This window comes from Rhodococcus sp. Z13_19A (assembly GCF_058133575.1).
Genome location: NZ_JBYUNN010000001.1, coordinates 955,617 through 1,013,287, shown reverse-complemented (window position 1 = coordinate 1,013,287; position 57,671 = coordinate 955,617). Strand labels below are relative to the sequence as shown.

General features: G+C 72.1%; 46 protein-coding genes and 1 riboswitch (2 of these 47 cut by a window edge). Of the genes, 27 read left to right on the top strand and 19 right to left on the bottom strand.

From position 1 onward, the window contains the following. The 7 genes from yidD to AC3YNX_RS04665 form a co-directional block, all read left to right on the top strand. Positions 1 to 198, top strand: partial view of a membrane protein insertion efficiency factor YidD gene (gene yidD / locus AC3YNX_RS04695; protein ID WP_127785014.1) — the 3' portion only. The gene continues 45 nt to the left of window position 1, outside the view; only the last 198 of its 243 coding nucleotides appear in the window; the start codon falls outside the window, past its left edge; its stop codon occupies positions 196 to 198. 4 nt (positions 199 to 202) lie between these two features. After that, complete coding sequence (gene yidC / locus AC3YNX_RS04690) at positions 203 to 1,396, top strand: membrane protein insertase YidC (protein ID WP_127784539.1); 1,194 nt, start codon at positions 203 to 205, stop codon at positions 1,394 to 1,396. 33 nt (positions 1,397 to 1,429) lie between these two features. After that, complete coding sequence (locus AC3YNX_RS04685; RefSeq protein WP_489994981.1) at positions 1,430 to 2,020, top strand: Jag family protein; 591 nt, start codon at positions 1,430 to 1,432, stop codon at positions 2,018 to 2,020. A gap of 83 nt (positions 2,021 to 2,103) precedes the next feature. After that, positions 2,104 to 2,781, top strand: a complete 678-nt coding sequence (gene rsmG / locus AC3YNX_RS04680; RefSeq protein ID WP_489994743.1) for a 16S rRNA (guanine(527)-N(7))-methyltransferase RsmG — start codon at positions 2,104 to 2,106, stop codon at positions 2,779 to 2,781. Positions 2,782 to 2,996: 215 nt separating this feature from the next. Next, positions 2,997 to 4,070, top strand: a complete 1,074-nt coding sequence (locus AC3YNX_RS04675) for a ParA family protein (protein ID WP_489994742.1) — start codon at positions 2,997 to 2,999, stop codon at positions 4,068 to 4,070. Continuing rightward, positions 4,067 to 5,152 carry a ParB/RepB/Spo0J family partition protein gene (locus AC3YNX_RS04670; RefSeq protein ID WP_489994741.1) on the top strand — a complete coding sequence of 362 codons (1,086 nt, stop codon included), beginning with the start codon at positions 4,067 to 4,069 and terminating at the stop codon, positions 5,150 to 5,152. The genes AC3YNX_RS04675 and AC3YNX_RS04670 overlap by 4 nt, the downstream gene beginning before the upstream one ends. 3,258 nt (positions 5,153 to 8,410) lie before the next feature. Next, a complete protein-coding gene (locus AC3YNX_RS04665; RefSeq protein WP_127784535.1) occupies positions 8,411 to 9,058 on the top strand; it encodes a GNAT family N-acetyltransferase in 648 nt (215 codons plus the stop codon). A 134-nt stretch (positions 9,059 to 9,192) separates the two neighbouring features. Here the strand turns inward: AC3YNX_RS04665 and AC3YNX_RS04660 are convergent, their stop codons facing one another. The 8 genes from AC3YNX_RS04660 to AC3YNX_RS04625 form a co-directional block, all read right to left on the bottom strand. Then, positions 9,193 to 10,350 carry an N-acetylmuramoyl-L-alanine amidase gene (locus AC3YNX_RS04660; RefSeq protein WP_489982285.1) on the bottom strand — a complete coding sequence of 386 codons (1,158 nt, stop codon included), beginning with the start codon at positions 10,348 to 10,350 and terminating at the stop codon, positions 9,193 to 9,195. Positions 10,351 to 10,502: 152 nt separating this feature from the next. Further along, on the bottom strand, positions 10,503 to 10,826 hold the full coding sequence (gene trxA / locus AC3YNX_RS04655) for a thioredoxin (RefSeq protein WP_127784533.1): 324 nt from the start codon (positions 10,824 to 10,826) through the stop codon (positions 10,503 to 10,505). Between the two features lie 48 nt (positions 10,827 to 10,874). Then, positions 10,875 to 11,864, bottom strand: a complete 990-nt coding sequence (gene trxB / locus AC3YNX_RS04650; protein WP_489982574.1) for a thioredoxin-disulfide reductase — start codon at positions 11,862 to 11,864, stop codon at positions 10,875 to 10,877. Between the two features lie 135 nt (positions 11,865 to 11,999). Beyond that, positions 12,000 to 12,755: a hypothetical protein gene (locus tag AC3YNX_RS04645; protein WP_489994740.1), complete on the bottom strand. Its 756-nt coding sequence runs from the start codon at positions 12,753 to 12,755 to the stop codon at positions 12,000 to 12,002. Further along, complete coding sequence (gene sigM, locus AC3YNX_RS04640; protein ID WP_489982283.1) at positions 12,752 to 13,465, bottom strand: RNA polymerase sigma factor SigM; 714 nt, start codon at positions 13,463 to 13,465, stop codon at positions 12,752 to 12,754. Before sigM ends, AC3YNX_RS04645 begins: the two co-directional genes overlap by 4 nt. 10 nt (positions 13,466 to 13,475) lie before the next feature. Continuing rightward, a complete protein-coding gene (locus tag AC3YNX_RS04635) occupies positions 13,476 to 17,039 on the bottom strand; it encodes a lipid II flippase MurJ (RefSeq protein ID WP_489994739.1) in 3,564 nt (1,187 codons plus the stop codon). Then, the gene (locus AC3YNX_RS04630) at positions 17,036 to 19,306 is read right to left on the bottom strand and encodes a DUF6049 family protein (protein ID WP_489994738.1); all 2,271 of its coding nucleotides are present in this window, start codon (positions 19,304 to 19,306) and stop codon (positions 17,036 to 17,038) included. The genes AC3YNX_RS04635 and AC3YNX_RS04630 overlap by 4 nt, the downstream gene beginning before the upstream one ends. Positions 19,307 to 19,329: 23 nt before the next feature. Next, positions 19,330 to 19,902: an NUDIX hydrolase gene (locus AC3YNX_RS04625; RefSeq protein ID WP_127784528.1), complete on the bottom strand. Its 573-nt coding sequence runs from the start codon at positions 19,900 to 19,902 to the stop codon at positions 19,330 to 19,332. Between the two features lie 102 nt (positions 19,903 to 20,004). Between AC3YNX_RS04625 and AC3YNX_RS04620 the strand changes: the two genes are divergently transcribed. From AC3YNX_RS04620 to AC3YNX_RS04570, 11 genes are all read left to right on the top strand, one after another. Continuing rightward, complete coding sequence (locus AC3YNX_RS04620) at positions 20,005 to 21,492, top strand: CCA tRNA nucleotidyltransferase (protein WP_241249442.1); 1,488 nt, start codon at positions 20,005 to 20,007, stop codon at positions 21,490 to 21,492. 105 nt (positions 21,493 to 21,597) lie between these two features. After that, the gene (locus AC3YNX_RS04615) at positions 21,598 to 22,623 is read left to right on the top strand and encodes an LLM class flavin-dependent oxidoreductase (RefSeq protein ID WP_489994737.1); all 1,026 of its coding nucleotides are present in this window, start codon (positions 21,598 to 21,600) and stop codon (positions 22,621 to 22,623) included. Positions 22,624 to 22,679: 56 nt separating this feature from the next. Then, on the top strand, positions 22,680 to 23,291 hold the full coding sequence (locus AC3YNX_RS04610) for a pullulanase (RefSeq protein WP_489994736.1): 612 nt from the start codon (positions 22,680 to 22,682) through the stop codon (positions 23,289 to 23,291). 303 nt (positions 23,292 to 23,594) lie between these two features. Beyond that, entirely contained in the window at positions 23,595 to 25,118 is a 1,524-nt protein-coding gene (locus AC3YNX_RS04605; protein ID WP_489994735.1) for a malate:quinone oxidoreductase, read from the top strand. Positions 25,119 to 25,157: 39 nt separating this feature from the next. Further along, positions 25,158 to 25,541 (top strand): DUF5313 family protein, encoded by a 384-nt coding sequence (locus tag AC3YNX_RS04600; protein WP_127784525.1) that lies wholly within the window; start codon positions 25,158 to 25,160, stop codon positions 25,539 to 25,541. Between the two features lie 47 nt (positions 25,542 to 25,588). Next, positions 25,589 to 25,909 carry a putative quinol monooxygenase gene (locus tag AC3YNX_RS04595; protein ID WP_127784524.1) on the top strand — a complete coding sequence of 107 codons (321 nt, stop codon included), beginning with the start codon at positions 25,589 to 25,591 and terminating at the stop codon, positions 25,907 to 25,909. A gap of 259 nt (positions 25,910 to 26,168) precedes the next feature. Next, positions 26,169 to 26,945: an SDR family NAD(P)-dependent oxidoreductase gene (locus tag AC3YNX_RS04590; protein WP_489994734.1), complete on the top strand. Its 777-nt coding sequence runs from the start codon at positions 26,169 to 26,171 to the stop codon at positions 26,943 to 26,945. A gap of 27 nt (positions 26,946 to 26,972) precedes the next feature. Continuing rightward, positions 26,973 to 28,172, top strand: a complete 1,200-nt coding sequence (locus tag AC3YNX_RS04585) for an isochorismate synthase (protein ID WP_489994733.1) — start codon at positions 26,973 to 26,975, stop codon at positions 28,170 to 28,172. Next, a complete protein-coding gene (locus AC3YNX_RS04580) occupies positions 28,169 to 29,842 on the top strand; it encodes a (2,3-dihydroxybenzoyl)adenylate synthase (RefSeq protein ID WP_489994732.1) in 1,674 nt (557 codons plus the stop codon). The genes AC3YNX_RS04585 and AC3YNX_RS04580 overlap by 4 nt, the downstream gene beginning before the upstream one ends. A 113-nt stretch (positions 29,843 to 29,955) precedes the next feature. Further along, positions 29,956 to 30,834, top strand: coding sequence for an isochorismatase family protein (locus tag AC3YNX_RS04575; protein ID WP_489994980.1), 879 nt, complete (start codon positions 29,956 to 29,958; stop codon positions 30,832 to 30,834). An 18-nt stretch (positions 30,835 to 30,852) separates the two neighbouring features. Then, complete coding sequence (locus AC3YNX_RS04570) at positions 30,853 to 34,884, top strand: amino acid adenylation domain-containing protein (protein WP_489994731.1); 4,032 nt, start codon at positions 30,853 to 30,855, stop codon at positions 34,882 to 34,884. Positions 34,885 to 34,905: 21 nt separating this feature from the next. Here the strand turns inward: AC3YNX_RS04570 and AC3YNX_RS04565 are convergent, their stop codons facing one another. Beyond that, positions 34,906 to 35,238: a GNAT family N-acetyltransferase gene (locus AC3YNX_RS04565; RefSeq protein WP_489994730.1), complete on the bottom strand. Its 333-nt coding sequence runs from the start codon at positions 35,236 to 35,238 to the stop codon at positions 34,906 to 34,908. A 180-nt stretch (positions 35,239 to 35,418) separates the two neighbouring features. Here AC3YNX_RS04565 and AC3YNX_RS04560 point away from each other — a divergent pair, with 180 nt between their 5' ends. The 5 genes from AC3YNX_RS04560 to AC3YNX_RS04540 all read left to right on the top strand — a co-directional run bounded on the left by AC3YNX_RS04560 (position 35,419) and on the right by AC3YNX_RS04540 (position 41,125). Next, a complete protein-coding gene (locus tag AC3YNX_RS04560) occupies positions 35,419 to 36,321 on the top strand; it encodes an SDR family NAD(P)-dependent oxidoreductase (RefSeq protein WP_127784517.1) in 903 nt (300 codons plus the stop codon). Positions 36,322 to 36,623: 302 nt separating this feature from the next. After that, the gene (locus AC3YNX_RS04555) at positions 36,624 to 38,261 is read left to right on the top strand and encodes an acyl-CoA dehydrogenase family protein (RefSeq protein ID WP_489994729.1); all 1,638 of its coding nucleotides are present in this window, start codon (positions 36,624 to 36,626) and stop codon (positions 38,259 to 38,261) included. A gap of 95 nt (positions 38,262 to 38,356) precedes the next feature. Beyond that, positions 38,357 to 39,679 carry a cytochrome P450 gene (locus AC3YNX_RS04550; RefSeq protein WP_127784515.1) on the top strand — a complete coding sequence of 441 codons (1,323 nt, stop codon included), beginning with the start codon at positions 38,357 to 38,359 and terminating at the stop codon, positions 39,677 to 39,679. Next, positions 39,676 to 40,488: an SDR family NAD(P)-dependent oxidoreductase gene (locus AC3YNX_RS04545; protein WP_489994728.1), complete on the top strand. Its 813-nt coding sequence runs from the start codon at positions 39,676 to 39,678 to the stop codon at positions 40,486 to 40,488. Before AC3YNX_RS04550 ends, AC3YNX_RS04545 begins: the two co-directional genes overlap by 4 nt. Before the next feature lie 67 nt (positions 40,489 to 40,555). Continuing rightward, complete coding sequence (locus AC3YNX_RS04540) at positions 40,556 to 41,125, top strand: YqgE/AlgH family protein (protein WP_489994727.1); 570 nt, start codon at positions 40,556 to 40,558, stop codon at positions 41,123 to 41,125. On the opposite strand, the gene AC3YNX_RS04535 is transcribed toward AC3YNX_RS04540, so the two are convergent. The 3 genes from AC3YNX_RS04535 to AC3YNX_RS04525 form a co-directional block, all read right to left on the bottom strand. Then, a complete protein-coding gene (locus AC3YNX_RS04535) occupies positions 41,013 to 41,906 on the bottom strand; it encodes a rhomboid-like protein (protein WP_489994726.1) in 894 nt (297 codons plus the stop codon). The genes AC3YNX_RS04540 and AC3YNX_RS04535 overlap by 113 nt on opposite strands. A 286-nt stretch (positions 41,907 to 42,192) precedes the next feature. Continuing rightward, positions 42,193 to 43,395: a PucR family transcriptional regulator gene (locus AC3YNX_RS04530; RefSeq protein ID WP_241249437.1), complete on the bottom strand. Its 1,203-nt coding sequence runs from the start codon at positions 43,393 to 43,395 to the stop codon at positions 42,193 to 42,195. A gap of 3 nt (positions 43,396 to 43,398) precedes the next feature. Further along, on the bottom strand, positions 43,399 to 43,809 hold the full coding sequence (locus AC3YNX_RS04525; RefSeq protein ID WP_489994725.1) for an SdpI family protein: 411 nt from the start codon (positions 43,807 to 43,809) through the stop codon (positions 43,399 to 43,401). 70 nt (positions 43,810 to 43,879) lie between these two features. On the opposite strand from AC3YNX_RS04525, the gene leuS reads away from it, so the two are divergent. Further along, the gene (leuS, locus tag AC3YNX_RS04520; RefSeq protein WP_489994724.1) at positions 43,880 to 46,726 is read left to right on the top strand and encodes a leucine--tRNA ligase; all 2,847 of its coding nucleotides are present in this window, start codon (positions 43,880 to 43,882) and stop codon (positions 46,724 to 46,726) included. A gap of 19 nt (positions 46,727 to 46,745) precedes the next feature. On the opposite strand, the gene AC3YNX_RS04515 is transcribed toward leuS, so the two are convergent. The 4 genes from AC3YNX_RS04515 to AC3YNX_RS04500 form a co-directional block, all read right to left on the bottom strand. Continuing rightward, the gene (locus AC3YNX_RS04515; protein ID WP_127784510.1) at positions 46,746 to 47,447 is read right to left on the bottom strand and encodes an SDR family oxidoreductase; all 702 of its coding nucleotides are present in this window, start codon (positions 47,445 to 47,447) and stop codon (positions 46,746 to 46,748) included. Between the two features lie 10 nt (positions 47,448 to 47,457). Next, positions 47,458 to 48,363 carry an alpha/beta fold hydrolase gene (locus AC3YNX_RS04510; RefSeq protein WP_127784509.1) on the bottom strand — a complete coding sequence of 302 codons (906 nt, stop codon included), beginning with the start codon at positions 48,361 to 48,363 and terminating at the stop codon, positions 47,458 to 47,460. 172 nt (positions 48,364 to 48,535) lie between these two features. Then, complete coding sequence (locus AC3YNX_RS04505; RefSeq protein WP_489994723.1) at positions 48,536 to 49,711, bottom strand: hypothetical protein; 1,176 nt, start codon at positions 49,709 to 49,711, stop codon at positions 48,536 to 48,538. 208 nt (positions 49,712 to 49,919) lie between these two features. Then, complete coding sequence (locus AC3YNX_RS04500; RefSeq protein WP_489994722.1) at positions 49,920 to 52,904, bottom strand: AMP-binding protein; 2,985 nt, start codon at positions 52,902 to 52,904, stop codon at positions 49,920 to 49,922. 113 nt (positions 52,905 to 53,017) lie between these two features. Between AC3YNX_RS04500 and AC3YNX_RS04495 the strand changes: the two genes are divergently transcribed. Beyond that, complete coding sequence (locus tag AC3YNX_RS04495; protein WP_489994721.1) at positions 53,018 to 53,785, top strand: pirin family protein; 768 nt, start codon at positions 53,018 to 53,020, stop codon at positions 53,783 to 53,785. A 62-nt stretch (positions 53,786 to 53,847) separates the two neighbouring features. Here the strand turns inward: AC3YNX_RS04495 and AC3YNX_RS04490 are convergent, their stop codons facing one another. After that, positions 53,848 to 54,162, bottom strand: a complete 315-nt coding sequence (locus AC3YNX_RS04490) for a DMT family transporter (protein WP_206518057.1) — start codon at positions 54,160 to 54,162, stop codon at positions 53,848 to 53,850. An 11-nt stretch (positions 54,163 to 54,173) separates the two neighbouring features. Further along, a riboswitch (guanidine-III (ykkC-III) riboswitch) is annotated at positions 54,174 to 54,239 on the bottom strand. Positions 54,240 to 54,346: 107 nt separating this feature from the next. On the opposite strand from AC3YNX_RS04490, the gene AC3YNX_RS04485 reads away from it, so the two are divergent. Both AC3YNX_RS04485 and argJ read left to right on the top strand, forming a co-directional pair. Further along, complete coding sequence (locus AC3YNX_RS04485) at positions 54,347 to 55,129, top strand: alpha/beta fold hydrolase (RefSeq protein WP_127784504.1); 783 nt, start codon at positions 54,347 to 54,349, stop codon at positions 55,127 to 55,129. Between the two features lie 34 nt (positions 55,130 to 55,163). Then, on the top strand, positions 55,164 to 56,318 hold the full coding sequence (gene argJ / locus AC3YNX_RS04480; protein WP_489994720.1) for a bifunctional glutamate N-acetyltransferase/amino-acid acetyltransferase ArgJ: 1,155 nt from the start codon (positions 55,164 to 55,166) through the stop codon (positions 56,316 to 56,318). On the opposite strand, the gene AC3YNX_RS04475 is transcribed toward argJ, so the two are convergent. Then, positions 56,315 to 56,905 carry a TetR/AcrR family transcriptional regulator gene (locus AC3YNX_RS04475; protein ID WP_489994719.1) on the bottom strand — a complete coding sequence of 197 codons (591 nt, stop codon included), beginning with the start codon at positions 56,903 to 56,905 and terminating at the stop codon, positions 56,315 to 56,317. The genes argJ and AC3YNX_RS04475 overlap by 4 nt on opposite strands. Then, a protein-coding gene (locus AC3YNX_RS04470; RefSeq protein WP_489994718.1) for an MFS transporter crosses the window boundary here: on the bottom strand, positions 56,902 to 57,671 show its 3' portion. The gene runs 709 nt beyond the window's last position; 770 of the gene's 1,479 nt are visible here — the last part of the coding sequence; the start codon falls outside the window, past its right edge — the gene reads right to left on this strand; its stop codon occupies positions 56,902 to 56,904. Before AC3YNX_RS04470 ends, AC3YNX_RS04475 begins: the two co-directional genes overlap by 4 nt.

The following is a 57,671-nucleotide window of genomic DNA, read 5'->3' as shown; positions in this document are numbered from 1 at the left end:
CGACTTCCCACGTGTCGGTTCCAGCCCACCTGCAGCAGCTACGCGGTCGAGGCCCTCGAGGTCCACGGCGCCTTCCGCGGCACCTACCTGTCGGTGTGGCGACTTCTGAAATGCGCACCCTGGCACCCTGGTGGGTGGGATCCTGTGCCTCCCGCAGGCTCGGTGTGGCCGCGCAGCGCAAAGACTAGGAGCGAGTAGAACAGTGCTGGACTTCATCTACTACCCGGTGTCGGCGATCTTGTGGTTCTGGCACAAGGTCTTCGGCACGGTTCTGGGCGCGAGCAGCGGCATCGGCTGGGCGCTGTCGGTGATCTTCCTGGTCTTCACACTGCGTGCAGTGCTGTACCGCCCCTTCGTGAAGCAGATCCGCACCCAGCGGCAGATGCAGGAGTTCCAGCCGCAGATCAAGGCGCTGCAGAAGAAGTACAAGGGCGATCGCCAGCGCCTGGCGCTGGAGATGCAGAAGCTGCAGAAGGAGCACGGGTTCAACCCCGTGGCCGGCTGTCTGCCCGTGCTGCTGCAGGCGCCGGTCTTCATCGGTCTGTTCCACGTGCTGCGCTCGTTCAACCGCACCGGGTCGCAGGCGCAGATCCCGTTCCTGAGCCCCACCGAGCCCATGTCGGTGGAGCAGAACGCGCAGACGGCGAACTACGTCTTCAGTGCCGACGAGGTGCGCTCGTTCCTGGACGCCAAGCTCTTCGGCGCGCCGCTGTCTTCCTTCCTCACCCAGACCGACGCGCAGCTCGAGGCCTTCGGCGACGTCAACAAGGTCGCCATCGCGGCGGTTGCCATCCCGCTGATGGTCATCGCGGCCGTCGCCACCCACTTCACCGCTCGTGCGTCGGTGGCTCGCCAGAGCGCGGCTGCCGCGGCGAACCCGCAGTCGGCGATGATGAACAAGCTCGTCCTGTGGGTCTTCCCGCTGTTCGTGCTGGTCGGTGGCCCCTTCCTGCCGGTCGCCATTCTCATCTACTGGCTGAGCAACAACGCCTGGACCTTGGTGCAGCAGCACTACGTGTTCGGCAAGATCGCCGCCGAGGACGAGGCGAAGAAGCGCGAGGCGATCGAGCGACGCGGCAGCAACGCCCCCCGCCCGGGTGCCCGCCCCAACAAGCCGAAGGGCCGCAAGGCCGCTGCCAACGGCTCTCCCTCGCTGTCCAAGGAGTCGCCGGAGAGCACGGCCGAGGAGGCTGACGACGCAGTGCTGCCGGCCGAGGACACCTCTACGCCGCCGGAGTCCAAGCCGTCGCTGACCAAGTCACCGAGCAGCGGCGGGGCGGCCACGCCGAAGGCCAAGATCGCCAGGCCCGCCGCAGCCTCGGGCAAGCCTCGCCGTGGCGGCCAGTCGCCCAACGCCAAGAGCAAGTCCAGTCGCGGCCAGCGCAAGAAGCGCTGAGCGGCGCCGACGGCACGAGAGGAACACCCTGTGTTGGAGAACGAGACCGTGAGTGGTGACGAGTCCGAGCGCCAGGACCCGGACACCGAGCAGTCGGCTCCGCTCGACGTGCCGTCCGCAGCACCGACCGATGCCGCGCTCTCCGGTGAGGACGACGCCGACGACCCCTTGGTGGAGGAGGGTGACGTCGCTGGCGACTACCTCGAGCGGCTGCTGGACATCCTCGACTTCGACGGCGACATCGACCTGGACGTCGAGGGTGACCGCGCGATGGTCAGCATCGAGGGTGGTACCAACCTGGACCAGCTGGTCGGCCGGAAGGGTGAGGTGCTCGACGCCCTGCAGGAACTGACCCGCCTGGCGGTGCAGCAGGTCACCGGCGAGCGCAGCCGGCTGATGCTGGACATCGCCGGATGGCGTGCCGATCGGCGTGCCGAGCTGAGCCGGCTGGGAGCCACCGTGGCTGAGCGGGTGCTGGAGAACGGCCAGCGCGAGGAGCTCCCCCCGATGACCCCGTTCGAGCGCAAGATCGTGCACGACGCGGTGGCTGCCGTGCAGGGCGTGGTCAGCGAGAGCGAGGGCGCCGAGCCTGCGCGCCGCGTGGTCGTCCTTCCCAAGAGCTAGTAACTGACACCGATGTCAGTTGTGGCCCCCGACCGGTTCGGTCGGGGGCCACACGGCGCTACGGGTCTTCCGTGGCACCGCTGATGTTTCACGTGAAACCGAGAGGTGTGGTCGTGGAGACCGATCGAGTGGCTGCCCAGGTATTTGGCGACCGATTGCCGCTGGCTGAGCAGTACGCCGCGCTGCTCGCTGGTGCCGGCGTGGAGCGGGGCCTGATCGGCCCACGGGAGGTCGACCGCATCTGGGACCGCCACCTGCTCAACTGCGTGGTGGTGCAGGAGCTGTTGCCGGAGTCGAGCACCGTGGTTGACGTTGGCAGCGGCGCCGGCCTGCCCGGCATCCCGCTGGCGATCGCCCGGCCAGACCTCACCGTGGTCCTCGTGGAGCCGCTGCTGCGTCGAGCCACGTTCCTGCAGGAGGCGGTGGACGCCCTAGGGATCAGTGTGACCGTCCACCGCGGGCGCGCTGAGGAGCCGGCGACCCGCACTGCCGTGGGCGGCGCGGACGTGGTGGTCTCCCGAGCGGTGGCACCGCTGGGCAAGCTGCTCGGCTGGTGCCTCCCGCTCGCTCGCGTGGGGGGTCGGGTGCTGGCGATGAAGGGCAGCTCGGCGGAGGAGGAGATCGAGCGGGACCGCAACGCGATCAAGCGCATCGGCGGGGACAACCCCAGGGTGCTGGAGTGCGGCACGACCCTGCTGGACGTCCCGACCCGGGTGGTCGAGACCGAGCGACTGCCCGGACGGGGCGCGCGGAAGAGATGAAGGTCGCCCTCTGTCGACAAAGGTATGTCGGCCGGGGGGAACGCCACCCGCCCGTGGTGAGATAGACACAGCCCAGCTGCCGGGATCACCGAAGCCGGGCGTCGGCTGGACCGAGGCGTGGACGTGCGCTCGCCGAGCCCCACCGGCCGCGGTGGAAGCTCCGGTCGACGGCGCTGTGGTTCACGATGCGACACAGAGTGACTAGAGGAGCGTTGATGGCCCGGCAGCGAGACCGCGAGACAGATGTGCCGACGAGAGGTTCCGGGGGCACCACGCCTACCGGGCACGTGGCCGGCTCGGCCATCCTGGGCGCCGGCGTGGTGCTTCGACCAGCGGGCGACGACTTCGACACCCCCGTCGCCGCGGCGGCCGCCCGGGCAGCGCGGGTGCAGCACCACGGTGAGGTGGTCGTCCCGCGGCCGTCCTCCCCCCGGGTCATCACCGTCGCCAACCAGAAGGGTGGGGTGGGCAAGACCACCACCACGGTGAACATGGCCGCGGCCCTGTCCATGTTCAACCTCAAGGTGCTCGTGGTCGACCTCGATCCGCAGGGCAACGCGAGCACCGCGCTGGGCATTCCGCACCCGTCCGGAACTCCCTCGGTCTACGAGGTGCTGATCGGTGAGGTGGAGCTGGCGGAGGCGATCCAGACCAGCACCCACGCGCCCAACCTGTGGTGCGTGCCGGCGACCATCGACCTGGCCGGCGCGGAGATCGAGCTGGTGTCGATGGAGGCGCGGGAGAAGCGGCTGCGCCGTGCGCTCAGCGAGGAGACGCTCACCGACCTGGGCATCGACTTCGTCCTCATCGACTGTCCCCCGTCGCTGGGGCTGTTGACCGTCAACGCGCTGGCGGCGGCGCCCGAGGTGCTCATCCCCATCCAGTGTGAGTACTACGCGCTCGAGGGACTCGGCCAGCTGCTGCGCAACGTGGAGCTGGTGCAGGCGCACCTCAACCCTGAGCTGCACGTCTCCACGATCCTGCTCACCATGTACGACGGCCGCACCAAGCTGGCCGACCAGGTGGCGGACGAGGTCCGCAACCACTTCGGCGAGCTGGTGCTCCGCACGATGATCCCCCGCAGCATCAAGGTGTCCGAGGCGCCGGGCTACGGGCAGACGGTCCTGGCCTATGACCCGGGCTCGCGCGGCGCGATGAGCTACCTGGACGCTGGCCGTGAGTTCGCCATGCGAGGCGACCTCACGCTGGTGTCGCCGGAGCCCGCAGAGCCTGGCGATGAACCCCTTTCCCCTGATGGACCCAGCGAGCAGAAGGTGCAGCAACAATGAGTCAGCAGCGACGTGGCGGCCTGGGACGTGGCCTGGCTGCGCTGATCCCGTCCGGTCCGACGGAGGGCCCGCGGCTGGGCGCCGCCGCGGCCGACGTGATGTTCGGTGCACAGACCGCCCCCGCGCCGAAGTCGGACCAGCTCACCTCCACCACCGGGAGCAGCGCCCCGTCCTCCGTGGCTGACCCGGCCCAGGTCGGTGGCCCGGACGCCCCGGTCTCGGACTCCCCCGTGGGCGCGGTCTACCGCGAGCTGCGGACCGCCGACATCAGCCCCAACCCGAAGCAGCCGAGACTTGCCTTCGACGAGGAGGCCCTCGCCGAGCTGGTGCACTCCATCCGTGAGTTCGGTCTGATGCAGCCGATCGTGGTCCGGGAGGACTCCCCCGGACACTACGAGCTGGTGATGGGCGAGCGCCGCTGGCGTGCGACCCAGGAAGCCGGACTGGAGACGATTCCCGCCATCGTGCGGGACACCGCGGACGAGGCGATGCTGCGGGACGCGCTGCTGGAGAACATCCACCGAGTGCAGCTGAACCCGCTGGAAGAGGCGGCGGCCTACCAGCAGCTGCTCGAGGAGTTCGGCGTGACGCACGAGGAGCTCGCCACTCGCATCGGTCGTTCGCGGCCAGTGGTGTCCAACACCATCCGGCTCCTTCGCCTGCCGGTCCCCGTCCAGCGTCGGGTGGCGGCGGGGGTGCTCTCTGCCGGGCACGCCCGCGCGCTGCTGTCCCTCGACGGCGACCCGATGGCGCAGGAAGACCTGGCCGCGCGCATCGTGGCCGAGGGGCTGTCGGTCCGGGCCACGGAGGAGGCCATCACCCTTGCCCGCCGCCACGCGGATGAGGCGCGGCCGGCGGCCCGGGGTTCCGATCGTCGGCCCGCCCGTCCCCCGGTGCTGCAGGAGGTGGCTGCCCGGCTGTCGGACAGCTTCGACACCAAGGTGACGGTGAGCCTCGGTCAGCGAAAGGGACGCATCGTGGTGGAGTTCGGGTCGGTCGACGATCTCGATCGCATCGTTGGTTTGATGAGCTCCCAGGGCGATGGAACCACTGTCGTCCGCCCATCCGGGGACACGCCGTAGTTTCATCACTGTGATGCCGGTCGGCTCCTGTCGAGAGTGGTAGGTAGCCCAGCGATTCGATGGCGTGTGATCCATTGTGGACGGACCGGGTGAACAAGTCGCTGGGCGCGACCTCTGCGAGACCGACCGCGCCCGGCCGCGGCGGATCCCAGGGCAGTGCTAGCGAGCCGCTGCTCAACAGGAAGTCCTGAACGTCGTCGCTCTAGTGGTCACCGTTCGAGGTGCCGCAGCCTGATGAGGTTGGGGCCGTTAGGTGAGTGCCGGCGCACTCCAGCGAGGACCTCAGGGCGGACGCCCCGGAGGCGTGGTGCTCCGCCAGCAACTGACGCATTGCCCTCCCGGCAGACGTTGCGGCGGGGGCGGCCGCTTTAGACGGGAGCCCGACGGGCCACCTTGTCGTGTCCCCAGGTCCTACCTCGGCGGTTCTCGGGAATGGTGGGATTGGGCCCCAATCCCCGCACTCACTTCCGCGCCCTGTTTCGGTGTGGCGCGGCGCTTCCTACACCGGGTGTTTCACGTGAAACACCCGGTGTCCGAGCTAACCGCGCGTTCTCACGACTAGTCGGGTGGAGTGCTCGTACTGCAGCGTATGGCGCTTCGTCGGGGATCTGGCGGCGTTACCTCGTCCCCGCGCAGTCGCAGGGCGTTCGACAGCGGCTTGGTCCGGCTCGCCCCCCGCTTGCAGCTCGCTGCTGGCACCGGGTACGTCTCGTTCGCCCTGGATAGCCAATTGGCCTGGGGAATGCGCCCCCGTTGCCGGTTTGAGGGGAGATCGGGTTCGCTGCGCCAACAGCGCGACCCTCGCTCAATTGTGGTCCCGGTCAAGTTCCTGCCGGCGCGGTGCATGTTCCGGCTGCGACTGCGCCGAAGATCGGCCACCGGGGTGTTTCACGTGAAACCCAGGCGTCTGAGTCGGCATTTTTACGAACCCCGACTTGCAGTACTTTCGGTCGGAGGCCCGGGTTCTGCGTGACGCCAGTGCCGGTCGTTCAGCGCAGTGCGTCGGGGTGGTTCCCCGGTGTACGGATAGACCGCGAATGCCGCCTCGCGGCGAGCTATTCCTACGAGGACAGGGACGTGGCGGTGAGCGCCGCTCAATGAGCACCCGTCGGCTCCAATCTACTGTTGTTTCGGTCCACGCTCAGGACTGGAACGGAGGTGCCCATGCGCGCCACATCGACCGGCGGGCACGCCAGTCAGGCGTCCATCGGATCTCGGCACGCTTGTTCCGGCACCGTCTTTCCCACGGCGAGAGGTGCCCCGTGGGGGCTGATCACGCAGTTCAGCACCACGGTGGTCGATGGATTGTCATTCAGCCTCCTGTCGCAGCGCCGGAATTACCGAGTCCCCTGGAACCGGCGTTTGGGCGGTGTGCGCACGAAGGGACTCCCGCCCAGTCCGGTATAGCGCCCACGGGTCGGGCGAGGGTGCCAGGGCGGTGAAGCGGGCCGGACGGGCCAACGCAGCTGGTCTGCTCCCCTCGTGCCCCGCGGCCGGCCTCGGTGGCCGCAATGTCCCGCGATCCGGTGGCACCTGGGCAGCATCCCGCGGCCCCGACCCGCCCCTGCAATCCGGTGTTTCACGTGAAACACCACGGCGCCGTCCACGGGGGAGCCCTAACGGCGGTGTCGCGGGTGTCGCAGAGGGTGGACGCAGGGCATCGCGACGCCGGCCACTGCTCCTCCACCCGATAGTTTCAGCAATTGGGTTGACGGCGCCCTGGGCACGCAGCTCACCGTCCTGTGCCCGCGCGTGAAAGCGTGGGGGTTGCTCGACCCACCGTGGATTCATGGTGCCCGGCTACCGGCGCTGCCGTTGATGGCGGACTGCAGAGAGAACTGGGCCACTGCGTTGAACCTGGAGGGGTCCGGGCCGGGCCGCCGGGAACGACCCGTGGACGCGGCGGGGTGCGATAGTTCAGGTGGGGCAGGCTAACCGCGCATTCCCGCGGTTCGGTGGCAGGACGGGGGCTCCGGGTCTGCAGCGACGCCCGCGCCCCTTCGGGAGTGACCGGCGGGCCTAGCGTTTTACCACGATCCCGAGGCCGGTGGCGCAGTGCACCACCATTGGAGTTTCACCCAGGTCCTTCCGCTCCAGTTGCTGCGGTCGGAATCTCGTAGTGGTTGACCGCCGGTGCGGGATCAGGCGGCGGCGCCGCTCTCAGGTCCGGCCGGGGCCCCCCGTGCTTGCGGTGGTCGGGGAGAGCTCGCGTAGCCGGAGCTCGGTGGTCTCCCAGTCGTCATCCACCAGCGATCCCGTTGCTGCTGCGTTGGCGCTCGACAAGACCGGCCAGACTATTTCGGGGCTGTACCGTCGGCCGCTGGCACCCCTCTCCCAGAAATCGGCGTCGGTTCACGGCTCGAAGTTGTCCCCGAGATTGCCCGGCACCAGGCAGTGGGAAAGGCGCCCCCGCTGTTGGAGCTTCTCGAGTGCCGCACGGAGATGGGCGGCTTGTCCGCCGCGGTCCCGCGGGTGGTCTGCAACTCCACCGAGTGTCGATACCGGCGCTTCAGTCGGCCACTCCGCAGAATGCTCCCTCAATGAGGTGCCATTCCCGGCGCTCACCCGGGCACTCTCGCCGGCACGCTGTTTCACGTGAAACCAGCATGCTGACCTAAGAGGGCGGAATGGGGCACCGCATAACTGGTTCGCCCTTCAGCAGCCCGAGATTGTTATTAGTCACAGTGACGTAACTGGCTGGGGTTGCGGCCTGGGTGTATTCAGGCCTTCCTGGGCCCTTTTTGGCAGCGCCCAGCCACGCCTGGGTGGCGGTTGTTCTGATGCCATCAGGCAAGCGCGGCACGTGCCGCCATCCGTCTCTGTGCCGCCGCATCGGGCGGAGCCATCAGCGAGCGCAGCTCGTGTGACCAAGAGGTGGCTGGACAAGCGGAGGAGTGTGCGGTGGGCTTGCCACTGTGCAGTGCCGTTTGCAGTGAAAGCCAGGTCGACACTCCCGGTCGTTCTCCGGGGCCGGCGGGATGAGGATCAGTGCTGGGTGTGCACAGCCTGTGCAGAGGAGCGGCGTTCGCGCGAAGATCGCCAGCACGCCTCGCCGCCGCAATCTCACTGGGGCGTGGTTGGTCCGCGGGGACCGTGCCGTTGTTGGCACGTACTCGTTTCACGTGAAACGAGAGCCATTGGCTGCGCTGCGGGTGGCAGCCACCAGGCACCGCGCCCGACTATCCTGAACGTTGGTTCTGGGGTGCACCTGCTCATGGTGGGTCGGGCGCACCGTACTCGTGGAGGTCGAGCTAACCCGTGTCGCGTCGCGTCGCCAATCTCACCCTGGACTCGCTCGAGCAGCTGCCGGGCACGTGCCGGCAGTGTGTCTTCTGGGAGCTCTCGCCCCACGCGGCAACCCTTGCCGCGAAGTACGGCCAGACCGACCTGGAGAAGGAGGCGTGGCTGTCCGGCGTCCTGCTGGACTGGGGTTCGTGCGGCAAGATCATCTCGGTCGACGGCCGCCCGGTTGGCTACGCCATCTACGCGCCTCCCACGTCCGTACCCCGGGCCGCGGCTTTCCCGACCTCTCCAGTGAGCTCTGATGCGGTGCTGCTGACCGCGCTGCACGTGGTGGACGGCTACGAGGGTGGCGGGTTGGGGAAGGTGCTCGTGCAAGCCGTGGCCAAGGACCTCGTGAAGCGCGGCGTGAAGGCCGTCGAGGCGTTCGGCCGGGAGGGGCTGGCCTCGGCAACGTCACCGAGCAAACCCGGATGTGTCATTCCCGCGGGGTTCCTCCGGCGGGCCGGGTTCGAGGTGGTGCGTCCACACGAGCAGTGGCCCCGCCTGCGGCTGGAGCTCCGCGCAGCCATCAGCTGGAAGGAAGACGTCGAGGCCGCCCTGGACCGGCTCCTGGAGAGCGTCAGCCTCACCACGGTCGGCAAGGCGCCGAGCCACGCGATGTAGCGTGATGGCCGCTGTGGCGGCCTGAGACGTCCCGGCGGGGAAAGGGGCCTCCCTGGGTGGCACCCGGGGCGCAGTGCGGCTGCTGTGGACCAGCACGGACCTGTTGTGGACTGCCGGGTGAGCCAGAGCGGTCTCTACCCGGTCATCTCTTCAGCGAGAAGCTCGGCGAAGGTGAACGTGCCGGTGGGCTGGTCGTCGATGCCCAGCATGTAGAGACGCTTGACCGCTACCACGATGGCCTCGGCAATGGCATCCCGCATGCGAGGGTGGGCCAGCACTGCACTGTCCTCGTCGTTGGAGAGGTACCCGAGCTCGACGTGGACAGCGGGCATCTTGGTGAGGCGCAGCAGGTCCCACGTGCGGCCGTGGTGCTGGCAGCTCTGCATGCCGGTACGGGCCACGATCTCGCGCAAGATGAAGCCACCGAGCATCTCGCCGACGGTGGAGCTGACTCCCTCGGCGTTGCCGAAGTAGAAGCTGGACACACCTTGGGCATGCGGGGAGCTCCACGCATCGGTGTGCAGCGAGATGAGCAGGTCCGCGCCGCACGAGTTGGCGAACGCCGCGCGCTCGCTGTCCGGCGGGTTGGCGTGCTTGGGTCGAGACAGGAACGTCTCCACGCCGGTGGCGGCCAGCCGGCCCTCGAGCAGGGTGGCCAGGTCCCACACCACGTCGGCCTCGTTCAGGTCGGCCCCGGGCCCTTGGACGCCGTAGTGGCTGGCCAGGACGCCGAGGTCGTCGCCGCCGTGCCCGGGGTCGATGACGATGCGCTTGCCGCGCAGCTGCGGCCCGGACAGCCGGACCGCCTCTTCCTCGCGGATGCGCTGGGGCGAGCCGCCGGAGGCCATCCGAGCGAGGTAGCCGAGCGCGCGCAGCGTGGCCGGCCCACAGATGCCGTCGCTGGTGATGCCGCACTCGCGCTGAAAGCTGCGCAGCGCCTGGTCGGTCTGGGCGCCGAAGATGCCGTCCGGTCGGCCGGAGTTGTATCCCAGCTCGAGCAGCCGAGTCTGCAGCCCGACCACGTCGTCGCCGGACATCGGTGCGGAGAGCTGGTAGATGAGGGTCCGCGCACCCAGCTTGTAGGAAGCCTCCTTGAGCGCACGGTAGGTCGCGGTTCCCACCAGTCCGTCCACAATGAGCCCGCGGCGCTGCTGGAACGCCCGCACGGCGTGGTCGACGGAGAGGTCGAACACGGGCTCGCCGTCAGCGGTCGGCAGGTGCCCGAGATCGGCCAGGGCGGTGCGTACCTCGGCTACCGCGGCGCCGCGGTCACCAAGGCGGAGGAGCTGCATGCAGGGCCTTCCTGGGACAGGGGGGAGGTCTGAGGATCACCAGCGAGGGTGCCACACGGACGGTTGCTCATGCACCTCTGGTCACCGTGCGGCGCGTCCGGCACAGCACAGCCACCAGCCACGTCTGTGGCTGGTGGCTGCGGTGTGGAGAGTTAGATCACGTCCGAGAGGTCCTGCAGCAGTGCGGCCTTCGGCTTGGCGCCGACGATCTGCTTCACGGGCTTGCCGTCCTGGAACAGGATCAGCGTCGGGATGGACATGATCTGGTAGTCGCGCGGGATCGACGGGTTGGCGTCGATGTCCATCTTGGCGATGGTCAGCTTCTCGCCGTGCTCCTTGGCGATCTCCTCCAGGACGGGGGCGACCATCTTGCACGGTCCGCACCAGGTCGCCCAGAAGTCGACGAGAACGGGCTTGCTGCTGCCCAGGACGTCGTTGGCGAACGTGGCATCAGTAACGGTGATCGGGGCGGACATGAGTGCTCCTTGAATGTGAGGTTTGTGTGAGGCGAAGGGGGGTGTGGGTCAGTCCTGCGCGTGGCCGCTGACGCCGTAGCCGCCGCCGACCAGCTCGGGCGCGGTCTCGGCCGCGGGGTCCAGGTGGTGCTCGGCGAGCCAGCGCTCGGTGTCGATCGCGGCCGAGCAGCCGGTGCCGGCCGCGGTGATGGCCTGGCGGTACGTGCGGTCGACCAGGTCCCCGGCGGCGAAAACACCGTCGACGGAGGTGGCGGTGGACCCCGGTGCCACGACGACGTAACCCTCGCCGTCCAGCTCGACCTGGCCCCGCACGAGCTCGCTGCGCGGGTCGTGGCCGACGGCGACGAACATGGCCGTGACGTCGAGGGTGGACTCCTCCCCGGTGACCGTGTCACGCAGGCGCAGCCCGGTGACGCTGGACTCCCCGAGCACCTCGGTGACCACCGAGTTGGTGCGGAAGTGGATCTTCTCGTTCTGCTGAGCCCGCTCGAGCATGATGCGGGAGGAGCGGAACTCTCCCCGCCGGTGCACCAGGGTGACCGATCGGGCGAAGCGGGTGAGGAAGGTGGCCTCCTCCATCGCCGAGTCGCCGCCGCCGATGACGGCGATGTCCTGGTCGCGGAAGAAGAAGCCGTCGCAGGTGGCGCAAGAGCTGACCCCGCGGCCGAGCAGGCGCTGCTCGCCGGGAACGTCGAGGTAGCGCGGCGCCGCGCCCATCGCGAGGATGACGGCGCGCGAGGAGTAGGTGGTGCCGTGGGCGACCACCGTCTTGACCGGACCGGACAGGTCGACCGACTCGACGTCCTCCGCCCGCAGCTCGGCGCCGAAGCGCTTGGCCTGCTCACGCATCTGACCCATCAGGTCAGGGCCCATGATGCCGTCACGGAACCCGGGGTAGTTCTCCACCTCGGTCGTGGTCATCAGCGCACCACCGAACTGGCTGCCCTCGAACACCAGCGGCTTCAGCTGGGCGCGGGCGGTGTACACCGCGGCGGTGTAGCCGGACGGGCCAGAGCCCACGACGATGACGTCGCGAATGGCATCAGGCTGGGTGGTGGTGCTGACGGTGGACGATTCGGTTGAATCTGACACGTGCGCCTCCTCGAGGTCTTCGGTCACGCACTGATTCAACACCAGTGGCCCGACGCTTGTTCCGGCCACCGGAGCCGCAGGTCAGCGTGCGCCGATGTCAACCCGGGAGCGGGTGGCAGCGTTGCCGGTTGCACAGTCCGGCCCCACCACGAGGGCGGTGAAGACCGCGGCCTGTCCGGTGGGCAGCAGCAGCAACACCCCGGACTGACCGTCGAGCACGACCTCCGAGGACCCCAGCACCGGCGCAGTGGCCGGGAAGCCGTTGGCCGTCAGGCAGCCGGCCAGCGCGTCGGCGGCGAGCGGGCCGAGGTCCTGCTTGCCCACCGCCCGCAGCGCCTGGGGACCCGGTGTGCCGCTGCCGAGGTCCAGCGGCGCCACTGCCGCGCTGCTGGGGGTGCTGATGGCCTGCGGGGTACCCGTGACGTCCTGTGGCCCCAGCGTCACGCTGAGCGCGACTACTGCGGCCACTGCGGCGGCACTGAGGCCGGCCACGGCTGCGGTGGTGGTGCGACGGGACGACCGCCGGCGGGTGCGCGCGGCGGCGAGGTCGCCGACCCCGGCGGGTTCAGCGGCGAGAGCGGCGTCGATGCGGGCGGCGAGCTCGGCGGGCACCGGCCCGGCGTCCGGGGCATGTGCCGTGGAGAGCTGCGCCACGGTGGCGTCCAGCGCGGCCAGGATCTGCGCGGCGTGGGGATCGGCCGCAGCACGCGGCCACAGGGCCTCGGCGAGGTCGGGCTCGAGGACGCCGGCGTGCAGGTCGGCGATCAGGTCCAGCGGGTACGGCGGATCCAGGAGCGTGCGCCAGCCACCGTCGTCCGGTGCGTCGCTGTGGCTCACAGATCCTCCCCTCGTCGTGACGTGCTGGGAGGTGTGACGCCGCGCCCGGTAGATCGGTTCCCTGCGCCGGGAGGGAGCTTGCCCACGGGTGCGGACGCGGCGGCCGACCGTTCGGCGCGCAGGTGTCCGAGGAGCACGGCGAGCTTGGCCCGGCCCCGCGCGCAGCGGCTCTTGATGGTCCCCTCGGCGACGCCCAGCGCACGGGCGGCGTCGGCGACGGAGTAGCCCTCCACGTCGACGGCGACGATGGCGGCGCGCTGGTCCTCCGGGATCTGCAGCAGGGCCTCGTGCACCAGCAGCTGCAGGTCCCGGTCGGCCATCGCGTCCCCAGGGGCCGCCGGTTCCTCGTGGTCGTTGTCGGGCAGGGCGACCGTGGGCCGGGCCTGCCGGCGGCGCATCCGGTCGAGGCAGGCGTTCACCACGATCCGGTGCAACCAGGTGGAGACCGCGGCGTCAGCACGAAACCGACCGGCAGCGCGGTGGGCGGAGAGGAACGCGTCCTGCAGCGCGTCGGCCGCTTCCTCCGGGTCGCGCGTGGTGCGCAGCGCCACGGCCCACATGCGGTCGCGGTGCCGTCGGACGATCTCCCCGAAGGCGTGCGGGTCGCCGGCGACGTGCGCGCGCACCAGCTCCACGTCTGTGCTCTCGGTCCGGCTGCTCGGCGACCCCCAGTCGCTCCCGCTCCGGCTCCGCCCCCCCGCGTCGCTCATGCGCCCCCGCTCACCCGCTCTTCTGGAACGTGATCTCGCTGATCTTGGTGCTGAGCGAGGCCCCTGATCCACCCAGCCTGGTGATCCACACCAGCACGTGCTGGGTGGCGGGTGCGTTCTGCAGCGCGACGTCGGTGCGCCCGGCCTGCAGGGTGGCGGTGCTGAGCACCCGGGTGCCCGCCAGGGTGGGGGTGGCCGAGGTGGCCGAGCGGATCTCGACCACGGTCCCGTCGCTGGGCGAGTCGATCGCCACCGAGGTGAGCCGGCCGGCCTCGGGCAGCGTGACCAGCAGCCCCAGGCCCTGCTTGAGGGCAGGGAACTGCTGCAGGTACTGGTCGGAGGTCCACTGCGTGGCCGGGTTGCCGTCGATGACGCGTGCCGCCCCGCCGGCGTTGTCGGCCGTGCCCTGCGGGGAGAACACCGACACCGCGGTGGGCTGCACCGGAGCGCTGCTCGGCGGGGTGGCGCTCGGCGCCGGAGGCGGTGCCACCGCGCTGGGGGTGGCGCTGGAGGAGACCCCGGGCAGGCTCAGGCTGGGCAGCGGCGCATCGCTGCCGCTGAACGCCGAGACCGCCAGGTTCGCGAGGTAGGCCACGATTACCAGGGCCACGACGGCCAGCGCGACGAGCGCGGCGACCAGCTTGCGCGAGCGCGCCTGCCGCCGGGTGGGCGCGGCCACCGCGCCGCGCGGCCGGTTGGTGCGCGGCGCGGCGCTGGGTGCCGGGGTGGGCAGGTCGTACTCCAGCGGAGACTCCACCGGGCTCGGTTCGCCCCGGTAGTCCGCCAGCGTCCGGTCGTCCAGGGCAGGCATGTAGTCGGTGCGCTGGTCCAGGACGGCCGCCTGGTCGAGCACGGTCTGCACCGCAGCCGCCGAGCGGATGCCGCTGTGCGGCTGCAGGGCCCGCTCGATGAGCGCGGAGATCTCGAACGGAACACCGTCGCGGACCTCTCGGGCCGGCGGCACCGTGCCGTCGTCCCGGCGCGGTGCGGTGGGCAGCCCGCCGATGGTGTCGTCGTTGCGGTGCTGCGGCGCGCCAGGGGCGGCCAGCGGCCACGTGTCGGTGACCAGGGCGTAGAGGATCGCGCCCAGGCCGGCCACGTCGTCCTGGCGTGTCGCGGTGGCGGGGATGCCCGGGAAGGCCAGCACGGCGTTTCCGGCCGTGCTGATCCGGATGCGGTCGGGGTGGTCGAGGCCCAGCACGGTGCCGGCCCGGTGCGCAGCCTCGGTGGCGCCGGCCAGGGCCCGCACCGAGCGGGCGGCACCCACCGCGGGCGGCGTGGTGGCGGCGACGTCGGCCAGCGAGCGGCCCTTGGTCCACTCCGCGACCACGATGCCGCCGGAGCTGCCACGCACGATGTCGAGCACTCGGGCCAGGCCGGGTGAGTCCAGCCGCCCCAGCCGCAGCGTGCGGGTGAGCACCGCCTGCGGGCCCTCCTCCGCGGTGGCGGCCGGGCGGGGTGCACCCACCTGCGACTGGTCGGCGTCGACGAAGGTCAGCGCCACGTCCCGCTCGAGCACGGTGTCCCTGGCCTGCCAGAACCGCAGCGTGCCGGCCTCGCCGTGCTCGGCGAGGAGGCGGTAGCGGCCCCCGGCGACGGCGGCGCCGGGCACCAGGCGCGGACCGCGCACAGAGCGACGCGCTGCCGGGGTGGCGACGGTGGGGGCGTCGGCGCTGGCGCGCTGCTGGTCGGGTCGTTGGCCGTGCAGGGCGTGGTCCGGCACTGCACCACCTCCGTCGTTGGGGTCGTCCTGGCTGGTCGCTACCGGGTAAGGGTACGGGAGCGAGCTGGTGGGCACCGGCGGCAGAAGCATCGCCTCGGACAGCGTCGCGTCACCCGGGTCCGGTTGAGCCTCTGGGGTTTCGCGCCGGAGGACACCGGTGACGAAGCGCGCGGGCAGCCGCGCGCAGATGGCGTTGACCAGACCCTCGGTCTCCGGCAGCGGGAGCACGAGCAGCACGGCGTAGGCGACACCCAGGATCAGGATGGTGTGGACGGTCATCGACACCAGCGCGCCGGCCAGTGCACCGAAGGAGTCCTCCACCGCCTGCAGCGGCAGCACCAGCGAGACCAGGAAGTCCACCGCCACCCCCACGGCGCTGGCCAGGCCGACGGTGAGGATGGTGCGCAGCAGTGCCTTGGTCTCCAGGTTGCCCATCTGCCGGCGCAGCAGAACCCCCCCGACGAGGGCACCCACCAGGAACCCGAGGCCGTTGGTGAACGCCAGCCAGCCCACCACCTGGTCGTCCTCGATGCCCGGCGGGATCCACAGCATCAGCGGGATCCGGAACAGCACCTGGCAGACCATCAGCACGGTGGGGATCCACGGCTGCTGGCGCGCGTAGAACACCCGCAGCTGGACGAGGCCGATGGCGAAGGGCAGCAGCCCGAACGCGGAGACGGCGACGGTGGCGCCGAGCCGGGACGCGTTCTCCACCGCCGCCTCGGTGCCGCGCAGCGAGAAGAGCGCGACGCCCAGCGTGGTGCCGTGCAGGGTGAACAGGGCGATGATCGGCAGCAGCCCGACGGTGGACAGCCGCGACGCCAGCGACAGGTCGCCGATCACCCTGGGCGTGTCGTCGGCCGCCGCCGCGCGGCTCATCCGCGGCATGATCGCGGTGATCAGCGAGACGCCGAGCACGCCGTAGGGCACCTGCAGCAGCAGCCACGCGTTGGCGAACAGCACCGGTCCACCGGGGTCGTGCTGCGAGGCCACCCGGTTGGTGACGATGAAGCCGGCCTGGCTGATCAGCACGTAGGCCAGCACCGCCACGGCCATCCCGCCGAAGGCCTTGAGCCGGGTGTCCAGCCCCCACCGCGGGCGCAGGTCCACGCCGGCGCGGCGCAGGGAGGGCACCAGGTAGAGGGCCTGCGCGACGATGCCCAGGGTGGTGCCGATGCCGAGCACCAGCAGCTTGGGGTTGGTCAGCGAGACCTCGAGGTCACCGGGGGTGAAGTGGTACAGCACGATGACGGCGAGGGTCACCACGTTGTTTAGGACCGGGGCCCAGGCGACCTTGCCGAACACTCCGTGGGTGTTCAGGATGGCCCCGAACAGCGCTCCCAGGCCGTAGAACAGGATCTGCGGCAGCAGCAGCAGCGCGAACAGCGTGGCCAGGCGCGGGTCCACCTCGCCGTCGGAGTCGATGAACAGCCGCACCAGCCACGGCGCGGTGGCCATGGCCACGATCGTGGCCACCACCAGCACCACCCCGGCGATGGTGATCAGCCGTCGGGTGAAGTCCTTGCCGCCGTCGGTGTCCTCGCGCTCGGCGCGCACCAGCACGGGCACGACGATGCTGGTGAGCACCGCCCCCAGCACCAGCTCGGCGATGATGTTGGGCAGCGTGTTGGCGACGGTGAACGAGCTGGCGGCCGCCTCCAGGCCGATGGTGGCGGCGAGCGCGACCACCTTGAGGAACCCGGTGATCCGGCTGATCAGGGTGGGGATGACCTGGGACCCGCTGTTGCGCAGCAGGCCCGCGTCGCTGTTCTCCGACAGGTCGGTGGCCTGTGCGGCGGGAGCCACCCTCTCCTTCGCGGTGGAGGGGCTGGTCTCGGGCTGCGTGCTCACTGCTTCACCCAGGGTTCGTCGGCGCGGTCGGGCTGGCCGCGGAATCGGTGCCACAAGCGGCGGGCCACCAGGGCCACCAGGACGAGGGCCGCGGCGGCGGTGGCAAGGGCTGTTGCGGGACCGTACGCGGTGGACTGCACCTGCAGGCGGGCCGGCTCACCCAGTGCCTGCCCGGTGTCGGTGGCCAGCGACACGTCGATGGCGAACTGCCCGGTGCGGTTGACCGACGTGGGCACCTGGAGCTGGCGGCCGCTGCGGGCCGGCAGCTCCTGCACCCCGATGTCGGTCACGTCCACCCCGGGCGGTCCCGTGGCGCGCACGCGCACGTTCACCGCGACCGGCAGATCATTGCGCACCACCAGCAGTAGAGGGCTCTGGGCGGAGGCCAACGTATACGTCCCTCCCGGTGCCTGCAGCGACACGCTGGCGTGCAGCTGGCCCAGCAGCTCGCGCACGGCGCCGAGCTGCTGGTCCTCCACCCTGGTGCGCTCCCGGGTGGTCAGGCCGTCGGCTGCGGGGGCCCCGCGCAGCAGTCCCAGGCGCAGCGGCGCGAGCAGGTCATCGGGGCTGAGGCCACCCTGCGCGTCCTGCACCAGCGCGCCCCGGAAGCCGCGGATCTCCGCGCTGAGCGCAGCGATGTCGGAGGTGACGGTGGCGGGCAGCTCGGCGGCCGAGGCCTGCACCGGGTAGCTCAGCGCCCCGTCGGCCGCGGAGCCCTTGGCCTGGTTCAGCAGGGTGGGCAGGGCGGTCGGCGTCGCCAGCCCGGACTGGGTCAGCGCCCCCACCTGGGCGAGCACGGCCCGGGCGCCCTGCTCGTCGATCTCCCAGACCTGGGGCGGGGTGAGCAGCGCCGCCGCGGACGCCGCCGTCGGGCTCACCCCGGCCCTGCCGGCCTGCGCCCGGTTGAGCGCGGGCCAGGTGAGGGCACCCAGCGCGTCCTGCAGGCGGGCGGGGTCGTCCCGGGAGGTGGCGCCGAGCGCGGTGGTGATCGTGGGATCGACCAGGACGGCGGACAGGGTGGTGGAGCCGGCCGTGAGCTCCACCGTGGCGGCGTCGACCGCGGCCCCGGTCTCCCCCGGCTGGCTGACGTTGTCCCGGGCCAGCAGCACCGCGGTGGTGCCCAGCCCGCGCAGCGTGCTCGCGGTCCGGTCGGCGAGCAGCCCGTCGGTGGGCCAGACGACGTTGGGCAGCGAGGGCAGCCCGAGGATGCTGGCCACCGTCTCGCGGCCGGTGCTGACGGCCGTGGTGGTCAGCTCGTCCAGCGACGCCCGGCTCAGGGCGTTGAGGTCGGCCTGGGCCCAGGGCATCGCCATCACGCAGCGCTGCTTGGCCACGGACGTCAGCCGCTCCAGCCAGCCGGCGGCCGCCGCGCCACCGGTGCCCGGGCGCACGGCGCCGTTGTCGTCGAGCACCTCGTAGCCGCGGACCATGGTCTGGGCGGTGACCAGCAGGTCGGGGTCGATCGCCAGGCAGGTGCTGGTGCGCGCTGCGCCGGTCGGGTCGGCCACGGGGGTGGTGCCCTGCTCGAGGGCGGAGAGCAGGCCCGCCAGCCGACCACCGTCGACGAAGGAGGCCGCCAGCTCGTCGCTGCTCAGCCGAGCGGGGGCGCCCAGCGGTGTCGCCACCACCCGGGTGTGGTCGGCCAGCGGCCACAGCACGGTGACGCCCGTCGGGGCCGGGGCCGGTGCGGGGGCGGGCGGCACCGGGACGGCACCGGGGGTGGGGGGCAGGCTCAGCACCGGAAGCAGGAAGTGCCCCTCGTCCAGGCGGGCGCGGGTGCCGAAGTCGGGGATCCCGTTGACGTTGACCAGCAGCGGGTAGATCCCTGGCTCGGTGAGGGCGAGGCTGGTGGTGAGGTCGCCGGTCAGGCCCAGGGTGAGGGAGAAGGGCGCGGACTCGCCTGGTCGGAGCACCTCCACCAGGTCCACGTAGGGAGCCTGGGTCACCAGCTCGCTCGGGCTGGACCGCAGGGCGGTGCGCAGCTGGCCGGAGGAGTCGATCGCCGCGCCGCGCTGCAGGCGCACCTGCACCCGGCGCACGTCCCGGTCACCGTCGTTGACCACCGACCCGGTCACCGTCACCGGTCCTGGCGTGCCGGTGGTGACGGTGCTGGGACTGATGGTGTCGACCTGCAGGCTGACGAACTGGGGGTTGGGCACGGAGGGCACCTGCTCGATCGCCGCGGCGGCCTCCCGTCCGGCCGCCGAGGCCGAGGCCAGACCCCCCAGCAGGGCCACGCAACCCAGCAGGACAGCGAGAACGGCCACAGCCAGCGGGCGGTACCGCCGGCTCATCGGCCGTTCAAGTCGGAGATCACCGCATCCGCCGTGCGCACCAGCCGCCGCTCGTCGGCGTAGGCCAGGCGGGAGTCCATCTCCGCCAGCGGGACCCAGGCCACCTCGGTCACCTCGAGGTCCTCGTCGGAGAGCTCGCCGCCCAGGAAGCGCAGCAGGAAGTGGTGCACCGTCTTGTGCACCCGGCGGCCGTCGGTGACGAACCAGTAGTCGATGCTGCCCAGCGGGGCGATGACCTCACCGATGATGCCGGTCTCCTCGGCGACCTCGCGCACCGCCGCCTGCTCCGCGGTCTCACCAGCCTCGATGTGCCCCTTGGGCAGGGACCACAGCAGCCGTCCGCGCCGGTCGGTGCGTCCGATCAGTGCCGCCTCCCGCTGCTGCGGTGGACCGTCCAGGCCCGCCACCACCAGGCCGCCGGCGGAGGTCTCGTCCACCGTGCGCATCCGTGGGCCCGGGGCGCGCCGTGCCGAGCCCGAGCGCGGCCCGTTCGTCGGCGGCTGCGGTTTCCTGCGTGCGCGGCCGGAGGAGTGGTCCGCGCCACCGGCAGCGTCGGCAGGAGTGGGCATGCAAGCGATGGTAGTGCGCGGGTGTTCTCCTTCCGCTCAACCGCGTTGCCGTGGCGAGACGCGGCGGTGGCCTCGCCCGCCGCCGCCCTAAGATGGGTTCCCGTGCCTGCAGACGTTGTTGACCCCTCCTCCGAGGACGCCGACCGGCGCACTCGGCTGCTGGCCGGTGCCGCGGTGACCATCGGCGCGCTCTCCGGCGTCGTCAACCCGCTGGCCGAGCGCTTCGCCGACGCGGGCCACGAGCTGTACCTGGTGGGGGGCAGCGTCCGTGACGCGATCCTGGGCCGGCTCAGCTCCGACCTGGACTTCACCACCGACGCCCGGCCGGAGACGGTGCAGGAGCTGCTGCGCGGGTGGGCCGACAACCAGTGGGACACCGGCATCGCCTTCGGCACCGTCAGCGCAGCCAAGGACGGCCAGCAGGTGGAGATCACCACCTACCGCGCCGACGCCTACGACCGCGTCAGCCGCAACCCCGAGGTGATCTACGGCTCCAGCCTGCACGACGACCTGGCGCGGCGAGACTTCACCGTCAACGCGATGGCCGTCCGCGTCGGGGAGCACTCCGAGCTGGTCGACCCCTTCAACGGGGTGGACGACCTGCTGGCCGGGGTGCTCGACACCCCGCAGACCCCGCAGGAGTCCTTCGCCGACGACCCCCTGCGGATGCTGCGGGCCGCCCGCTTCGTGGCCCAGCTGGGGTTCGCGCCCGCGGACCGGGTGCGCGCGGCGATGACCGACATGGCCGGGGAGATCACCCGGATCACCGCCGAGCGGGTGCGAGTGGAGCTGGACAAGCTGCTGCTGGGCGAGCACCCCGCGGAGGGGCTGGACCTGCTGGTGGAGACCGGGCTGGCTGACCACGTGCTGCCCGAGCTGCCGGCCATGCGCCTGGAGATCGACGAGCACCACCAGCACAAGGACGTCTACGCCCACTCGCTCACCGTGCTGCAGCAGGCCATCGACCTGGAGCAGGCCGACCCCGACCACGAGAGCCCGGACCTGGTGCTGCGCTGGGCCGCGCTGCTGCACGACATCGGCAAGCCGGCCACCCGCAAGCACGAGGGCGGCGGCGGCGTGAGCTTCCACCACCACGAGGTGGTCGGCGCCAAGATGACCCGCAAGCGGCTGCGGGCGCTGCGGCACTCCAACCAGATGGTCAACGACGTGGCGCAGCTGGTCTTCCTGCACCTGCGCTTCCACGGCTACGGCCGCGGCGAGTGGACCGACTCCGCGGTGCGGCGCTACGTCACCGACGCGGGTCCGCTGCTCACCCGGCTGCACAAGCTGGTGCGTGCCGACTCCACCACCCGCAACAAGCGCCGGGCGGCGATGCTGCAGGCCACCTACGACGACCTGGAGCGGCGGATCGCCCGGATCGCCGAGGAGGAGGACCTGGCGCGGGTGCGTCCGGACCTCGACGGCAACGCGATCATGGAGCTGCTCGGCGTGCCGGCCGGGCCGGTGGTGGGCCGGGCGTGGAGCTTCCTCAAGGAGCTGCGCCTGGAGCGTGGTCCGCTGCCGCGCGAGGAGGCGGAGCAGGCGCTGCTGACCTGGGCCCGGGAACAGGGCGTGCTCGGCTCCGACTAGCCCGCGACGTCGTCCGCCAGCGGTGCCCGCGCGGTGCTATACAGACCGCAACGGTGCAGTGCCGCACCGTCGTGCGCACCGCCCGGAGCCCTGAGGACGACCGTCATGCTGATGACCCGCCTGGCCATGCGAGCTCCCGCCGGCCTGGACGGGCCTGCTCCTGCCGAGTACTACGCGGCGGCGCTGGACATGGCCGAGTACCTCGACGGCCAGCGCGGCACCCTGGGCATCCAGCTGCCTCAGCACCACGCCAGCCTCGACGGCTACCTCCCCTCCCCCCTGGTGCTGGCTTCCGCCGTCGCCGCCCGCACCCAGCGCATCCCCATCCTGTGCATGGCCCTGCTGCTGCTGCACCACGAGCCGGTCAAGCTAGCCGAGGACATGGCGGTGCTCGACCTGGTCAGCAAGGGGCGGGTGAGCTACGTGCTGGGCCTGGGCTACCGGGCCGAGGAGCGCGCCATGTTCGGCGTGGCTCCCACCGGGCTCGGCGCGCAGATGGAGGAGGCCATCACCATCCTGCGCGCGGCCTGGACCGGCGAGGAGTTCACCCATCCCACCCGGGGACCCGTCCGGGTGCGTCCGCTGCCGCACACCCCGGGCGGGCCGGTGCTCAGCTACGGGGGCCACTCGCCCGCCGCCGCCCGCCGCGCCGCCCGCTTCGGGATGGCGCTGTTCGCCGAGACCGGCGACCCGGAGCTGGAGCGGGTGTACACCGAGGAGGCCCTCCGGTGCGGAGTCGCTCCAGCGGGCTGCGTGCTGACCGACCCGGCCATGCCCACGGCGGTGTTCGTGACCGAGGACGTGGAGCGGGGCTGGGCGGAGCTGGGCCCCTACCTGCTGCACGACGCCTCCGCGTACGCGGAGTGGAACGCCCACCGCCCCAACCGCTCCACCATCACCAGCCTCTCCGGCGCAACGAGCGTGGAGGAGCTGCGCCAGGCAGGTGGCGCCTACCGGGTGGTGACGCCGCTGCAGGCCCAGGAGATCATCGCCGGTGGCGTGCCCCTGGTGCTCGACCCGCTCTGCGGGGGCGTGCCGCCGGAGCTGGCCTGGCCCTACCTGCGCAACGCGGTCGCGGCCTCCGGCGCCGCCAGGGCTGCCCGGGCCGCCCGTCGCGCTGCGGGAGTCTGACGGGGCCCGGAGGTCAGCCCCCGGAACCGGGCAGGTCAGCGTGACGTCGGACCCGGGTGAGGTACTCCTTCGGCACCGGCGCGGGCCCACCCCGGGTGTGGGACTCCGCCGCCGACCGCGACCTGGACGGCGACGGGACCGCCGACGCAGTGGCGCTGGACTTCGACGGCGACGGCCGGGTGGACGACGTGCTCTGGGACTCCGACGGCGACGGCGTCGCGGACACCGCCGGCCTGGACCTGGACGACGACGGCCGCCCGGAGCACTTCTACACCGACCCCACCGGGCTGGGCACCTGGAACGGGAAGGGCGCCGGCCCCCCGCCACCCGCTGCGCCGGTGCCTGCGCCGGGTGGCCTGCGGTGGGTGGACGGTTCCGGAGCCAGGCGCTGGAGCGCGACCGAGGTGGACCTCGACGGCGACGGCGTGCCGGAGGCTGCGTCGGTGGATCACGACGGGGACGGCCGCGACGACGACCTGGTGGTGGACGCCAGCGGGGACGGCACCGTCGACACGGTGCTGGTGCACGGCCAGGACACCGGCCGACCTGACCGGCTGTTCTCCGACACCGACGGTGACGGCGTGCTCGACACCGAGGTGCTCGACCTCGACGGGGACGGGCTGGCCGACCTCACCCGGCACCTCGGGGACCCCGGATTCGGGTCGTGAGAACGCCGAGGTAGCCTTGCGCGTCACCTCGCGGGAAGCCGTTGTCGAAACGCGGCGTCGTGGCCTGGGTCACCATTGGTGTGACCGGAGTCATCCCCCTTCGGGGTGACCTGCTGGCACGCCTGTACTAGCCTTTACTTCAGGCAACAGTTGTTCTCCTGGGAGAGTTCTGACCGTTTGCCGCCACGGGCTAGAACGTAAAGCAGGCACGAAGGTGTTGGCGTCGTCACGATCTTTTCGCACGCTGCTGTGCTGCGCGAGGAACAACGCTGAGCATCGCGCCTGGACAACGCGGAGGGCAAGATGCAGAACACCACGGGCACCGAGGCAGACGTAGACCAGGACGTCATTCTCATCGGCGGCGGAATCATGAGCGCCACGCTGGGCGCCATGATCAAGCAGCTGCAGCCGGACTGGTCCATCTCCGTCTACGAGCGGCTGGATGCTGTTGCGCAGGAAAGCTCTGACGCCTGGAACAACGCCGGCACCGGACACTCCGCCCTCTGCGAGCTGAACTACACGCCGCAGAAGCCCGACGGCAGCATCGACATCACCAAGGCGCTCTCGATCAACGAGGAGCTGCAGGTCTCCAAGCAGTTCTGGGCCTACCTGGTCGACAGTGGCCTGATCAGCAAGCCCAAGGAGTTCATCAACCCCGTTCCGCACAACAGCTTCGTGCGCGGGGAAAAGTCCGTCGCCTTTCTCCGCAAGCGTTATGAGCTGCTCCATGACCACCCGTTGTTCGAGGGCATGGAGTACACCGAGGACCCGGAGATCATCGCCAAGTGGGCGCCATTGATGATGGTCGACCGCGACCCTTCTGAGCCCATTGCCATGACGCGGGTGGAAACCGGTACCGACGTCAACTTCGGCGCCCTGACCCGCCAGCTCATCAGCTACCTGGAGGAGTCCGGCGCGTCGGTGCAGGTGCGCCACGAGGTGCGCAACCTCAAGCGTCGCCCCCAGGGTGGCTGGAACGTCACGGTCAAGAACCTCAGCACCGGCGAGCGCAAGACCGTCTCGGCCCGCTTCGTGTTCATCGGCTCTGGCGGCGGTGCCCTGCACCTGCTGCAGAAGTCGGGCATCCCCGAGGGCAAGGGCCTGGCCGGGTTTCCCGTCGGCGGCCGCTTCCTGCGCTGCACCAACCCCGAGGTCGTGGCCCAGCACCACGCCAAGGTCTACGGCCAGGAGGAGGTCGGTGCCCCGCCGATGTCCGTCCCGCACCTGGACACCCGCGTGATCGACGGCCAGCGCGACCTGCTGTTCGGCCCCTACGCCGGCTTCTCGCCGAAGTTCCTCAAGAACGGCTCCGTCCTGGACCTGCCGTCCTCGGTGAAGCCCAACAACCTCATCCCGATGCTCTCGGTGGCACTGCACAACCTGAGCCTGGTGATCTACCTGATCGGCCAGCTGCTGCAGACCCCCAAGGCGCGGCTCAAGACCCTGCAGAACTTCGTGCCCACCGCCAAGCTCGAGGACTGGGAGCTGGTCACCGCCGGTCAGCGCGTGCAGGTGATCAAGCCCGGCACCGAGACCCTCGGGGTGCTGCAGTTCGGCACCGAGCTGGTGCACTCCGCCGACGGCACCGTCGCGGCCCTGCTGGGCGCCTCTCCGGGTGCTTCCACCGCGGTGCCGGTGATGATCCGGCTGCTCACGCAGTGCTTCCCGGACAAGATCGACGGCTGGAAGCCGCAGCTGGAGACCATGGTTCCCTCCTACGGCAAGAAGCTGGCCGAGCACCCCGAGCTGCTGAAGACGGTGCACTCCACCACCGCCGCGGAGCTGGAGCTCGACACCGACCGCCAGGCGGAGCAGCTGTCCGCCTGATCGCTCCCGTGCTTGACCTGGTGGGACGATGGAGACGTGATGACTGAGGCGCGCCGTCGACCGACCGTGTGGCAGTGGTTGACCTACATGGTTGGCCGACCGTTGCCGGCCGAGCTGCGGGACTGGGTCCGCCACGACCTGACCGGCCCGCACGCGGCGATCAGGCACGTGCTGCGGTCCGAGCTGGCCTACTCACCCATCTTCGTGGTGTTCCTGCTCTTTCCCGGCCCGTTCTGGGTGCGGGCGCTGATGGTGCTGCTCGCGCTGCTGCTGAGCACCTTCTACACGGTGTCGTACATGGACCAGAACCGTGCGCGCCGGCTGGAGATGAACGGCCTCCCCCCGGACCTGCAGTCAGCGAGGGCGGCGGCGCTGCACCAGTCTGACCGCGAGGCCTACGAAGCCCGGTACGGCCGGCGCTAGGTCCCCCGCGACTGGCGATCGGGGCGCGCGCCGACGACGATGTCCTCATGATCTTCATCGTCGTCAAGTTCACCGTCCGGCCCGAGCACAGCGAGCAGTGGATCAGCACTGTGGACGGCTTCACCCAAGCCACCCGCGCCGAGGCCGGCAACCTGTGGTTCGACTGGTCGCGCAGCGTGGACAACCCCGACCAGTACGTCTTGGTGGAGGCCTTCCGCGACGGTCCGGCCGGCTCCGCCCACGTCAGCTCGCAGCACTTCCAGGACGCGATGACCCTGATGCAGCCGCTGCTGGTGAAGACACCGGAGATCATCAACGTCGAGGTGGACGGCACCAGCTGGTCGGAGATGGGCGAGCTGACCGTCTGAAGGGCGGCTCGATCCGGGCCGCCGCTCTGCTGAGTGACCTCACCTGCCCGCCGCGCGACCACGGCCCCGTGCCGCCGCGCGGCGGGCTCTTCTTTTGCGGGCGGGGGACGCTCCGGCAGAACCCACCGGTGCGGCGGGGTCCTCAGTGCACTCCCTCGGCGGGAATGGACGGTCACGTCGGTTTAGGTTAGCCTAACCTTCGACTGTTACCCATTCGTTGCCGAGCGCGGCGCCGACCGCACAGGAGCTGGAGCCCAACATGATTGGTCAGGCTCGCGTCGCTGCACCGCGTCCGCTGGCGGTGGTGACGGGCGCGGCGGGCGGCATTGGAAGCGCCGTGGTGCGGGCGCTCGCCGACTCCGGCGCCATTGTCGTGGCCGGCGATCGAGAGCCGCCAGAAATGGCGTCCGAGCTGTCCGGCCGGGTGCATTCCGTCGCTCTCGACGTCACCAGTGCAGAAGATGTGGAGCACCGAGTCGCACTCGTCGAGGACGAGCTGGGACCTATCACGATGCTGGCCAACGTGGCCGGGGTGCTGCACGCCAGCAGCCCGGCCCTGGAGCTCGACGACGACAGCTGGTCGGCCACCTTCGCGGTGAACACCACCGGCGTCATGCACGTCAGTCGCGCCGTCGGGCAACGGATGGCGGGGCGGGGGACCGGCGCGATCGTCACCGTCGGCTCCAACGCCGGCGCAGTGCCCCGGGTGGGGATGGCGGCCTACTGCGCGTCCAAGGCCGCAGCCGCGATGTACACCAAGGTGCTCGGCCTCGAGCTCGCGGCGGCGGGGGTGCGCGCCAACGTGGTCTCTCCCGGGTCCACCGACACCCCGATGCTGCGTCGGATGCTCGACGGCGCCGGCCCCGACGCCCTGGTCGAGGGCACCCTCGCCCAGCACAAGATCGGCATCCCGCTCGGCCGGGTGGCTGATCCCGAGGCTGTCGCCCAGGCCGTCGTCTTCCTGCTCTCCGACGCCGCCTCCCACATCACCATGCACGACCTCCGGGTCGACGGCGGCGCCTCGCTCGCCAGCTGACGACCGCCCTGCACCGAAAGGACCCTCGTGCCTCAGCCCACCACCGCAGCACCCGCGCGGAACCCCGGCTCCGTGGCCGAGCAGCCCCGGACCTGCGCCGACCTGCTCGACACCTACACCGCCGACGACCTGTTTTTCCGCTCCGCCCGCCGCTGCCTGCTGGCCAGGGGACGCCACACCGAGCTGCCCGCCGACACGGCGCGCGCCGCCCTCGGCCGGGTTGCGACGGCTGCGGCCCGCGCGGCCGCCGACCGCGGTGGGGTGGGCACCGTGGTGGGGGCCATCCCGTTCTCCGCCGCCGAGCCCGCCGAGCTGTTCGTGCCCGAGCGCCTGTGGACGGTGGACCCAGCGCTGGACGCGCCCGTCACCGCACCCGCGGTGGACCAGCACTGGCAGGTGCGCCCGGTGCCGGCCGTCGCCGACTACGAGAGCGCAGTGGCCGAGGGGCTGGCGCTCATCGGTGCGGAGACGCTGGACAAGATCGTGCTGGCCCGCGCCCTGGACGTGCGGGGCGACACCCCCATCGACGTGCCCACCCTGTTGCGCGCACTGCTGCGCGGCGACGCCACCGGTTACGCCTATGCCGTGCCCACCCGCGCCGGAACCGCCTTCGTCGGGTGCAGCCCCGAGCTGCTGGTCTCCCGCGCCGGCACCACCGTCACCGCCACCCCGCTGGCCGGGTCGGCCCCGCGCAGCAGCGACCCGGTGGAGGACCGCTGCCGCCGCGACGCGCTGCTGGTGTCGGCCAAGGACCTGCACGAGCACGCCATCGTTGCCGACGACGTCGCCGCGGTGCTGAGCCCGCTGTGCACCACCACGCTGGTGACGCCCACCCCGGTGGTGGTGGGCACCGCCTCGATGTGGCACCTGGCCAGCCGTATCACCGGCACCCTGGCCGACCCGGCCACCACCGCGCTGGACCTGGCCGTGGCGCTGCACCCCACCCCGGCGGTCTGCGGGCTGCCGCCCGCCCCGGCTGCCACGGCCATCGAGCGCCTCGAGCCCTTCGGCCGCGGCCTGTTCGCCGGTGCCGCGGGCTGGGTGGACGCCGACGGCGACGGCGAGTGGACGGTGGCCATCCGCTGCGCGGAGACCGCGGGCACTGGGATGCGGCTGTACGCCGGCGCCGGGGTGGTCGCCGGCTCGACGCCCGCGGCCGAGGCGGCCGAGACCGGCGCCAAGTTCCAGACCATGCTGACCGCGCTCGGGATCGAGCACTCGCTGTGAGCGGCTACCTGCCCGGCGCCGTGCAACGACCCGCGGCGGAGGTGGCCCGCTGGCAGGCCGCCGGCTACTGGACCGGGCAGACCTTCACCGACCTGCTGCACGAGCAGGTGGACGCCCACGGCGCCCGCGTGGCCCTGGTCGACGGCGAGCGCCGCACCACCTACGCCGAGCTGCAGGAGCGCTCCCAGCGGCTGGCCGCGGGACTGCACCGCCGCGGGATCGGAGCGCAGGACCGGGTGGTGGTGCAGGTGGGCGGCTGCACCGAGTTCTTCGAGGTCTGCTTCGCCCTGTACCGGCTCGGGGCGCTGCCGGTGTTCGCGCTGCCCGCCCACCGCGGCAGCGAGATCAGCTACTTCGTCGCGCACACCGAGGCCCGGGCCTACGTGCTCGGTGAGCAGCTGGACGGCGCCGACCTGCGCCCGCTGGCCGCCCAGCTGCTGTCCGAGAGCTCCACCCTGGAGCACGTCCTGGTGGTGGGCGCGCCGGGTGCGCACGGCGACCTCACCGCGCTGGCCGACTGCTACGCCGACAGCCTGGCGGCGGCGGACGAGGTGCTGGCCGAGGTGGCTGCTCCGTGCTCCACCGACGTGGCGTTCCTGCAGCTCTCCGGCGGCTCCACCGGCCTGCCCAAGCTGATCCCGCGCACCCACGACGAGTACCTCTACACGCTGCGGGAGAGCGCCCGGATCTGCGGGTTGGACGCCGACACCGTCTACCTGGCGGTGTTGCCGGTGGCGCACAACTTCCCGATGAGCTCGCCCGGCTGCTTTGGGGTGTTCTGCGTCGGCGGACGGGTGGTGCTGGCCGACGGTGGGCGCCCGGACGTGGCCTTCGCGCTCATCGAGCGCGAGCGGGTCACCATCACCGCGGTGGTGCCGCCGCTGGCCCTGGTGTGGCTGCAGGCCGTGGACGGCGGTGCCCGCAGCCACGACCTGTCCAGCCTGCAGGTGCTGCAGATCGGCGGCGCCCCGCTGCCGGAGAGCGCCGCCCGCCGGGTGGGGCCCACCCTCGGCGTCACCCTGCAGCAGGTCTTCGGGATGGCCGAGGGCCTGGTCAACTACACCCGCCTGGACGATCTCGAGGAGCTCGTCGTCACCACCCAGGGCCGGCCGATCTCCCCGGACGACGAGCTCCGCATCGTCGACGACCGCGACCAGCCGCTTCCGGTGGGCGCCACCGGGCACCTGCTGACCCGCGGGCCCTACACGATCCAGGGCTACTACCGGGCCGAGGAGCACAACCGCCGCTCCTTCACCGCCGACGGCTTCTACCGCACCGGCGACCTGGCCAGCGTCACCGACACCGGCCACGTCCGGGTGGAGGGCCGGGCCAAGGACCAGATCAACCGCGGCGGGGAGAAGGTGGCACCGGAGGAGGTGGAGAACCACCTGCTGGCCCACCCCGACGTGCACGACGCGGCCCTGGTGGCGATGCCCGACGCCATGCTGGGCGAGCGCACCTGCGCCTTCGTGGTGCCCCGCGCCGAGGTGGAGCCCACCACCCTCACCCGACGAGTGCTGGCGGCCTTCCTCGCCGCCCGCGGGGTGGCCGCCTACAAGGTGCCCGACCGGGTCGTCGCCGTCGCGGCCTTCCCCGCCACCGGGGTGGGCAAGACCAGCAAGCGCGACCTGCGCACCGCCATCGCCGAGCAGCTGCTCCCGCACGCCTGACCGACCTCACCTGACGCCCGAAGGAGCCCCGCATGAGCACCTCGCAGCAGACGAGCACCAGCACCCTCCCCGCCAGCACCCTCCCCACCAGCACGGCCGCCCGGCCCAGCGGCCTGCCCACCATCGCCAGCTACGTCCCGCCCACCGCGGCCGACGCCCCCGCCAACAAGGTCAGCTGGCCGGCCGACCCCGCCCGCGCGGTGCTGCTGGTGCACGACATGCAGAACCACTTCGTCGACGTCTTCCCCCGCGGGCAGGAACCGCTGGCCAGCGTGGTCCCGCGCATCCGCCAGCTGCGCGAGGCCGCCACGGCGGCCGGCATCCCGGTGGTGTTCACCTGCCAGCCCGGTGACCAGGACCCCGCCGAGCGCGCCCTGCTCACCGACTTCTGGGGTCCAGGCCTGTCCGCTGCCGGCGGGGCCCCGGACGTGGTGGCCGAGCTGGCCCCGACCAGCGAGGACACCGTGCTCACCAAGTGGCGCTACAGCGCCTTCCAGCGCACCCCGCTGCGGGAGCTGATGCGGGAGTGGGGCCGCGACCAGCTGCTCATCACCGGCGTCTACGCCCACATCGGCTGCCAGGTCACGGCCACCGAGGCGTTCATGGACGACGTGCAGGCGTTCCTGGTCGCCGACGCGGTGGCCGACTTCAGCCGCGACGACCACGCCAGCGCGCTGTCCTACGCCGCCCGCCGCTGCGCCCGCGTCCTGGACACCGACCAGCTGCTCACCGAGCTGGGCGACGGATCCCGCGAGAGCGCCACCGAGACCGACACGGCCGGGCTGGACGCGCTGCGGGACCGGGTGGCCGCGCTGCTCGGCGAGCCCGCGGAGAGCATCGACTACGACGACGACCTGGTGGACCTGGGGCTGGACTCCATCCGCCTGATGAGCCTGGTGGAGTCCACCGTGGCTGCGGGCACCACGGTGAGCTTCGCCGAGCTGTCCGAGACGCCGACCGTGCGGTCCTGGCACGCCGTGCTCCAGCACTGAGCAGGAGCGCCGGTACCGATGAGCACCACCCTGGACGCCCCGTCACCCACCCCCTCGCCGGCTGGGCCGCCGCGTCGCCCGCTGACCGAGGCGCAGCTGGCGCTGTGGATGGCGCACTGCCTGGACCCGACGAGCCCCGCGCTGTCCACCGCGGCGTACGTGGAGATCCCCGCACCGGTGGACCTGGCCGCGCTGCGCGAGGCCATTCGGCTGGTCAGCAGCGAGACGGAGAGCCTGCGGCTGGTGCTGGGCACCGGCGCCGACGGTGAGCCCTGGCAGCAGGTGGGCCCGCCGGTGCCCGCCCGGGTGGAGGTGGTCGACCTCACCGCGCCCGCCGACCGACCGGCCGCGCACGCGGCGGCGCTGGAGTGGATGCACGCCGACCTCGCGCGCCCGGCCCAGCTGGACAGCACCGCCGCCCCGCTGCCCGGCGCGCTGGCCAACCCGCTCTACGGCGCAGCGCTGCTGGTGCTGCCCGGCGGCGACGTGCTCTGGTACCAGCGCGCGCACCACCTCGCCGTCGACGGCTACGCCGTGGCGCTGCTGGAGCAGCGGGTGGCCGAGACCTACACCGCCCTGTGCGCGGGCGAGCCGGTGCCGGTGCGCCCCGACGGCGGCTTCGCCCAGGTGCTCGACGCCGAGCAGGACTACCGCACCAGCGACCAGCCCACCGCCGACCGGGAGTTCTGGACCGGGATGCTGGCTGAGGTGGAGCCCGCCCGCAGCCTCACCGACGGCACGGCTGCCCCCGCGGCCGTGGCGCTGTCCGCCACCGCCGAGCTGGGCCCGGAGGAGCTGGCCGCCGTCGAGGCCGCGGCCGAGGAGGCCGGGACGTCGTGGCTGGACCTGCTCTTCGCCGTGCACGCGGTGTACCTGCACCGGATGACCAGCAGCCAGCCTGTGCTGGGCATCCCGCAGATGAACCGCCTGGGCGGAGTGGGGGCCAGCACCCCCGCCATGGTCATGAACATCGCCGCCACCCCGGTGCCGGTGGCCCCCGACGACACGGTGGCCGACGTGGCCGCCACGGTCACCGCCCAGCGCCGTCGCCTGGCCCGGCACCGCCACTACCGCTACGAGCAGCTGCGCCGTGACCTGCGCCGCTCCGGGCCCGGCCAGCGGCTGTTCGGCCCCCTGGTCAACGTCATCGCCTACGCCCCCACGCTGTCCTTCCGCGGTGCTCCAGCCACCTCCCACACGCTCTCCACCGGTCCGGTGGAGGACCTGCACTTCACCGTGGTGCGCCGCCAGCGCGCGGCGGGACCGGCGCTGAGCCTGTCGGTGGAGGCCAACCCCGCCTGCTACGACGCGAGCGCCCCCGCCGCCCACCTGCACCGGGTGCTCGGGCTGCTGCGCACCGTGGGCGAGCAGGGCGCCGGGGTGGCGGCCAGCACGGTCGAGGTGCTCACCGCCGAGGAGCGCGAGACCGTGCTGCACCGCTGGAACGACACCGCCCACCCGGTGCCGGACACAACGTTGGTGGCGCTGCTGGCCGAGCAGGCCGAGCGCACCCCGCACGCTCCGGCGGTCCGGGGCGCGGGTGGGGAGCTGACCTACGCCGAGCTGGCGCAGCGCTCCGACGCGCTGGCCGCGGCGCTGCGGGCCACCGGCGCGGGCCGGGGCACGGTGGTGGCCGTGGGGCTGCCGCGCGGTCCCGAGCTGCTGGTCACCCTGCACGCCGTGCTCAAGGCCGGCGCCGCCTACCTGCCGCTGGACCCCGACTACCCCGAGCAGCGGCTGGCCTACCTGCTGGCCGATGCCCGCCCCGCCTGCCTGGTCACCACCGCCGAGGTGGGGCTGGCCCACGTCGCCGCAGCTGCCGGCGTGCCCACCGTGGACCCGGCCGCCGCAGATCCGATCCCCGCAGGCCCGGCTGCGGCAGCCTCGCCGGAGGACCCGCGCCCGGAGGACCCCGCCTACGTCATCTACACCTCCGGCTCCACCGGAAACCCCAAGGGCGTGGTGGTCAGCCACCGGGCCATCGTCAACCGGCTGCTGTGGATGCAGGCCACCTACCCCATCGACGTGGCCGACCGGGTGCTGCAGAAGACCCCGTCCGGCTTCGACGTGTCGGTGTGGGAGCTGTTCTGGCCCAGCATCGCCGGGGCGGTGCTGGTGCTGGCCGAGCCGGGCGGGCACCGCGACCCCCGCTACCTGGCCGAGCTCATCGGCACCGAGCGGATCACCACCGTGCACTTCGTCCCGTCGATGCTGCGGCTGTTCCTGGACGAGCTGGCCGCCGACGCCGAGGCCCGGTCGCGCTGCACCGTGGTGCTGCGCCAGGTGTTCTGCAGCGGGGAGGCGCTGCCGGCGGAGACCGCCGGGCGCCTCCTGCGCAGCCTGCCCGGGGTGGCCCTGCACAACCTCTACGGGCCCACCGAGGCTGCCGTGGACGTCACCGCCTGGACGTGCCGACCACACGACACCGAGACCCCGATCGGGCGTCCGGTGTGGAACACCCGCACCTACGTCCTGGACGCCCACCAGCGGCCGGTTCCGGTGGGTGTCACCGGTGAGCTGTACCTGGCCGGCGTGCAGCTGGCCGAGGGCTACCTGCACCGCCCCGAGCTGACCGCGCAGCGCTTCCTGCCCGACCCGTTCGGGCCGGGACGGATGTACCGCACCGGGGACCTGGTCCAGTGGCGCAGCGACGGCGCGCTGCGCTACCTGGGCCGCACCGACGGACAGGTGAAGCTGCGCGGCATGCGCATCGAGCTGGGCGAGGTCGAGAGCGCGCTGCGGCGGCTGCCGGCGGTGGCCGACGCGGCGGTCCTGCTGCGGGAGGACCGCCCCGGCGACCAGCGGCTGGTGGGCTACGTGGTGACCGAGCCAAGCCACGGTGCCGAGCCCGGAGCTGACCTGCCCGGAGCTGACCTGCCCGGCGCCCTGCGGGCCGCGGTGGGCCGAGAGCTGCCGGCGCACCTGGTGCCCACCGCCGTGGTGGTGCTCGACGAGCTGCCGCTGTCGGCCAACGGCAAGCTGGACCGCGCGGCGCTGCCGGCCCCCACCCTGGCCACCGGGGCGGACACCGTGGCCGGCACCCCGCGCGACGAGCTGCTCTGCCGGCTGTTCGCCGAGGTGCTCGACGTCGGACAGGTGCGTCCGGACGACAACTTCTTCGACCTCGGCGGACACAGCCTGCTCGCCGCGGTGCTGGCCCGCAGCGTGACCGCGGCGCTCGGGACGGAGGTCTCCGTGGGCGCGGTGGTGGGAGCCGCCACCCCCCGACGGCTGGCAGCGGTGCTGGCTGACGGCGGTGACCGCGCCGGGGACACGGGCACCGGCAGCATGCTGACCTTGCGGGAGGGCGCCGCCGCCCCGCTGTGGTGCGTGCACCCGGCCGGCGGGCTGGGCTGGTGCTACACCCGCCTGCTGCCGCACCTGCCCCCCGAGGTGGGGGTGCACGCCCTGCAGGCGGCCGGGCTCGCCGGCGGAACCGACGCCCTGCCCGCGTCCCTGGAGGAGATGGCGGCCAGCTACGTGCAGCTGCTGCGGCACCGCCAGTCGGAGGGTCCCTACCGGTTGCTGGGCTGGTCGGTCGGCGGAGCGGTCGCTCACGCCATGGCCGTGCAGCTGCGCGCCGCCGGGGAGGAGGTCGCCCTGCTGGCGCTGCTGGACGCCTACCCGGCCGAGCAGTGGCAGGGCCTGGAGCTGCCCGACGAGCAGGACTCCCGGCGCGCGCTGCTGACCATGGCCGGCATCGACCCGGAGACCGTGCCCGCGCTGGACACCGCCACCGTGGTGGCCGCCCTGCGCACCGCCAACAGCGCGATGGCCGAGCTGAGCCCGGAGGTGCTCTCGGCCATGGTGGCGGTGGTGGTGAGCAACACCGAGCTGATGCGGGCGCACCAACCGCAGCACTTCGACGGCGACGTGCTCTTCTTCGCTGCCACCGCGCCGCGCAGGGAGCACTGGCTCGACCCGCGCGGCTGGCAGGACCACGTGTCCGGCTCGGTGCGCGTGGTGGACCTGCCGTGCACCCACGCCGAGGTGATCGCCCCGCCGCACCTGCAGGTGGTGGGCGCGGAGCTCAGCGCCCACCTGGGCTGAGCGCCCGCGGGACCAGCATGCTCAGTGGCGGTGGCGCAGGTCGGCGTGCTCGGGGTGCCGGTTGAGGTAGTCGTCGACGAAGGAGCACTGCGGATCGGCGGAGAGCCCCTGGTTGCGCACCTCGGCCAGGGCGGCGCCGATGAGCACCCCGCCCAGCCCGCGACCGCCCAGGCCGGGATCGACCTCGGTGTGGGTGAACACCATCCGGCCGGCGTGCACGCGGTAGTCGGCGAGCCCCACCAGGTTGCCGTCCACCCGCAGCTCGAACCGGCTCTCGTCCGGGTTGTTGGTCACCAGCGGGGCACCCAGCTCGCCGTGGGTCGCCTGGGTCCCGGCCGTGGTTGGCTCGGTCATCCTCGTCGCCTCCTGTGTCGGTCCGGCAGCAGCCACGACGGCCACCGCGTGGGTCGAGTGTTCATCACCACGGGCCCGTTCCGCAGCACGGGTTCGCCGACGCGGAGGTGGGCGGAGAGCGGCGCGCGGCTACCGTGTACCCGCTGGTAACCCCACCTGACTTCGATCGGAAGGATCCACATGTCCGAGATCACCTTTGATGACCGCGTAGCCATCGTGACCGGCGCGGGCGGCGGCCTGGGCCGCGCCTACGCCCTGGAGCTGGCGGCCCGCGGTGCCGCTGTCGTGGTCAACGACCTCGGCGGATCCGTCAACGGTGTCGGCGGCTCGGACAGCGCCGCCCAGAAGGTCGTCGACGAGATCGTCGCCAAGGGTGGCCGCGCGGCGGCCAACCACGACTCGGTGTCCACCCCCGAGGGCGGCGCGGCGATCGTGCAGACCGCCATCGACAGCTTCGGCAAGGTCGACATCGTCATCAACAACGCCGGCATCCTGCGGGACAAGAGCTTCCTGAAGATGTCCTGGGAGGACCTGGACGCGGTGCTCGACGTGCACCTGCGCGGCGCGTTCTACGTGAGCCAGCCGGCGTTCGCCAACATGAAGGAGCACGGCTACGGCCGCTTCGTCTTCACCGCCTCCAACGCGGGCGTGTTCGGCAACTTCGGCCAGGCCAACTACGGTGCGGCCAAGGCCGGCCTGGTGGGCCTGTCCAACGTGCTCGCCATCGAGGGCGCCAAGTCGAACATCAAGAGCAACGTGATCATGCCGGTGGCCTACACCCGCATGACCGAGGAGCTCCTCGGCGCCAACGGCGACCAATTCTCCCCCGAGCTCGTCGTCCCGATGACGGTGTTCCTGGCCAGCGAGGCCAGCGAGCTCACCCACGAGGCCTTCTCCGCCCTGGGTGGTCGCTACGCCCGCGTCTTCACCGGCCTGACCCCGGGCTGGTTCGCCGGCAAGGGTGCCAAGCCGAGCGTCGAGGACATCGCCGCCAACCTGGAGCAGATCGAGAAGCAGGACGGCTACATCGTCCCCACCTCCATCGCCGACGAGCTGCAGTCGGTGCTGCCCCTCTTCGAGTAGTCCATCCCGGGGGTCCCGGAGACCCTTGAGTGATGTTCTGAACAGTGATTCACTCCGTGCGTGGCCTACCGCAGGACGCCCGCCGTCCAGCAGCGACTGGACGCGGTGCGGCACGACCTGCTGCAGGCCGCGCACGGGCACCGTCTACCGGTACTTCCCCACCAAGGCAGAGCTCTTCGCCGAGGTCGTCCGCACCGCCTGCAGCCGTGAGGTCGCCGCGTCCACCGCGGCCGCGCAGGCGGTGCCGGACCCGGCCCGCGCCTGCCAGCGAGTGAGCGCCCAGCGCAGCATCGGAGGACGGCATGACGCCCACGCACGAGGTCACCAACCAGGTTCCGCCGTTGGTGGGCCACGACGCGGCTGACTGGCCCGTGCTGCTGGAGGGCCTGGCCCGCGAGGACGCCTCCTGGGCCACCGAGAGCCTGCACGAGCTGGGCCGCCTGGCCGGCAGCGAGCAGGCCCAGCAGTGGGGCGCCCTGGCCGAGGCACACCCACCGGTGCTGCGCACCCACGACCGCTACGGCCACCGGGTGGACGAGGTGGACTTCGACCCTGCCTACCACCAGCTGATGCAGACCGCGGTGGCCCACGGGCTGCACGGCTCGCCGTGGAGCGACCCCGGCCCCGGTGCGCACGTGGCCCGGGCCGCGAAGTTCCTGGTGTGGAGCACGGTGGACGCCGGCCACGGCTGCCCCATCTCCATGACCAACGCCGTCGTGCCCGCGCTGCGGGCCAACCCCGAGCTGGCCGCGGCCTACGAGCCGCTGCTGACCTCGCGGGAGTACGACTTCGGCCTGCGGGCGCCGCTGGGCAAGCGCGGACTGATCGCCGGGATGTCCATGACCGAGAAGCAGGGCGGCTCCGACGTCCGGGCCAACACCACCCGCGCCGTCCCGGGCGGAGCCGGTACCTACCTGCTCACCGGGCACAAGTGGTTCACCTCCGCGCCCATGTCCGACGTCTTCCTGGTGCTCGCGCAGGAGGCCGACGCCGGCCTGTCCTGCTTCCTGCTGCCCCGGGTGCTGCCCGACGGCACCCGCAACCGGATGCACCTGCAGCGGCTGAAGGACAAGCTGGGCAACCACTCCAACGCGAGCTCGGAGGTGGAGTACGACGAGGCGGTGGCCTGGCGCGTCGGGGAGCCCGGGCGCGGGGTGCGCACCATCATCGAGATGGTCAACATGACCCGGCTGGACTGCATCATCGGCAGCGCCGCCGGCATGCGCACCGGCATCGCCCAGGCCAGCCACCACGCCGCCCACCGGGCCGCCTTCGGTGCCCAGCTGGTGGACCAGCCGCTGATGCGCAACGTGCTGGCCGACCTGGCCGTGGAGGCCGAGGCGGCCACCACCGTGGCGCTGTGGCTGGCCGGGCTGACCGACCAGGCCGAGGTCGGCGACACCCACGCTGCGGCGCTGCGGCGCATCGGGCTGTCGGTGAGCAAGTACTTCGTCTGCAAGCGCGGCCCCGGCCACGCCGCGGAGGCGCTGGAGTGCTTGGGCGGCAACGGCTACGTCGAGGAGTCGGGCATGCCCAAGCTGTACCGGGAGGCTCCGCTGCTGAGCGTGTGGGAGGGCTCGGGCAACGTCGCCGCGCTGGACGGGCTGCGCGCGATGGCCCGCGAGCCGGAGGCGCTGGCGGTGTTCCTGGCGGAGCTGGACTCGGTGGCTGGCGCCGACCGCCGCCTGGACGCCGCCGTCGCCGTGGTCAAGCGCGACCTGGCCGACCCCGGCGACCTGGAGCACCGTGCCCGCCGCGTCGCCGAGCACCTGGCCCTGGCCCTGCAGGGGATGCTGCTGGTCCGCAGCGGCCACCCCGCGGTGGCGGACGCCTTCTGCGCCAGCCGCCTCGGTGGGGACTGGGGCAGCGTCTACGGCACCCTGCCGTCCGGGCTGGACACTGCCGCCATCGTCGCCCGCAGCACACCCAAGGTCGGGTGACGCCCTGACCAGCGGGATGCGGCGCAGGTGCTGAGAACGGTGCCGCGGCACGTACTGTTGACCCGTCGTTGCCCCCGTCGTTCAGGAACTGATGCATGAGCACCCAGGAGCAGACACCCGCCGCGGCCGCAGGTCAGTGCCCGGTTGCCCACGGCCGCAAGCCAGCCCGGGGGTCGCGCATGCCCGGGATCGCCCAGCTGTACCTGGGCCTGCGGCACACCATCGGCTTCTCCCGCTGGTCGCAGCGCCGCTTCGGCGACGTGCACGTGGCCAAGGCGTTCCCGATGGGCAAGTCGGTCTACATCGCCGACCCCGAGCTGGTGGCGGCGATCTTCGCCGGCCCGCACGACACGCTGCACGCCGGCGTCACCAACGGCATCTTCCTCAAGGCCATCTTCGGGGAGCGGGGCATCCTCTCCGTGGACGGGGAGGAGCACACCCAGACCCGCAAGGCCCTGATGCCGCCGTTCCGCGGCAAGGCCATCAACGGCTACGCCGACATCATGCGGGAGGAGACCGAGCGCCGGATCGCCTCCTGGAAGGTCGGCGACGAGATCAAGATGGTCGACGAGGCCCGCGCCATCACCCTCGAGGTCATCCTGCGCACCGTCTTCGGTGCGGTCAGCGGCCCGCAGATGGACGAGCTGCGCACCGCGGTGACCAAGGCCTCGGAGATCACCCTGGTCGGCAGCACCTGGATGGTCTTCCCCCAGCTGGGCAAGATCCCGCCGTGGCGGTCCTTCGACCGGCTCATCGCCCGCACCAACGAGCTGCTGGACGCCTTCATCGAGGAGCGCCGCGGTGCGTCCGACCTGGACGAGCGCACCGACACGTTGTCCCTGCTGGTGCGCAGCTCGGGCAAGGACAACGAGTGGCTGCGCAACCAGCTGATGTCGCTGGTGGGCGCCGGGCACGAGACCACCACCACCTCCCTGGCCTGGGCGATGGAGCTGCTCTCCCGGCACCCCGCGGTGCGGGAGAAGGCGCGAACCTCTGACGACAGCTACCTCGACGCCGTGGTCAACGAGACGCTGCGGATGCGCACCGTGCTGCCTGGGGTGGGTCGCAAGACGAGCCGGTCGATCGAGCTGGGCGGCTACACCTTCGGCAAGGGCACCATGCTCAACCCGCAGCTGGAGGCCATCCACAACGACCCGAAGATCTGGGGCGACCCGGAGGTGTTTCGGCCGGAGCGGTTCCTGGACCGCAAGCTCGCCACCAACGAGTTCATCCCCTACGGCGGCGGCAAGCGGCGCTGCATCGGTGCGCTGTTCGCGCACAAGGAGATGGTGGTGGCGCTGCGGACCATCCTGGACGCGATGGACTTCGAGCACGTTGGACCCGCGGCGGAGAAGCACAAGCACTCCCACGTGACCATGGCCCCGGCCAAGGGCGGCCTGATCCGGCGGACCCGGTGAAGGCGCGCCGCGGGTATGCGGGCAAGACCGCGGTGGTCACCGGCGCAGGCTCGGGCATCGGCCGGGCGCTGGCCCTGAACCTGGCCGAGCGGGGCGCCCGGCTGGCGCTGAGCGACGTGCAGGGCGACGCCGTTCAGGAGACCGTGCGGCAGTGCCAGGAGCAGGGGGCGCAGGCCCGGGCGTGGAAGCTCGACGTCAGCGACCGGGAGGCGGTGCGCGCCCACGCCGAGGAGGTGGTCGAGCACTTCGGCGGGGTGGACCTGGTGGTCAACAACGCGGGGGTGTCGGTCACCGGCCGGGTCGCCGAGCTCACCGACGCCGACCACCGCTGGATCATGGGTATCAACTACTTCGGCATGGTGCACGGCACGCAGGCCTTCCTGCCGCACCTCGCGGCCAGCGGCGACGGCCAGCTGGCCAACGTATCCAGCGTCTTCGGGCTGATGGCCTTTCCCAAGCAGGCCGCCTACAACGGCTCGAAGTTCGCCATCCGCGGCTTCACCGAGGCGCTGCGGATGGAGCTGCTGGCTGACCAGGTGCCGGTGCAGGTGAGCCTGGTCCACCCCGGGGGGGTGCGCAGCAACATCGCCGAGAACGCCCGGGTGACCGCCTCGGAGAACAAAATGGAGTCGGCCAAGGCGTTCAACAAGATCGCCATGACCACCCCGCAGGGCGCTGCAAGGTCCATCATGCGCGGGCTGGAGCGGGAGAAGCCGCGGATCCTGGTGGGCCCGGACTCCCGGGTGATCGCCGCCCTGCCGCGGCTGCTCGGCGCCCGCTACCAGGGGCTCGTGCACCGCCTCGGCTGAGCGGGCCCGCATCGCGGCGAACCGAGTTCCACCCGCCGCCGACCACCGGCGATGGCAGGATTGAGGCGTGGAGCTGACGCAGGTGCGGTCGGGGTCGTTGCTGGTGTCCTCGGTCGAGCTGGTGGAGCAGACCTTTCGCCGCACGGTGATCTACGTGATCGAGCACAACGAGCTCGGCAGCCTCGGCGTGGTGCTCAACCGTCCCAGCGACACGGCAGTGCACGACGTGCTGCCCGGCTGGGCGCCGCACACGGTGCGCCCGCAGGCGCTGTTCGTGGGTGGTCCGGTCAAGCGGGACTCCGCGCTGTGCCTCGGCCTGCTGCGTCCCGGGGCGGCCGCCGACGGGGTCTCCGGCCTGCGCCCGGTGCACGGGCGGGTGGTGATGGTGGACCTGGACGCGGAGCCCGACGAGCTGGCGCCGGTGCTCGAGGGCGTGCGGATCTTCGTGGGCTACGCGGGCTGGTCGGCCGGGCAGCTGGAGGCCGAGCTGGAGCGGGAGGACTGGCTCGTGGTGCCGGCGCTGCCTAGCGACGTGGTGGTACCAGGGCGCGTCGACCTGTGGGGACGGGTGCTGCGACGACAACCGATGCCGATGGCGCTGCTGGCGACTCACCCGATCGAGCTGGAGCGCAACTGACCGGCAGGTCCGCACGGCCCACCGGGCGGATCCGGGTGGCCAGCACCACCACGGCCGCCAGCACCGGGGCCGACCACCAGCCGGGCGTCGCCCACCCCACGATGCACAGCCCGAACAGCGACGCCCACGCCAGCAGGGCCAGCGAGCCGCGGGTGGTCATCGGGCGGCGCGGGGTGAGCGGGTGGCGCCGGTGGACCAGCGCCGCGAGCACCAGACCCACCACGCCGGCCACCAGGTGGCCCACCGCGGTGAACGTGGGCGCGCTGAGAACCGCCTGCACCGCCAGCACCAGCCACACCGCGGCCCAGGTCAGCCGCCAGCCGCGCGGGACGGCGAAGGTGAGGGCGGTGAGCACGGCGAACACCCCGTAGCTCACGCCGACGTCGGTGGCCTGGCTCCACGAGACCGGGAACCAGCCGCTGCTGATGCCGAACCACAGGCCCACCGCCACCAGCGAGGTGGCGAGGAGGTGGCCCGCCACGAAGGTGCTGAGCATCCGCCAGCCGCCCCAGGCCCGCTCGGCCAGCGCGAGGGTGGCGCCCACGCCCAGGCAGGTGAACCACACCGGGCCCTCGGCGATGACGAAGGCGCTGGAGACCAGGGTGCTCAGCCGCCACTGGCTGAGGTTGTGCACGTTGGTGCTGGCCGCGGAGATCACCGCGTCCTTCCAGTGCGTGCCGACCGTGCTCAGCGCCAGCCCGACCGTGCCCAGGGCGCCGAGGTAGGACAGCGTCACCGGCACCGAGCGCCCGATGCGGGGCAGGCGTCGAAGGTGCAGCATCAGCGGGGCTCCCGTCCTCGTCCAGACCCACCCACACCCTGGCGAGGCTGCGTGGTCGCCGTAGCCGAGCTGTGGCCGGGCCGTCACCTCGCAGTGTGCCGCGGTCGCAAGGTGTGCGCAGCGATCCGGGCCACTCGGTTCACCGGGGAGGCGGCGCGTGGCCGTCGATCGCCCTGGGCGCCTAGGTCACTGCTCCAGGTGCGACCGTCCTCACGTCGCCGCCCTCCCCCCGGGACGGCCCCGAAAAGGGCGTCAAGGGCCCTGAACGCCCCGCGGGAGAAGGGGGTCAGGGCAGGGGGACGTGCGGCCAGTCGAGGAGCTTGGCGCCCATGATGGCCACCTGCAGGGGGAACTGCTGCGACGGCTCGGTGGGGTCGTGGCCGGTGAGCTGCTGCACACGCTCCAGGCGGTAGGTCACCGCCCGCACCGACAGGTGCAGCCGGCGGGCGGTGAGGGCGGCGTTGCCACCGGAGCCGAAGTAGGCGGCCAGGGTGGCCAGCAGCGGCTCTGCCCCACCACGGGCCTCCAGCAGCGGGGTGAGCACGCTGCGCACCAGGTCGCTGATGGCCGGGCGGTCACGCAGCATCACGTGGTAGACCAGCATGTCCTTGGCGTCGACCACCGGGTCCTGCAGGTCCAGGCGCCCGGCTAGGTCGAGGGCGTCACGAGCCTCCTGGTAGGACGCCACCACCCCCTCGGCGCCCACCCCGGGACGGCCCACCCCGATCTGCCACGTCCGGGCGCGTGCCTCGGCCGCGTCGGGGCGCGGGCCCAGCCGCGAGGTGAGCTGGTGCATCACGTGGCTGACCGCATCCGGGTCGGGCGCCGGAAACACCACGATGAGGTGGCCCTCCTTGCTGGCCACCAGCGCGTCGGAGTCGCCCTTGCTGCCCAGCACGGCGCGCTCCAGCATGCCGATCAGCGGGGTGCCGTCGGAGAAGGGGCGCTCGGCGGCCACCACCGCCACCGCGTGCGGGCCGGACAGGTGCAGGCCGAACCCGGCGGCACGCTGCAGCACGCTGGCCACCCCGGCGCCACCGGTGAGCAGGTCGTCGATGAACTCCCGGCGGGCCGACTCCTCGCTGCGCACCAGCGTCCGCTGAGCCAGCTGGAACCCCTCGGCCAGCGCCGCCACCACGTCGTCCACCGCGCGCAGCATCACCTCGCCGGCCACCACCACCGCCTCCGGGTCACGGCGCGCGCCCACCACGGCGGGCAGGTGCCGCCACAGCCGCCAGGCCGCGGAGGAGTACAGGTCCAGCAGCGCGCGCAGGGCCACTCCCTGGCGGGCGGCGGTCTCCCCGAACGGTTGGTAGCCGGTGAGCTGGCGGCGGGTGAGCGGACGCCCGGACACCACGGCCGCGGTCACCACCGGCAGGAAGTCGCCCAGCAGCTCCACGGGCAGGCCACCGGCGTCCTCGGCGCCAGCGGCGGCCACCTCGGCCAGCACGCTCGCCGAGACCCCACCGTCCGGCCGCGTGCTGGTCACCGGCTAGCCCTGCCTGGCGTCCAGCAGCGAGCAGCCCGTGCACGACGCGCACTGCTCGGGAGCGCAGCTCGGGGCCGCCTCCGCGGCGCGGGCGCCCAGCGCGCCACCAGCACCCGCGGTCACCAGCGCGGCGGCCGCGGCCACCAGCACGGCCACCGGTCGCAGCCACCCGTCCAGGCCCAGCAGCGCGCCCGCGCCCACGGCGCAGAACGCGGCGGCGGCGAGCATCGGTGCTGCAGCCACCTTGTTGGCCACGCGGAAGGCGTCGTCGCTGGCCAGCGAGGCGGGGGTGCGCACGCCGGCCCACCGGTTGCGGGGCAGCCGCTGCAGCAGTCCGGCGAGCGCCACGGCCGCGAGGGCGAGGGCAGCCACGACGAGCAGCACGGCGAGGACGAGGGCGACGGTGTCGAGCACGGGACAAGGGTACGAGCACCCGCTGAGCAGGGCGGCAGGACCCTCTCGGCCGCCGACTACGCTGCTGACCGTGAGTACCGAAGAGATCCCCTCGTTCCGCTACACGGCCGAGCTGGCCGGTGAGCTGGAGCAGCGCTGGCAGACCCGCTGGGCCGAGCAGAACACCTTTGCCGCACCCAACCCGGTGGGCCCGCTGGCCGACGGGCCGGTGCCCGCGGACAAGCTCTTCGTGCAGGACATGTTCCCCTACCCCTCCGGCGCTGGCCTGCACGTCGGGCACCCGCTGGGGTTCATCGCCACCGACGTCTACGCCCGCTACCACCGCATGGTCGGGCGCAACGTGCTGCACACCATGGGCTTCGACGCCTTCGGCCTGCCGGCCGAGCAGTACGCGGTGCAGACGGGCACCCACCCGCGCACCACCACCGAGGCCAACATCGAGCGCTACCTGGCGCAGATCCGCCGGCTGGGCCTGGGCCACGACGAGCGCCGCCGGGTGGCCACCACCGACGTCGAGTTCTACAAGTGGACACAGTGGATCTTCCTGCAGATCCACGGCTCCTACTACGACACCGACGCCGACAAGGCCCGCCCGATCGCCGAGCTGGTGGCCCAGTACGAGGCGGGCACCCGCGAGCTGGCCGATGGCCGGGCGTGGGCGGAGCTCTCCCGCACCGAGCAGCGTCGCGTGGTCGACTCCCACCGCCTGGTGTACCTGTCGGAGTCGCCGGTGAACTGGTGCCCCGGCCTGGGCACGGTGCTGGCCAACGAGGAGGTCACCGCCGACGGGCGCAGCGACCGCGGCAACTTCCCGGTGTTCCGGCGCACCCTGCGCCAGTGGATGATGCGGATCACCGCCTACAACGACCGCCTCATCGACGACCTCGACCTGCTGGACTGGCCGGAGAAGGTCAAGACCATGCAGCGCAACTGGATCGGTCGGTCCCGCGGCGCGCAGGTCAGCTTCGCGGTGAGCCCCGCCGAGGTGGACGCGTCGGCCGAGGCCCCGGCGGTCGAGGTGTTCACCACCCGCCCGGACACCCTCTTCGGCGCCACCTACGTGGTGCTGGCCCCGGAGCACCCGCTGGTGGACCAGCTCACCGCCGCCGCCTGGCCGGAGGGGGTGGACGAGCGCTGGACCGGCGGCGCGCCCACGCCCGCCGAGGCGGTGGCCACCTACCGCAGCACCGCCGCGGCCAAGACCGACATGGAGCGCCAGGAGAACAAGCAGAAGACCGGGGTGTTCACCGGCTCCTACGCCACCAACCCGGTGAACGGGGCCCAGGTCCCGGTGTTCGTGGCTGACTACGTGCTGATGGGCTACGGCACTGGCGCCATCATGGCCGTGCCCGCCCAGGACTCCCGCGACTGGGACTTCGCCACCGCGTTCGGCCTGGACATCGTGCGCACCATCGCCCCGCCGGAGGGCTTCACCGACGGGGCCTACCTGGGCGACGGCGTGGCCATCAACAGCGGCTTCCTCGACGGCATGCGGGTGGAGGAGGCCAAGGCCACCATCATCGCGTGGCTGGAGGAGCGCGGACTGGGCCGCGGCACCGTGCAGTACAAGCTGCGCGACTGGCTCTTCGCCCGCCAGCGCTACTGGGGCGAGCCGTTCCCCATCGTCTTCGACGACGCCGGCGCGCCGGTGGCGCTGCCGGAGAGCATGCTGCCCGTCGAGCTGCCCGAGGTGGCCGACTACCAGCCGGTGAGCTTCGACCCCGAGGACGCCGAGTCCGAGCCGGCTCCGCCGCTGGCGAAGGCCAGTGACTGGCTGAACCTGGAGCTGGACCTGGGCGACGGGCTGCAGCACTACTCCCGCGACGCCAACGTCATGCCGCAGTGGGCGGGCAGCTCCTGGTACCAGCTGCGCTACATCGACCCCACCAACGACGAGCAGTTCTGCGCCCCGGAGAACGAGGCGTACTGGATGGGTCCGCGCCCCGACGTGCACGGCCCCAACGATCCCGGCGGGCTGGACCTGTACGTCGGTGGCGTGGAGCACGCGGTGCTGCACCTGCTCTACAGCCGGTTCTGGCACAAGGTGCTCCACGACCTGGGGCACGTGAGCTCGCTAGAGCCGTATCGGCGTCTCTACAACCAGGGCTACATTCAGGCACACGCCTATACCGACTCCCGGGGCGTCTACGTGCCCGCCGACGAGGTGACCGAGGCCGACGGCAAGTACTTCCACCAGGGCCAGGAGGTGAACCGCGAGTACGGGAAGATGGGCAAGAGCCTGAAGAACTCCGTCTCCCCGGACGAGATGGCCGACGCCTACGGCGCCGACACCCTGCGCGTGTACGAGATGTCCATGGGTCCGCTGGACACCTCCCGCCCCTGGGCCACCAAGGACGTGGTGGGCGCCTACCGCTTCCTGCAGCGGCTGTGGCGGTCGGTGGTGGACGAGAGCACCGGTGAGCTGCGCGTGGTGGACGACCAGCCGGGCGAGGAGACGCTGCGGCTGCTGCACAAGACCATCGCCGGGGTGTCCGAGGACTACGTGGCGCTGCGCAACAACACCGCCACCGCCAAGCTGATCGAGCTGACCAACCACCTCACCAAGGCCTACCCCGGTGGTGCGCCGCGCACGGTGGCCGAGGCCCTGGTGCTCATGGTCGCCCCGCTGGCCCCGCACCTGGCCGAGGAGCTGTGGCAGCGGCTGGGCCACGCCGAGTCGCTGGTCAAGGGCCCGTTCCCGACCGCGGACGAGCGTTGGCTGGTGGCCGACACCCTGGAGTACCCGGTGCAGGTGGGCGGCAAGGTTCGCTCGGTGATCACCGTGCCCGCCGACGCCGACAAGGACGCCGTGCTCGCCGCGGCCCTGGCCGACGAGAAGATCGCGGCGCTGGTGGACGGCAAGGAGCCGCGCAAGGTGATCTACGTGCCCGGCCGCCTGGTCAACGTCGTCCTGTAGCGCGGTGGTTCCCTAGCCGTCAGCGGGTGAGCGGGCGGAGCACCAGCTCGGTGTACTGCCCGTCCTCGCCGGCCAGCACGGCGGTGAGCACGGCGGAGGCCACCGACTCCGGGGTGAGGTACTTGTTCGGTTCGTACTCCCCGCCCTCGGTGCGCCGCAGCTCGCGCTGCATGTCGGTGTCCACCCGGCCCGGGTGCACCGAGGTGACGCGCACGCCGTTGTCGGCCTCCTCCGCGCGCAGCGAGTCGGCCAGCGCGCGCAGCGCGAACTTGCTGGCGGCGTAGGCGCTCCACCCGGGGTTGGCGTTGATCCCGGCGCCGGAGTTGATCATCACCACGTGCCCGCGGGCGCTGCGCAGCGCGGGCAGCAGCAGCCGGGTCAGCTCGGCCACGGCCACCACGTTGAGGTCGAGCATCGCCCGCCACTGCGCGGCGGAGGTGCTGGCCACCGGGCCGATGCCGCCCATGCCCGCGGAGTGCACCAGCACGTCCAGCGTCGCGACGTCGGCGCAGGCGGCGGCCAGGGCGTCGTCGTCGGTGATCTCCACCGGCCACGGCTGTGCGCCGGGGAGCTCCGCGGCCAGGCGCTCCAGGGCGGCCACGTCACGACCGCCCAGCAGCACGTCGTGAGTGGTGTGCAGCGCGCGGGCGGTGGCCGCACCGATGCCGCGGGTGGCGCCGGTGACGAGGGCGGTGGGACGGGTGCGTGCGGTGCTCGGCATGCGGCTGAGGCTACCGAGCGGGTGCGGCCGCCGTCCGGCTGGAGAAGTTCAGCAGCAGCTCGGCGACGCCGTCGGGAACCTCCAGCTGCGGGCAGTGGCCGAAGCCGGGCAGCACCACCAGCTCGCTGTCGGGCAGGGTGTCCATCAGCTCCTCGCTGCCACCCACCAGGGTGAGCCGGTCGCGGGAGCCCCAGATGGCCAGCACCGGGCAGTCCAGGGTGAGGGTGTCTGCGGCGGCCTTGATCTCCCGGATGATGGCCGGGCCCGCCCCGAGGATGCGCCGCACGTCGGCCCGCTGGCGGAACTGCTCGGCGTAGGCCTTCACCGCCTCGGCGTCGGCCAGCGCGTGGTTGCCGCAGGCCATCCGCGCGAAGGCCTTGCCCACCATCGCCTCCATCAGGCGGTTGGGCACGAACGGCACTCGCAGCAGGTTGGTGGCCAGGCCCGCGTGCTCGGCGTAGCGGATCAACCGGGAGTGGCCGAAGCCCGCCGGGGAGATGGCCACCACCCCGCCCAGCTCGCTGGTGACCGCGGCGGCGGTGCGCAGCGAGGCCAGCGCGCCCAGGCTGTTGCCCACCAGGATGGTGTCCGGGCCGCTGCGCTCGAGCAGCTCGGCCACGAACCCCTCGATCTGCGGGAGCATCGCCCCGGGCCGGGTGCGGTCGGCGCGGCCGTAGCCGGGCATGTCCACCGCGGTGGCCTGCTGCCCCCGCGCCGCCAGCTCCCGCATCACCGGTCGCCAGGTGTCGGCGGTGTCGGAGAAGCCGTGCAGCATCAGCATGGGCGGTCCGCCGCCGTCCACGGACAGGCTGCGGCTGCGAAAGCCGTTGGCCCGGACGCGGCGCTCGGTGATCACCGGAGTCCCGCGCACCACGGCGCAGGGGCGGTGGTCATGAAGCATGCTCGGCATCGCCATGGTGCGGTCTCCTCGAGTACGACAGTGGACTCCCACCGCAGCATGCCCCAGCGCGGCACCCCGGGCGAGATGGATTCCCGGACGCGTCAGGACCGTTGCGCCCCTGTGTCCCTTCCGAGTCCGAGTGTCCCTTCCGAGTCCGGCGGCTTCGGGGGGGCCGGTGCGCAGCTGCTCAGCCGGGCATGCGGTCGGCCACCTGGGCCTGGCGCTGGGCGATGCGCTGCGCCCACGCCTGCGGGGTGATGGCGTTGCGCTCGGCGTAGGGCAGGTGCTGTGCCACCTCGGCCACCGGCACGATCTCCATGGTGGGGCCGTCGGCGGCGGTCATCGGCCGCCCCACCCGGTGCCAGCGGAACTGCAGGTAGCCGCGCGAGTGGCCCAGCGTCTCCAGCCAGTTGGTCACGCCGGGGTTGCGCTCGCTCACCACCAGCCGCATGTTGCCGTCCGGGTCCACCTGACCCTGGGAGCGGTTGAGCGAGGTCTGGTGGTTGACGTAGTCCAGCGAGACGTACCAGAGGCTGCCCAGCTGGAAGCCCAGGTAGGGGGAGTCCTCCTCGCTGGGGACCGGGATGGTGATGATGATGGCCTGGTCCTCGGCGATGTCGTAGTGGCCCACCGAGGAGTACTGGGTGGTGAGGCCGCCCGGGGTGATGCGCGGCTCGGTGAGGGTGTTCACCGGCAGCTTGAGGTAGAACCACTCGGGGAACTGCAGCCAGGTCTTCACCCGGGTGACCAGGTCGCGGCCGGCCCGGTCGTAGCGGCGCTGGGCGGTGTCGCGGTCCAGCGGGGCCGGGGCGGTGCCGATGGCGTCGGCCCGCTGGATGCGGATGGTGCCGCGCTTCTCCGACCAGTCGTTGTAGACCTCGCGCACCACCAGCGTGGTCGAGCCCGGGGCCAGGGTGACGTAGTTGCGCCGCCCATTGGCGGGCTCGGGTCCGAAGCGGACCTCGAAGGTGCCGTCCGCGGCCACGTCGATCTCGCGGTCGTCGAAGGCGGCGGCGCTGCCGGGGACGTTGTCGTCGGTGTAGCCCCCGGCGATCACCTGAAAGGCCAGGTCCACCGTGGTCCCGCGCACGCCGGTGACCACGTACTCGGTGTCGGCGTGCACCCGGGTGCCGTAGTAGAAGGTGTCCGGGTTGTCCAGCCCCTGCTTGGTGTAGAGGCTCGTGCCCTCGGTGAACGTGGGGTGGGTCTTGTCGGTGGCCCAGGCGGAGTGGGTGGCGCCGAGGATGCACCCGGCCAGGTACTGGTAGCCCTCCACCAGGTCCTGCTCGCTGCGCACGTGCGGTGCGCTCTCGATGAGCTTCTCGGCCTCGGCGATGGCGGCGGTGTACGAGTCGGTCAGCACGAGGCGCTCCTGGGGTTCGCGGGCACGGGCTCAATAACTAGAAATCATTTCAGTGAGCATAGGTGCGCCCGCCGACGCCGGTCAACGATTCTCGTGCCCCGCGGGATCCTCACCCGCCTCGCCGAGGACCCGAGAATCGAGACGATCCACCTGCTGTAGTCGCCGTGCCGGCGTGCACCACCAGGGCAGCCGGGCTTTTCCGGTGTGCTCAGGCGGGGTCGCGAACCTCGGCGCGGCGCGCCGAGGCGGGCTTGCTGGCCGACAGCGTGCGGCGCCGGGCCGCGGTGAGGGGCACGTAGCCGTTCTTGCGGGGGTCGTGCCACCACGTGGTCGGGCCGGGCTTGGGCAGTCCGGCGGAGCGCAGCTCGGTGGTGTCCAGCCGGTAGACCGTGGTGGTGGGCACGGAGTCCACCACGTGCACCAGGTCGGGTCGCAGGTGCGGCGCCAGCGAGGACAGCGCGGCGGTGACGTCCTGGGTGGTGAGCTCGCGACCGTGGCGCAGCGTCACCGCGGCCACCGCGTAGACCTCGCCGTCCACCGGGGAGGGCACCGGGTAGGTGGCGCACAGGTCCACCCCCCAGGTGTCGCTGAGCGCGTACTGCACGGGCAGCTGGAACACCACGCCGTGCGAGGTGCGCATCAGGGTGGCGACGTTGTCCACCAGCCAGTGGTCGCCGTCGGCGTCCACCCAGAACAGGTCGCCGGTGGCGTGCCAGGCGTCTTCCCTGGCGAACACCCCCCGCAGCGGGCTGTCGGTGATGGCGTCCATGGCGTTGTCCGCCCGCGCCAGCAGCATGCCGATCTCGTCGGTGCTCGCCTGCCGGGCGTAGCCGCGCTCGTCCTCGATGAAGGCGTTGCGGTCCACGTCGTAGGCGGCCACGCGCAGCCGCGCGGTGCCGGGCAGGGCGCGGCCCATCGAGCCGGGCTTGGTGGCACGACGGTTGACCAGGATGGCCTCGCCCTCGGTGGTGGCGTAGAACTCCACCACCTTGGCCGGGGCGAAGCGCTCGGTGAGTCGGCGGGTGAGCCCCCGCGGGGCGCCGGAGCCGAGGAACAGCCGCACCGGGTGGTAGGCCTCCCCGGGCTGCACCGGCGCCTCCACCAGGGCGTGCAGCATGGTCCAGGTGTAGGACACCACGGTCACCCCGTAGCGGCGGACCTCCTCCCAGAAGGTGGCGGGGTCGAAGCCGGTGGTGAACGCGATCCGCGACCCGCTGGCCAGCGCCGCACCCAGGGTGGTCATCAGCCCCGACGGGTGGTGCAGCGGGGTGAGGCAGAACAGGGTGTCCACCGGCGACAGCGACGCCGAGGAGGCGGTGCCGAACGCCGACAGCGCCCACCGGTGGTTGGAGATGCGCCGCACCCGGGTCTGGGCCGGGCTGCCGGTGAACAGGATGAAGGCCAGGTCGGCGGCGCGCCCCAGGTTGGGCCGGTACCACGACGGCACGGTCACCGCCGCGGGGTCGATCCGCTCCATGTCGATCACGCCGTCCAGCTCGCGCGGGTCACCGCCGCCACCGAGCACGTACACCGGGCCGATCTCGGCCGCCACCGCGTGGCTGGCCAGCTCGGGGTCGGCGATCACCCGGGTGATCCCCCCCAGCTTCGCCTCCTTGGCGGTGTCGCCGTCGGGGCGCAGCATCACGGCCACGGCACCCACCCGGCTGAGGGCGGCCAGCACGGTGAAGGCGCTGGGGCGGGTCTCCATGAGCACACCGACGTGCTCGCCCTGGCGCACCCCGGTGCTGAGCAGGCCCCGCACGACGTTGTCGATGCGCTCCTTGACCTTGCCGTGGGTGTGCGCCCGGCCGGCGAACATGAAGCAGACGTCCTCGGGCGCGCGGTCGGCCTGCTCGTCCAGCAGCGAGGCCATCGAGATGCGGGTGCGCGGGGTGATCTGCTCGAGGCGGGCCAGGCGCGGCAGCTGGGAGAACGCCTCGCCACCGAGCTCGGCCACCAGCCGGGCACTGCGGGTGGCGGCGCTGACCAGCGACCGGGAGGTGCCCAGCCCCACGTCAGCGACCAGGTTCACGCCCTGGGTGAGCACCGACGGCCCGTGCGAGCGCGGGTTCTCCGAACCCAGCTCGGCCACCGCCTGCGGACGTGGACCCTGGCCGGCCAGCCAGTGCAGCCAGCCAGCCACGGTCGGCCACACCACGGTGTTGGACGCCGAGCCCACCACCAGGCCGAAGTGCCCGGCCCGGATGGGCATCTCGTGAACCTCGGCCTGGGGCGCGGCGTGGCCGATGGCCCGGCAGGCGGCGGCGGGTGCGATGGAGTCGGCGGTGCCGACCACCGCGAAGACGGGGCAGGTGATGTCGGCCAGGGTGACCGACTCCTCGTCGATGACGAAGCCGCCCTCCAGCATCCGGTTCTGCACCACGAACTGGGTGAGCAGCTCGGCCACGGCTGGACCCGACCAGGCGACGAAGCCCTCACCCCCGAGGAAGCGGCGCTGGCGCTCCCGGGGCAGCAGCGCCTCCTTGTCGTGCAGCTGCAGCACGAACTCCACCTGCGAGCGCACCGACTTGACCGGGTCGAGCAGCCGGAAGCCGGTGTTGGACAGCCACGCCGGGACCTGGTGGCGTGGGAAGACGTGCTCGGCCAGGAATCCGGCAGCGCGCAGGGTGAGGTCCTCGGGCAGGCCGAAGTGGTCGATGATCGGCCGGGTGTCCACCGCGCTGCCGAAGGTCACCACGCTGACCAGGTTCTTGCTGCGCCGGTAGGCGGCGGCCTGGTAGCAGAACATGCCGCCCTGGGAGTAGCCGGCGAGGGAGATGTCGTGGCCCACCGCCTCGCACACCAGGTCGACCGCCTCGTTGATGGCGAGGACGTGGTCGGTGAGGTTGCGCTCCAGGCCACCCTCCTCGCGGTCGGGTGCGCCGAAGTCGATCACCCAGGTGTCGATGCCCAGCGAGTCGAGCACGGTGACGGCGCTGGAGCTGTGCGAAACGTCGAAGACCCCGGCGTCGAGCATCATCGGCGGCACCAGCAGCACCACCGGACGGTCCCGTGCATCGTCGGCGGCGGGGAAGTAGTGGCGCAGCCGGAAGTTGCGGCGCTCGGTCACCACCTCGTAGGGCGCGGACTCGTCCTCGGTGTCCAGCCCGCCCAGGCGGAGCACCTCCAGGCCGTTGAGCACCGACGACCCCAACCGCCCCAGCGGCCCCCGCACCGCCTCAACCGGGTTCATGGCGCGTTCCTCCCCCTCGTCGCGCGGATGGTCGCGCGGATGCCTGTGCAGAGACTAGTCAGGACGGGCAGCGAGAATGGCGAGGGCAGAGTCGACTGACGGGAGAACGTGGCGTGGCTACCGACATTCGCCGGGCGCAGGACCGCCTGCACACCAAGATCGACTGGTTGGACTCCCGGCACTCCTTCTCCTTCGGCTCGCACTACGACCCGGACAACACCCACTTCGGTCTCCTGCTGGTGAACAACGACGACACGGTCGCTGCGGGTGCGGGTTTCGACACGCATCCGCACCGGGACATGGAAATCGTCACCTGGGTGCTGAGCGGTTCCCTGGTGCACCAGGACTCCGAGGGCCACAACGGGGTGATCTACCCGGGACTGGCGCAGCGGATGAGCGCGGGAACCGGGATCCAGCACTCGGAGAAGAACGACTCCTGGCGGCTCACCGGCGCGGCCGAGCACCACGAGCCGGTGCACCTCGTGCAGATGTGGGTGCCACCGGACGAGCCCGGCCTGCCTCCGGGCTACGAACAGCTGGAGGTCGGCGACGAGCTCGCCCGCGGCGGGCTGGTGCCGCTGGCGTCGGGAATGACCAAGCACCGCGGTGCTGCGGCCATCCGGATCAACCAGCGCCACGCCGCCCTGCACGTGGCGCGGCTCGCCCCTGGCGCCCAGGTGGAGCTGCCGGCAGCGGTGTTCGCGCACCTGTTCGTGGCGGCCGGCGAGGTGGCGCTGGAGGACGGGACGGAGGGCGCGCCGAACCTGGTGGCCGGCGACGCGGCCCGGGTGACCGGCAGCGAGGGGCAGCGGGTGGGGGCCGGCGGCTCCGGTGCCGAGGTCCTGGTGTGGGAGATGCACACCAGGATGGGCGACCTGTGAGGGGTGGTGCAGCCGATGAGGCCGGGTCAGCTGATGAGGCCGGGTCAGCTGATGAGGCCGGCTCAGCTGATGAGGCGCAGCCCGATGACGCAGCCGACGATGCCCAGCAGCAGCAGGATCCGCATCGGCGAGGCCGCCTCGGTGCCGGTCGCCATCGCGTAGGCCACGGTGAGGACCGCACCGATGCCCACCCACACCGCGTAGCCCGTGCCCACCGGCAGCTCCCGCAGCGCGTACGCCAGCCCGCCCATGCTGGCCACCAGCGCCACCGCGAACACCATCGTGGGCACCGGCCGCGTCAAGCCGTCCGAGCGCCCCAGCGCCGACGCCCACACCGCTTCCAGCACGCCCGACAGGACGAGAACGAGCCAGGACACCACGACCTCCATGCGCGCCGTCTTGTCGCTGTCCGGGTACGGCGGTGCTCGTCCGGTGAGCCGGGTGGACCCGCCTCCTTTGTCCCACAGGTGTCACAGCCGAGGCAAGCTGCTCCCCGACCCCGCTGCCCGGACCCGCGCGAGCCTTGGCGCACAGCACGTTTGGACCAGGCAGGATGAGCTCATGCAGCTTGCCTACGAGGTTCACGGTCGCGGCCCCACCCTGGTGCTGGTGCACGGGTTGACCCACCGTCGCCAGGCGTGGGACCCGGTGCTGCCCGAGCTGGTCCAGCGTCGTCGCGTGGTCACCGTCGACCTGCCCGGCCACGGCGACTCCCCGCTGGTGCCCCCGGGCACCAAGGACGTGCACAGGGTGATCCTGGACGCGGTGGACGGGATGCTCGACGAGCTGGCCCCGGACGAGGCGCGGCCGCACGTCGCGGGCAACTCGCTGGGCGGCTGGGTGGCGCTGCAGCTGGCCGCCCGCGGCCGCGTCGCCTCGGCGACGGCGCTGTCGCCCGCCGGCTTCGGCACCAGCCGCGCCGACCGGCTGCTCACCAAGGTGGTCTTCCGCGGCTCCCGGAGCCTGGCCCGGGCGAACGGGGAGCGGCTGCCGGCGATGCTGCGCAACCCGCTGCTGCGCTCGGTGAGCCTGGCGCCGTTCTTCGGCAAGCCCTGGCGGGTGGACCCGGCGGCCGCGCTGGCGGACGCCCACGCCCTGATGAGCAACGGCGTGGTGGACCAGATCCTGGACCAGGGGTTCCCGGACGAGGACCTCACCGCCCCGGAGGTGCCGGTGACCATCGCGTGGGGACGCCGTGACCTGCTGCTGCCGGTCCACCAGGTGCGTGCTGCTCGCCGCCGCTACCCGCAGGCCAAGGTGGTGGTGCTGCCTGGGCTCGGCCACGTGCCCATGTCCGACGACCCGGTGCGGGTGGGCATGGCGCTGCTGGCCGGAAGTGCCTGACGGGCCGGCTGCCCCGACTGCAAGACTGGGGACCATGACTGCGACACCGGGGCCCCAGGGTTACTACGTGCACACCGCAGAGGTGGGGGTGGGCAACGACGGCCGCGCCGACCTCGCTGTCGCCGTCTCCCAGACCGACACCGTGTGCAGCGCCGTCTACACCCGCTCGCGCTTCGCCGGGCCCAGCGTGCTGCTGAGCAAGACCGTGGGGGCTGACGCCCGGGGCGTGGTGGTGGTCTCCCGCAACGCCAACGTGGCCACCGGGGTGCAGGGCGTGACCGACGCGATGGAGGTCCGCCGGCTGGTGGCCGAGGCCGTGCAGGCCGACGCCGAGCAGCTGCTGGTGGCCTCCACCGGCGTCATCGGCCGGACCTACCCGATGGACGCCATCCGCGGGAACATCGCCGCCTGGCCCACGCCGCCGCAGCCGTCCACCTGGGACGACTTCGCCACCGCGATCATGACCACCGACACGGTGCCCAAGATCGTCAGCCGCACCGTCGGCGACGCGACGGTACTGGGGGTCGCCAAGGGCGTCGGCATGATCGAGCCGAACATGGCCACCCTGCTCACCTTCTTCTTCACCGACGCCGAGATCGGTGCTGCCGAGCTGGACGAGGTGTTCCGCGCCGTGGTGGCCACCACCTTCAACGCGCTGAGCATCGACACCGACACCTCCACCAGCGACACCGCGGCCGTGTTCGCCAACGGTGCTGCCGGCCCGGTGGACCGCGGCGAGCTGCAGGACGCGCTGCACGCCGTGGCCCTGGAGCTGGTCACCATGATCGCCCGGGACGGCGAGGGCTCGTCCAAGCTGATCGAGGTGACGGTGACCGGTGCCCGCGACGACGCCCAGGCCAAGCGGCTGGCCAAGTCGATCGTGAACTCGCCGCTGGTGAAGACGATGGTGCACGGCGCCGACCCCAACTGGGGGCGGGTGGTGATGGCCGTCGGCAAGTGCGAGGACGACACCGACATCGACTCCGACAACGTCACCGTGTCGCTGTGCGGGCAGCACGTGTACCCGCACCTGCTCGACGCGGCGCAGCTGGCGGAGCTCAGCGAGGTGATGCGCGGGGACACCGTCACCATCGAGGTGGGCCTGGGCATCGAGGACGGCAGCTTCACCGTGTACGGCTGTGACCTCACCCGCGGCTACATCGACATCAACGCCGACTACACCACCTAGCCGGTCGGTCCGGTGTGGTCGATGAGGGCCTGGACGGCGGGTCCGTACATCGCCACCACCTCCTCGATGGGCATCAGCGCGTCCCCGGGCCGCCGGAACACCTCGGTGACCAGGCTCAGGCCCAGCAGCTGCGCGCCCACCAGCACCGCGCGGGCCCTGGCCTGACCCCCGGGCAGGCGCGCGCCGAGCACGTCGGCGAAGTCCTCCACGATCACCGTCCGCAACCGCGACATCCCCAGCTCGGTGGACTGGGAGTGCAGCAGCGCCAGCAGGCTCTCGCCGCTCTGCCCGGACCGCAGCTCCACGATGGCGCGCCGGACCAGCTCCGGGCCGAGCCGGTCCAGCGGCACGTCGGTGACGTCGCCGAAGTGCGGTCGCGGACCCAGCGCCTCGACGAAGAGCCGCTCCTTGCTGTCGAAGTAGCGGATCACCAGTGCCGGGTTCACCCCGACGTCGCCGGCGACCTGCCGCAGCGTGGTACCGCCGTAGCCCTGCTCGGCGAACCGGGCCCGGGCGGCGGTGAGCAGCTCCTCGCGGGTGGCCGCAGCGTCGCGGCGCCGCGGCGGCGTGCTGGTGTGGGTGCTCATCGGGGGGTGCGTCCTGCTCCCGCCGCGGCGCGGGCGTACACCGGCGGCGGGCCGGCGGCCGTGGGGCGGGGCAGACCCACCAGCACCACCACGCAGGCCACCGCGCAGCACACCCCGGAGATCGCGAACGCCAGGGTGAAGCCGCTCTCCGCGGGGATGGCCGGCACCCCGGCCGGGGTGCCCGCCACGTGCCGGGCGGCGAGGATGGTGGCCACCGCAGCCCCGGCGATCGCGCTGCCCACCGAGCGGGAGATGGAGTTGAGGCCGTTGGCGATGCCGGTGTGGGTCTGCGGCACGGCTGCCACGATGAGCGCGGGCATCGCCGCGAACGCCAGCGCCACGGCCACCGAGGTCAGCATGCCCGCGACGATGATCTCCCAGGGGTGATCGTGCGAGGCGGCGAACCACGCGAAGCTGACCGTGCCGATGCCGGTGCCCACCGCGAGCACCACCCGGCCGCCGAAGCGGTGCACCAGCCGTCCGCCGATCGGGGCGGCGACCACCCCCAGCAGCGCACCCGGCAGCAGGTAGGCCACCGACGCGCGCAGCACCGAGGCGCTGAAGCCGTACCCGGCGAGGCCCTCCGGGACCTGCACGAAGCTCGAGGTGCCGAGGAACTGGCCGAACATGGCGAACCCCAGCAGCATGCCGGCGATGTTGGTGGCCAGCACCGGCCGGTGCACGAACATGCCGATGTCCACCAGCGGGTCGTCGACCCGCCGCTCCACGGCCACCCACACCGCGGCCATCACCGCGCTGCCCAGCA

Excerpts from the sequence above, each read along its gene's own strand:
- rsmG (WP_489994743.1), top strand. The coding sequence starts at position 2,104 with ATGTTTCACGTGAAACCGAGAGGTGTGGTCGTGGAGACCGATCGAGTG.
- AC3YNX_RS04675 (WP_489994742.1), top strand. The coding sequence starts at position 2,997 with ATGGCCCGGCAGCGAGACCGCGAGACAGATGTGCCGACGAGAGGTTCC.
- AC3YNX_RS04670 (WP_489994741.1), top strand. The coding sequence starts at position 4,067 with ATGAGTCAGCAGCGACGTGGCGGCCTGGGACGTGGCCTGGCTGCGCTG.
- AC3YNX_RS04660 (WP_489982285.1), bottom strand. The coding sequence starts at position 10,350 with ATGCAGCTCCTCCGCCTTGGTGACCGCGGCGCCGCGGTAGCCGAGGTA.
- trxA (WP_127784533.1), bottom strand. The coding sequence starts at position 10,826 with ATGTCCGCCCCGATCACCGTTACTGATGCCACGTTCGCCAACGACGTC.
- sigM (WP_489982283.1), bottom strand. The coding sequence starts at position 13,465 with ATGAGCGACGCGGGGGGGCGGAGCCGGAGCGGGAGCGACTGGGGGTCG.
- AC3YNX_RS04625 (WP_127784528.1), bottom strand. The coding sequence starts at position 19,902 with ATGCCCACTCCTGCCGACGCTGCCGGTGGCGCGGACCACTCCTCCGGC.
- AC3YNX_RS04615 (WP_489994737.1), top strand. The coding sequence starts at position 21,598 with ATGCTGATGACCCGCCTGGCCATGCGAGCTCCCGCCGGCCTGGACGGG.
- AC3YNX_RS04605 (WP_489994735.1), top strand. The coding sequence starts at position 23,595 with ATGCAGAACACCACGGGCACCGAGGCAGACGTAGACCAGGACGTCATT.
- AC3YNX_RS04600 (WP_127784525.1), top strand. The coding sequence starts at position 25,158 with ATGACTGAGGCGCGCCGTCGACCGACCGTGTGGCAGTGGTTGACCTAC.
- AC3YNX_RS04595 (WP_127784524.1), top strand. The coding sequence starts at position 25,589 with ATGATCTTCATCGTCGTCAAGTTCACCGTCCGGCCCGAGCACAGCGAG.
- AC3YNX_RS04590 (WP_489994734.1), top strand. The coding sequence starts at position 26,169 with ATGATTGGTCAGGCTCGCGTCGCTGCACCGCGTCCGCTGGCGGTGGTG.
- AC3YNX_RS04570 (WP_489994731.1), top strand. The coding sequence starts at position 30,853 with ATGAGCACCACCCTGGACGCCCCGTCACCCACCCCCTCGCCGGCTGGG.
- AC3YNX_RS04565 (WP_489994730.1), bottom strand. The coding sequence starts at position 35,238 with ATGACCGAGCCAACCACGGCCGGGACCCAGGCGACCCACGGCGAGCTG.
- AC3YNX_RS04560 (WP_127784517.1), top strand. The coding sequence starts at position 35,419 with ATGTCCGAGATCACCTTTGATGACCGCGTAGCCATCGTGACCGGCGCG.
- AC3YNX_RS04555 (WP_489994729.1), top strand. The coding sequence starts at position 36,624 with ATGACGCCCACGCACGAGGTCACCAACCAGGTTCCGCCGTTGGTGGGC.
- AC3YNX_RS04550 (WP_127784515.1), top strand. The coding sequence starts at position 38,357 with ATGAGCACCCAGGAGCAGACACCCGCCGCGGCCGCAGGTCAGTGCCCG.
- AC3YNX_RS04535 (WP_489994726.1), bottom strand. The coding sequence starts at position 41,906 with ATGCTGCACCTTCGACGCCTGCCCCGCATCGGGCGCTCGGTGCCGGTG.
- AC3YNX_RS04515 (WP_127784510.1), bottom strand. The coding sequence starts at position 47,447 with ATGCCGAGCACCGCACGCACCCGTCCCACCGCCCTCGTCACCGGCGCC.
- AC3YNX_RS04510 (WP_127784509.1), bottom strand. The coding sequence starts at position 48,363 with ATGGCGATGCCGAGCATGCTTCATGACCACCGCCCCTGCGCCGTGGTG.
- AC3YNX_RS04500 (WP_489994722.1), bottom strand. The coding sequence starts at position 52,904 with ATGAACCCGGTTGAGGCGGTGCGGGGGCCGCTGGGGCGGTTGGGGTCG.
- AC3YNX_RS04485 (WP_127784504.1), top strand. The coding sequence starts at position 54,347 with ATGCAGCTTGCCTACGAGGTTCACGGTCGCGGCCCCACCCTGGTGCTG.
- argJ (WP_489994720.1), top strand. The coding sequence starts at position 55,164 with ATGACTGCGACACCGGGGCCCCAGGGTTACTACGTGCACACCGCAGAG.
- AC3YNX_RS04475 (WP_489994719.1), bottom strand. The coding sequence starts at position 56,905 with ATGAGCACCCACACCAGCACGCCGCCGCGGCGCCGCGACGCTGCGGCC.